We start from the raw sequence: 55696 nt of genomic DNA, 5'->3' as shown, positions 1-55696 counted from the left end.
GCCAATTCATAGCCGATATCACCAACACAAAGGCCATCTGCGCAGATTGTCACGAAGCTACCGCGTTAGGGGTCGCACACCTTTCTGGCAAGGGGACGTTATGGGATACCTTCACAGAGAACGATTGCGGAAGGACCTTCACGCCGGCAATGTCCGATGAAGAAAGAAAGGAACGTATCTCAGAGTGGAGACGTGCCATTAAAACAGCAATCTATTGGTCAAAGATTTGATTTACAAGAGGAAAAGATGGGGGGATTACCCCCTTTGTTTTCAAAGCACAACAGGTGTCTGGTGTGCTGAAAGTCCGAGTTCCTTCTCGTCCATTCCCATTGCGATACCGAACAACTGTGAAAGGTGGAGGACAGGGATGTTGAATCCGAGGTCCTTCTGACCGATATCGAACTGGAGGTGACAGAACGGACAGACATCGATGATGTACTGTGCGCCAGACTCCTTGATGTTCTCAAGGTTCGTCTGAGTGAACTTCATAGCGTTGGCGGGGAATCCTGCACGGAGACCTCCTCCTGCACCACAGCACATGACCTTCTGTTTCCTAGGCATGGATTTTGCTCCGGTTGCCTCGATGAGATCGTCAAGGATGTGGGGGTTCTCAGGATCGTCCAACTGCTTGATCTTGCTGGGCTTGAGGAAGTGGCATCCATAGAATGCTGCGACCTGATACTCGAGGGGTTTCGTGATCTTGGCTTTGATTGCCTCGACACCGACCTCGTTGTAGAGGACCTCTGCGAAGTGCCTTACCTTTGTCGTTCCCTTGTACTCGAGTCCGATCTTTGCAAGGACCTTGTTGACATCTGCGAGGAGCTCTTTGTCCTCTGCAAGCTCGTGTGCTGCATCGAAGAGTGAACCGTAGCATCCGTTGCAGACTGTGAGGATATCGAGACCCTCTTTCTCTGCGAGTGCAAGATTCCTTGCCGCTGCTGCGATCCATGTCGTCTTGTCGAATGCCCTGATGACTCCAGGTGCGGGACAGCAACTTGCGTCCTTGAGATCTACGAGCTCAAGACCGAGTGCTTCTGCGACGACCCTTGTGGATTTCTCGATACCAGGGTACCTGAGGGGTGCTATGCAACCGAGGAAGAATGCGTATTTTGCCATTGTAATCACTCCACCAATTTCTTGAAGCCGGTAGCTTCGAGGATCACGCTGAGGTCTGCCATTGCCTTCTCGTTTGCGAGAACTGTCGGGGGAACCTCATCAAGTCCGAGTTCTTTCCTCTGTGCCTTGATCTTATCGTTGATCGCGACTGTGTGTCCGTATGCGACAAGGTTCTGTCCTGTCTTCTTGTGTGCAGGGAACATCTTGCCGTTAGCAACTGCGATGTTCCTGAGTGCGATGACGACATCGACGATCGGAACTCCGCGAGGGCATCTCTCTTCACAAGTGTAACAGGTGGTGCACTGCCAGAGGTCCTCGCTTGAGATGATGTCCTCTTTGAGTCCGAGCTGTGCCATCCTCATAAGTTTCCTTATCCTGTATGCCGTAATCTTTCCCGAGGGACATCCTGCAGTGCAGGTTCCGCACTGGAAGCACATCTTTGCGCCATCTCCGCCAGCAGCAGAGAGTTCGCTTATGAATTCAGGGTTAGGTGCTACCATGTTCTTACCTAAGAGTTGTTATTCTTACGTACTATTTAATCTAGTAATGTCGGCCGCGCGGAGCATTACCTAAAACGGTCATACTCAAATCATGTGTTTTGACTGAAGGTACCTGAGAACACGTGTGATCTCCTTCACTTCCCTTCTGTAGACGGCTGTGATCGAGTGCCTCAGAAGGCGCTTGTCGGTGGCGCTCTTTATCTTGAGACCTTTCCTCTGAAGCAAGTATTCATCGACGAAGAAACTCTTGTTGGAATCCATGAGATCAGAGAGGAGATACGTCTCCGCATCGATGCTGTATTTCACTCCCATGAGCTCCAACTGCTCATAGGCTATCCTCTGTGCACCATATCTGTATCTGATATAGGATGGACCGTTGTCCACATGGATCATATCCATGTAACCTACATCCAACCATTCGTAATCATCGACCTCGCTCAGAAGTTGAGGGTCATCAAGGATTATCATATCGGACATACCCTGTTTGAGAGAACGTATGTTTGTGTAATCATCAGATACGATGATCGAGGCCTTGACCTTCGTGTTGGATACTGCCTGCATCACCAATTCCTCAGTGACGGGGGAACATGATATGGTGAACTCCCTCGTATCGGTACACCTGCATTCCATCATATCCGCGATCTCAAGCAATCTTAGGCCCATCTCGGTGAGTTCGGTACCATTGGGAGTGGATGCCATGAGACGCGTCTCCGCCACATCCTCCATCTGAGCCATGTACCTCTGAACGACTGGCGGGGATATCCCCAATTCCTTTGCCGCAGCGGTCTTGCTACCCAGCCTGTTTATCGCAGAGAGGACCTCCAACTGCCTCGACGAGATGTTGCGACCGTTGACGGTCATGTATGTCTTAACCTCGATCTCCACGCTGAAATGAGCATCTAGAACATAGATTAAGTTTCCCACGACGGATACGCTTTATCCGTTGCCATTATTTTATCTACTATGACGGATATCGGAGCATAATCAGACCCCTATTAGTGATATATATGGACGCCACGAATATGATTACAGCGATTTTGATGCTAATTGCAGGTATCGGTGTGTTCCTGATCGCTTGCATAATGCTGAGCAATAATCTCGAGTCCATATGCAGTTCTAAACTCAAGTCACTATTCGCTAAAGCGTCGGATAAGAAACTTGTTGGAGTCGGTATCGGTACCGTCACAACGGCCGCCATCCAGAGTTCGGGAGCGACATCCGTCCTCGTCATAGGTTTCGTCAATGCCGGGATCATGTCACTCACACTCGCAACGGCCATAATCTACGGTGCGAACATAGGTACGACGGTCACTGCACAGATCGTGTCGCTAGGTATGTTCGGCGGCAACACCGTAAGTCTTACCATAATCTTCTCGGCCCTCGCTGGTATCGGTGCTTTCATCTACTCGTACGCGAAGAACGACAGGACGAGGAAGATCGGAGGTATCGTCGCCGGATTCGGTATGTTGTTCGTTGGATTGGATCTGATGAGCAATTCGATGTCCGAATTCGCTCAATCCGATGTCGTCATCAATTTCCTTTCCAACATAGATAATCTGATACTTCTGATCATAATCGGTTTCCTCCTTACAGCATTGGTACAGAGTTCATCCGTCGTTACATCCATCGCCATAGTTATGCTCGTTCAAGGCCTCATCAGCCTAGAACAGGGTATATACATCACCATGGGTTCGAACATCGGTTCATGCGTTGTTGCTGTCCTTGCTGCGTTGAGTAGCGGGTTGAATGCGAAGAGGGTCGCCGCGATACATCTGTCTTTCAACATATTCGGTGTGCTGATATTCGTAGTGGTCGGTTTCATCATCTCCATGCTGACAGGAGGGGACTGTACATTCGGCACGATCTTCGCGAGTATGTTCCCCGACGCACCTCAGACACAGTTAGCGATGTTCCACACCATATTCAACGTCATAACCGTGCTCATCATGTTGCCGTTGACCTCGCAACTCATTAAATTCGTCACCAAGATCCTTCCGGACAAGAAGGTCGAGGAGGTTGTGGATGAACGCGAACCGCACATGTATTTCATCAACGAGTACATGCTGAAGACACCGGCCATCGCCGTCATGGAAGTGAAGAACGAGATGGTCAACATGTCGAGACTCGCCATAGAAAACTTCAGCTATGCGTGTGACGTGATCTGTACGATGAATAACAATGACTACAAGGAGTTCAGAGCGAAGGAGAAGGAACTGAACTACCTCAAGAAGAACATTCCTCGTTACATCGTGAAGTTGTCCAACACCGAACTGAACAGGAAGGACAGCATCTACGTCTCCACAGTCTATCGTACCGTGACGGATCTTGAACGCATAGGCGATTACTCCAAGAACATAGTCGGATACGCGGAGAAGATGAAGGTATCCTCGGATGAATTCTCGAATTATGCCAAGGAAGAGGTCAGGGAGATACAGAGGCTCATCGAATCCCTCTATGAACATGTCCGCAAGGCATACGTCGACCAAGACTATGATGCATTGGAAAAAGCGTACGATATCGAGGATATGGTCGATGATGCTACGGAAAGGATGGCGAATAACCACATATCCAGGATCAACGAAGGAATATGTTCCGCAAGTGCTGGTGCCGAGTTCTTGTCATTGACATCCGATGCTGAAAGAGTAGCAGATCACTTCATCAACATGGGCAAGACCATCAAAGAACTGAGAAGATGACGTGTCGTATCTAAGGTAGCATCTTTAGGTATGATTTAATACCGTTTGCGTATACCCCCAATCATGAGTCTATTGGGAGAGAAGTTCAAGGAGGTCATGACATCCACTATCCCGATAGTCTTGTTGGTCGCATTCTTAGCTATATTCGTACTCAAACTTCCGATGGATCAGATCCTGATGTTCGGATTGTGCGTAGTGATGGTTATCGCTGGATTCACGATCTTCCTATCAGGTGTCGATTGGGGAATACATCCTATGGGTACATCCATAGGTCAAGAGATCCCCAGAAGGAAATCCAAGATGTTCATGATCGTGATAGTGTTCATGATATCATTCCTGGTCACTGTCGCAGAACCCGATGTCACCGTATTCGGATCGCAGGTACATTCACTGTTCTCGTCGATCGATCCGACGACACTCACATATGCGATCGCCATCGGTGTTGCCGCATTCCTGATCGTTGCTGCGTTCAGGATTATCTACAAACTGTCGTTGAAGATGCTCATCACGATCGGTTATGTCGCAGTCATCCTGTTGGTCGTGACAATGGATGCGACAGGAAGCACAGAATTCATAGGCATAGCATTGGATTCCGGCGGTGTCACTACAGGGCCTGTGACCGTACCTATCCTCCTTGCACTCGGTATAGGGATATGTTCCATGGGACACAGCAAGGATAGCATGGATGGATTCGGTATGATAGGTCTCGCATCCATCGGACCCGTACTCGCTGTCCTTGTCCTAGGTCTGATGAGCGGTGGCGGATCCGAAGAGGGCATAACGTCGACCGTCGCACACAACACCATAGACTTCGAACTGATGTTCACCGAACTGAAGAATTCCGCGATCAGCGTAGCATACGCATTGATACCGCTCATGACATTCTTCGTGATATTCCAAAGAGTGTTCCTGAAATACTCGTGGACGGCTGTATCGGTGGTATTGGAAGGCACTGCTATCGCTGGAGTCGGCATCATCATATTCCTCGCTGGCGTATACACAGGATTCATGCCGATCGCGACCAGCCTCGGTATGAAACTAGGCGACATGGCCTCGGATCAATGGTTCATGATCGTTGGATTGGGATTCCTCATGGGATTCCTCGTAGCATCTGCTGAACCTGCGGTATCCATCCTCGGAGATCAAGTAGAGGAATCATCCGGGGGAGTCCTTTCGAAGAAACTCATCATCGCGATAATATCGATAGGAGTGGCTGCATTCGTCGCCATAGGTATGGCCAAATTAGTGTTCAACATAAATCTCGCATACATCGTAGTCCCTGGACTCATATTGACGCTCATCGTCATGTGGATCGGTGATAAGGACATGGTAGGTATCGCATTCGATGCCGGAGGCGTAGCTACAGGTCCGATGTCCGTTGCTATATTGTCATCGTTCTACGTAGGATTGTCATCATCTATCTACACAGGAACTCAAGCAGTCATCTACGGATTCGGTCTGATATGTCTGATCGCACTCGCACCGTGTCTGTTCCTGAGCTTACTTGGACTCTACACCAAATACAAGAAATCTAAGGAGGACGACATCTACTATGGCTGACCAAAGATCAGATGATGTGTTGGTCATAGGATTGGGAAGTCCGATAATGTCGGATGATGCTATCGGACTCGTCGTTGCCGACAGGATAGAGAGCATGGGTTTGGATGGTGTGGAGACACGTCAGGAGGCAATAGGCGGATTGGACATAATCCCTGTACTCTGGGGATATAAGCATGCCATAATCGTCGATGCAATACAGACACATCAACAGGATGTCGGTACGATCATGGTATTCGATCCCGAGGATTTCGCACCTACGATTACCAATGCATCCGCACATGATTTCAACTTGGCGACAGCGATGAAGATCGGTCGCGACATGGAACCGGAACAAATGCCGGACAAGGTCACTTTCATCGCGATAGAAGTTGAAGATATACAGACGGTACGCGAAGGCATGACGGAGAAAGTGGAAGCGGCCGTCGACGGTGCCGTCGATGCCGTCCTCCACTACATCAAAGAGTTTCAGAAATCAAGCTGAGTGGGTTTAAAATCCTTCATGGAAGCGACATCGTCACTATACATGACAACGTTAAGGCCTTCTGGTCTGATGACCTTCTCCGCTACACGCATTACATCCTCCTCAGTCACCGCATCCAATCTAGACAGACGTTCTTCCAATGACCTAGGTTTGCCTACGAGCATAGTTCCTTTGGCAAGAGTGTAAAGCCTGCGGCTTGTGGATTCCATCCCTCTTATCAGTGCGCCTTTCACAAGATTCTTGACCCTTTGGAGCTCACCATCCGTCAATCCCCCGTCCTTGAGTTCCCTGTATGTGCGGGCTGTGGTCTCTATCGCATCGAGCACATTCTCCTCGGTAGCCGACATGTATGTACCCATGCTACCTGCGTCCGTGTATTGGTCCACATAGTTGTAGATCGAGTATACCAGAGCCTTCTCCTCTCTGACATTCTGGAACAGCCTCGATGATGATCCCGAACCGAGAACGGCATTGAGCATCGTGAGTGCAGGCAGATGGTCATCATTAGCGTCGAATGCCCTGAATCCCATGCCCACATAACAGTGATCCCCCTTCCTCTTGTAGTATCTGTATGCCGAGCCTGTCAATACAGGTGCCTTCCTCGGATTCGGCCTTCCCCCGGACATGGGATCGAAATTCTCCTCCGCCCATCTGAGTACGTCATCCTTATCCACAGAACCGCATGCGAAGACGGCGAGATTCGGTACTCTGTACCTCTCATTATAATATTCGCGGAGATCCACATTCGTAAGTGAATTCACAACATCCCTCGTACCTGCCTCTCCCTGTGACAACTCATGACCATCCCATATGACCTCATCGAAGAGATCATGGATGTATGATTCGGGATCGTTCTCGCACATGCTGATCTCCTGAAGGACGATCTTCTTCTCCAACTCCGTATCATCCTTGGCGATGAGTGGATTGGATACGATATCAGCCACGAGATCCTTTGCGACGTTCGCGGTACTGTCAATGGTCACACCGTAGAACGCGGTCATCTCCTTGGCTGTGAACGCATTCATCTCTCCCCCTGCGCCCTCCATCTCCTTCGACATCTGGAAGGATGTGCGTGTCTTGGTCGCCCTGAATACCACATGTTCCAACAGATGTGACAATCCGAATATCTCTGGATGCTCATCCCTGGATCCAGTATTCACAGCGACCATATACCCTGAACTTCTGCAACCAGGCACCGAATCCGTTATGACCGGTATCCCTGCGGAGGTGTATTCCATGGAGATCGATTCATTGACCATGCCACACCCATTGTAGAACTGCTTAATATCATTACCACAATAAGGGTGTGTATGGACGAACTCACCCTTCACGAATATTCCGATAGAAGACTCAACAATGCTGTGGCGATCGTGGGATTCCCGAGCCTTGGACTCATCAGTTCCATCGCGACGAGTTTCCTTGCCAAGGAATTGGAGTTGGATCTCATCGCATCCATCACATCCCCGTCATTCCCGCCGTATGCCGTGGTACAGAATGGGGTTCCCATGCCTCCTGTGAGATTCTATATGGGCACAAGGGAGAATGTGAAAGATGATGGCGGGATAGATTGTGAGGACATAGTCGTCATTACATCCGAGTTCGTTCCAAAGACAGAGATGTTCACCGCATTGGCGGATGTCATCGTCCAATGGTGTCACGACAACAATGTACACACAGTCATCACATTGGATGGGATACCGCAGTTCACACCAGAACAATACGACATCATCGGTGTGGGATCCACAGAGAGAGCAAGGGAGCTCATGAACACCTATGGCATAGAATCCTTCGATGAAGGGATGGTCAGAGGACTCTCTGGGATGATATTGGTCAAAGCTGTGGATGAGGATCTGGATGTCATAACATTGCTCGGTTCCGCCAAACAGGAGATGCCTGACCCGAGAGGTGCCGCCAAGATAATGGAGCCTTTGGCCAAGATGCTCCCTGAATTGAAGATCGATACCGAACCATTGTACAAAGAAGCAGAGGATATCGAGAAGAGATTCACGGCTCCAGTGTCCGACACCAACGATAACATCTACGGCTGACATTCTTCGTTAAATATTGGCTCACGCTATATATCCGACATGTATCTAGTGCCAAGTCAATTCTTCATCACATCAAGCTCCGCCGTAAGCGAGGTCTCAGGCCTGAATGCATTCGACCGTGCACTCGCGAATGCAGGCATTGGTGAGCAGAACCTCGTATCCGTCTCATCCGTCATACCGATAGGTGCGAAAAGAACGGAGAGGAAGGATCTGCCGATGGGTGCTGTAACACATTGCGTACTCGCTCAGATGAGAGGTACCGAAGGCGAGATGATCTCCGCAGGCATCGCCTACGCATACAGGAAGGATGGCAAAGGAGGCTACGTTGCCGAAGGACATCTGCATGGTTCCAAAGAATCACTGAGATCCGATCTCAGATGGAAGATGGAGGAGATGGCTAGGATCAGGGAGATCGAACTCGAGGAAGTCAATTATGTCATAGAGGAACTCCAAATCCCTACGGACCACTACGGTTGCTGTCTCGCATCATTGGTATTCACGGAATATGAGTGATATGTTCGGCATAGTCACTTGTTCTGAATGCGGAAGACACAGGATCATCGACCTGTATGATGATGTCACCAAATGCCCCTATTGCAACAACAAGGCTGTCACGAAGGACCTGAACATCCTCTTCCAGGACAGGGATCAATCGATCGTGAGGGATGCACTCACATCCATGTCGGGGATCAAGGTCGAGAAAAAGAAAGTGGATCGTAACATAGATCCCATGTCATCATTGGAGTACAGAGTGGAGAATGTTAACGACATCAAGGACAAGATGGTCGTCATAGCCAAAGGATTGACGGACATACAAGGTACATTCACCCAAGAGGATATGGAGAGATTCGTCCCTGGGAAGGGAGAGAAGTATCTTAAGACCATGCTGGATGAATGCATGGTCTATGAGGTCGGATACGGCAGATACAGATTCTACTGAACCCTCACTTCAATCCATAGATGTCGTTGCGTGTCTTACCATTCATCTTAAGGACATCGTCGACGACCTTCGGCAATCTTCTGTAGATCGCACGATAGAATATGAACACTGCAAGGGCCGATGCTGCGATCAGTGCCACATATTTGATCCATATGACATCCGTCTCCATGTAGAACGGTATGATTATCAGGTGGAAGGCTGCGCTGTACAATACTGCCTGCAACGTGAATTCCATGGGTTTGCGTCTTGCGACGCCTTCTCCCACCACAACTCCGTTGGCAGCGCCAAGGAGGAGATATTGCAATGCTAACATCACGACCATTATCGTCGATGTCACATCCAACTCACCTTTCAACCAATAGTAGATCATACCGAATGCCATGGCAGCACCCAAGCCGAGTCCGAGTCCGAAACCGTAGAATATCGTATCGGAGATCCCGCTGAACCTCTTGAGGTTCAATGTCACAAGCTTGGCGAATTCGATTATCGCACCGAAGAGGATGGCGACCACGAATCCAAGACCGACGACTGTGAAGAGTTGCCAAAGATAAGTATACAGGACGAACAACAGCGTTCCTTCGAACAACCCTACAGTGAATATCTTGAAAAGGGTCGGGTCACTGAAGAACGGCTCCTCTATCTTGGGGTATGTGTAGTTCCTTAGTACCGCATACATCAAGACCAATGCAGAGCCCAGACCGATGAGGGCTGCTAACGCCAGACCTGTATCCATACCACATCAATATTTGGATTAGATTATAATCATTACTGACAGTCCATCAGATGATCTTATCATAATAATGTGCGACCATGCACGATGATTCGCACATACCGCAGGAGTTACATCTGTCCTTGTCGATATGCAACCCATCCTTGATCGATATGGCATGACGGGCGCATTTCTTCTCACATATTCCGCATGATGTGCACATCTGCGATCTTAACAGAGCCTTCACGGAACGTTCGAACAATTCCTTGGATCCATCCAATGTCTTGGATATTATGGATACCTGTCCCCCTCCGAAGAGTTTAGCGGTACCGATCCTTGTCTTGACGAGTGCTATCTCGAATTCGGATGAATAACGCACATCACCGATCGTTCTCAATGCATCCTCTACAGCGGAGAAGTCCCTAGCTCTCGGAACAGTCACGATCGCCTCCACCGAATATCCTCCTGCGGCACATGATGATGCACCTTTCAGCATCTTCAATGATGGTCCTTTCGCCTTCGTTGGCGTTGTCCTCAGATCCATATCCTCCGCAAGACGGATCATCTTGGGCGGAAGGACCTTCCACCTCCAGAATCCCATATCGACGAATTCCTTGGGCAGTCCACGCTCCTCTGCGTAATTGTACAGATAATCGGCCCAATCCTTGTGCAGTTCCGGATGTATGCGTTCCGTGTTCTTCCATTCGCTTGCAAGACATGAAGGACAGAGATAACAACCGATACGTTCGAAATCCCTCTCATAGAGTGGATTGTACTCAAGACCTTTCATCCATATGTATCCCCATATCTCGGCAGCGGACCACGTCCTCACCGGATTGAGGTTCGTCTGGTTCGGTACGAACGGATTCTTGGTAACGAATCCTATCTTCGACCTAGCGAATGATTCCAACATCCTGTTGCCTTCGACGGTTATCGTCCCGTTCGGATACTCATTGGAGATCATATCGGTTATCGGACCGAGCTTACATACCTTGCAGCACCATCTGAAATCCTTCGCAGGCGGTCCGAACATATCCACATTCTCCTTGAATGCATCATCTGCCTTAGCTGTGTGTAACTTCAACCCATTCCTCTCGGCGAATCCATGGACGTATTCCACAGTCTCTGGAAATTCCAAACCTGTGTTGATGTATAGCAGATCGATATCCTTGGCGGCCTTCATCGCAACTCCCAATGCCGCCAACGAATCCTTCCCGCCAGAGAATGATGCTGTGATCGGTTGTTTCTTACCTTTGATGAAAGAACGTATGTCGCTGACAGCATTACCTTCTATGTTCTTCAGGTGCTCCTTGTTGCATCTGACAAATGTGTCCCTATCGGAATCAGGCGATATCGGGATGTTCTTCCTGTTGTCGAGATCCCTTATCTTGACGGCCTTCTCCATCTCGCGCAGTTCCGAACTGTTGCCCAATGCGATCCCTGCTCCGACCTTCTCCCCCTTCCTGAGGATGACGGATTCTCCGACAGAGAATTCCCCAATGATCTCCCTCACATTGGTTCCGGGAATACTCTTGCCCTTGAGATGGCCCGACATCGAACCGAACGTGACGATGTTCTTCTTCGCATAATCATCAAAAAGCTCTGCCCCTGCCTGTCTTATCTCCAGAACATAATCGTTCGATGACAGATCGAATCTGAGGATCGCAAGGACGTTACCATGTGCGATGATCTCGTCCGTCCTATCCTCCCCAGGGACCTTGTTGAGGAATATCATCTTGTTCCTGAGTGGTTCGCATGTGCCGAACGTCCTCTCGAACATCCCCAGGATCAGGTCGACGCCTTCACCCATACATGGTCTGATGTCACCAGGGCTGTTGATCTCGAATTCTCTAGGCATATCTCCGCATGCGCATCTCTTTCCGAGCACCAATGTACCGCATCCATCGCACCAAAGACACCTCTCCTTCCCGTGCGATACGTTGTTCGAGACCATGATTGTCGAGAGCGATAAACATTATAATAAGATATCACTCTTGACCCAAAGAAGAATATGGACACACCAGGAGTCAGGCATATCAATCCCGGGTTCAGGAAACCCAAATTCAGCAGGATAGAGATACGTGACATATCTATAGCCATCCTGGTGTTGAGCGTATCTTTCACACTCATCTATAGGAACAACAATGGTTTCTTCAGTGACGATTATGTCACCAACATCCTCTGCTGGTTCGGTGTGTCGTTCATTTTCGTGATAACGAGTTTCATGATGCATGAGATGGGGCACAAATTCACTGCGCAGAGATTTGGTGCATGGTCCGAATTCAGGATGTATCCGTTCGGTCTGATGATATGTCTGATTTCATCATTCTTCGGATTCCTCTTCGCCATGCCTGGCGCCGTCTACATAAACGGATACATAACAGAGGAACAGAACGGTAAGATCAGTGTCGCAGGGCCTGCTGTGAACATCGTACTCTGTGCTATATCGCTCATATTGGCGATGATATTCGGCGGAATGTACTCGAAGGTCGGAGCGATACTTCTGGTGCTCGCATACCTGAACTCTTTCCTTGCTGTCTTCAACATGCTTCCGATCGGACCGCTTGACGGTGGTAAGATATTGAGATGGAATGGCATGGTCTATAGCATGATGATCGCTTTATCCATAGCGTTCCTCATCATCACTCGCATCGTCATCAATGCTTGATCAACCGATCATGTACTCGTAGATGTCATAACGTACGGTATCGTAAAGACGATATCTTATCTCCACAGGTTTCCCATCGCCGATGAATTCTACGAAATCCATCATGCCTAGATAATAGAATTCTTTGGAACCTTCGTCATCCTTGTTCTTCCTCATGAAGAGGTGGATCGTCGTCCCGTTTGCTTTGTGATCGCGTACGCGGACCATGTTCTTAGCGTTACGACCCTCAGTGGACTTTGATACTGCCAATAATACATTACGATTCTCGAAACGATCATCATATCTCTGGGATTCCACGACTCCTTCGCCCTTCTTGTAATTGATGAACACGCAAAATGTGTTGCTATCTTCGTTGTACTTGTAACCGCCTATAATCTGAGCACTCACGTTCTGTGCCCGATTGCAGAAACGACAGACATCATCGTACGTGTACATCCTGTTCAGAACGAAATCGGTACCGCGATATGTGTTCTTGTAAAGACGTTCATTGTTGTCCTTTCCAAGGGCTATCAACCAATCGATATGACGTTTGAACCATTCATTCGACAACATCGAAAGATATGAATCGGACACATGATTGTCTTCCATTATAGAGATGTTATTATTGTAGAATGTTCCGTCGAAAACGCCGATGATGTTCTTCAACGCACTATCGGTTATCTTCGGACGTAATGAATGAATGAGACCGTTGAAATCATCACAGCCGTTGTTCAAAGCCTCTAAAGCAAGGATTTCCAACGATCTCTTACCAGGAGCGATTATCTTTGAGATGTATTTCAATACATCCGCCTGTTCTTTCGACAATGTAACATCATATTCCTTCTCAACACCCTTCGAAAGGAACTCATGATATGAACCCCACTTCTCGATGAATTTCAACGCATCGACAGAACCGTATTTTCTAAAATCGATCAACTCAGGAATGGAACCGATCTTGTTTCTGAGATCCTTGTATGCCCCCCTCAACATTGATGAATCTTTGAAATTTGCTTTGTCTATTGAATCGTAAATCCTCTTCTTCGTTATCTCATCAAAACTGATCGTGGAATTCCCATAAACCATCGAATCTCCAGCAGCTATGAACTTCCTTGCTTCGCTCTTATTATATGAACGGTCATCGGAAAGAGCCAGAGGGATGTTGTAATTCTTCTCGTAATTGGCTACAAAGTCAAGTACGACCAGGAAATCTTTCCCACCGTTTTTTCTCAACCCTCTCCCCAATTGTTGAATGTATACGATGGGAGATTCTGTGGGGCGGAGCATAATCAACTGGTTGATCGAAGGTATGTCTGTGCCCTCTTTGAATAAATCAACGGAAATGAGGTAATCCAAACACAATTCCCCTTCATCCAATTCCAACCTTTCAATAAATCCTTCCACAACATCCGGTGACAGATTACCAGATACCCACTCCGTTCTCAGACCTTTACGATTGAATAGTGTCGACAGAATCTTTGCTTCATCTATCCTTTGACAGAAGATAAGACCTTTCAACCTCTTACCTCCATGTCCATAGAAACGTGCTTCACTCACTATATGGTCGACCCTAGATTCGTAATCAATCTTTTTGAACAATGACAGGTCATCAACTGTTTCTCCTTCAAGTGTCAAATCCGATAATCCAAAATAGTGGAATGGACAAATGAGATTGTATTCCAGTGCCTCTTTCAAACGTATCTCGTATGCAATGTTATGGTCAAAAAGAGAGTATATATCATAACCATCGAGGCGATCAGGCGTAGCCGTCATCCCAAGAAGGAATTTTGGATTGAAGTATGATATGATACGTTGATATGTTTCGGAACCAGCGCCATGTGCTTCATCGATGAGTATGTAGTCAAATCTATCACGTGAAAATAAATTCAATACATTTGGATTAGACATGGTTTGTCTCGTAGAAAACATACAATCTGCACCAGTATCGCCTTCTAAGACATCAAAAACATGGATACTACGAGTGCCACCCATTACTTTCTCAAAACTTTTTACAGATTTGAACAAGACGTTCTTTCTATGGACAAGGTACAGGAACCTGCCGCCGAAGACCTTGGCGTCGAATGCTGCAAGGTATGTCTTTCCGCTTCCTGTCGCAGATATCACCAATGCTCTCTTTCCGCCTTCATCCCTTATGCGCTTCAGATTCGCTAATGCATCTGACTGCATCCTATTCGGAACTATCCTCTCTGCAAGCGAACTCGCATTCGATGTTTCAAGAGCGACACTTTTACGATAATCTCTGAGTTCGTCATAGATATCTTGGTATGATCTTATCCATTCAGTAGTTACAGGTGTAGATGATTCGAAGAGTCTGTTGAATTCCGACACCATCTCCTCTGCGATCTCACCAGATGAGTTAGAATTCAGAAGAACGTTCCACTCGCAGTTCGAACACAACGCCTCATTAGTGAGATTGCTGCTCCCGATGAGGATGTCATAACCGCCATTCCTCTCGAAGATGTAACATTTGGAATGCATCCTGGATTGCTCTTCTGTTACTATCCTCAATTCTATGTTCGAAAATGCGATCAATCTGCGCAACGCCTCAGGCTGTGTGAAGTTCTGATATTGGGATACGATGATCTTCCCATGAACTCCTCTGTTCATGAGATTCTTGAATTCATTCAAAAGAGCGTTCACTCCACCGTATGTGACGAATGCTACGGAGAACATGAAACTGTCACATGAGGCCATTTTGCTCTTCAATGACGTTATGACCTTCTCTCCGCGATCATAATCATTGGTGATGAATTGCGGAGTCAATGATTCATCAGCAGATACGGATGAATCTATGAATCCCTTGTGAAGTCCTGAGTATAACAATTGTTCATCCATTCTGTCGACCTGTTTCCTATTGTGCGTTCACCAAATGCGGGTGCGAAAGAAGACTTTTTCCAGATCGTCATCTAACGCCAATATGATCATGTCGTTGGCATCAGCCTATGCTGCTTTATAATTACCGGAAAATCAGGTTCGGACGAACAAACGTCCAGAGAATATGTTAGCAAAGAATTGATGAATTAATGGGTTTGAGATATGTGGGCTGGAGGCCCACGACATCCTCACATGTAGTCCTTACAGGGATACCTAAGAGGTACCTTACCAAGGATCGATCCTTCCCACTGCTCCAACTTTCCAGGGTTGAGTATGTTCTTGGGATCGAATGCCTGTTTGATCGCTCTGATCGTTGAGAGCTCTGTCGCCCTCTCCTTCTGGAAATCAGGCGCTTTGGAGATACCTACTCCGTGTTCTCCTGTGACGGTGCCGCCGAGTTCGATACAAACATCGAATATCTCGCTCACTGCCTTCACGCCTCTGTCCCACTCATCCTTGTCAAGCGGGTCCAAGAGCATCTTCGTGTGAAGGTTACCGTCCGATGCATGTCCGTATGTCGCTATCGTCACCCTGTACTTCTCTGCAATCTTCTGGAATGCAAGTACCGCATCAGGTATCTTCGAGACAGGGACGCCCATGTCATCAGCGAGTGATACTGATGAGAATCCGGGTTTCAATGCGGACAATGATGTCATGACTGCCTTCCTTGCGGATGTCCATGCTGCGATCTGTTTCTTGTCGTGTGTCGCAGTGACCGTCGTAGCCCCGATGTCCTTAGCGATCCTCTCGACCGTTTTGAGATCCCTCTCGACCTGTTCAGGCTCTCCATCGCATTCAACGATGATCAATGCCTTACAATCAGGGAGCGGGTTACCCTGCGAGTTATTCACAGCTTCGATCGATACGGAATCCATGAGCTCGCATGATGCCGGGATCAACGGTTCCGCTATGATCGCAGAGATACATTTTCCTGCATCATGGACTGAATTGAACGAACAGAGACAGGATGCCGTAGATTTGGGTTTGGCCAAGAGCTTGATCGTGACCTTTGTGATTATACCCAATGTACCCTCGCTTCCACAGAGAAGACGGGCCAACTGATATCCTGATGAATCCTTTATGGTCTTCGTACCGGCATTCACGATCTCTCCGTTAGCCTTGACGAATGTCAATCCAAGAACGAAATCCCTTGTCGCACCGTATTTGACCGCCCTCATTCCCGATGCGTTCGCAGCGACCATGCCTCCGATCTCGCAAGCCTCCGCAGATCCGGGGTTGCAAGGGAAGAAGAATCCGTATTTACCGATGGCAGCGTTGAAATCGTTGTACACACAACCTGCCTCGACCTCTGCCCACAGATCCCCGACACTTATCTGAAGGACCTTGTTCATCCTGCTCATGTCCATGACGATACCGCCCTTGATAGGTACGGCTGAGCCACAAAGTCCTGTACCTGCGCCTCTGGGGACCACGGGTATGTTGTAGGCATCTGCGATCTTCATGACCTCGGACACCTGTTCCGTGGACCTGGGCTGTATGATCATCTCTGGTGTCGTATGGAATATTGATGCGTCGAAACCGTATGTGTACAGGTCAGCGACCCTTGTCGAATAACCTTCCTTTCCGACTATCTTCTCGATACTGTCTATAATCTTCTGGTTCACGGATATCACCTATTTGCTATACACCAATAGCTAGCTGTATTATAAAACAGTCGTTCCGACAGATACTCGAGGCTAGTGTCGAACAAAGGTGTAATATGTAACTTGCCTATCCTCACCCCATGAAGACAAAGATCGTACTTCTCGGCCCTCCTGGGGCAGGTAAGGGCACCCAAGCAGAGATCCTCTGCGATAGGTTGGGTTTCGTGAGCCTTTCCACCGGAGATATGCTCCGTGAGGCTGTAAGGAATGGTACAGAACTAGGAAAGAAAGCCAAGGAATACATGGACGCCGGAGGACTCGTGCCGAATGATGTCATCATCGGCATGATGAAGGAGAAGATCGATGGCCTCGATGGTGCATTCCTCCTTGACGGTTTCCCAAGGACCATCGAACAGGCTGATGCATTGGGAGAGATCCTCGATGTGGACATGGCCTTGAACATAGATGTTCCTGATGAGATACTCGTACAGAGGCTCACTCAGAGACGTTCATGCCCTGACTGTAAGGCTGTATACAACCTGTCCAACAAACCCCCGAAGAAGGAAGGCATCTGCGACAAATGCGGTGCACAACTCTATCAGAGGGATGATGACAAGGAGGAGACTGTGAAGAACAGGCTTGATGTCTACAGGAAGAACACATTCCCCCTCATCGACTACTACCAGAAGAAAGGAAAACTCGTCACCGTCAAGGGGGATGAAGGTAGTATCGAAGATATCTTCAAGAAGATCGAAGGTATCGTAAAGAATTGAATGGGATATACTCCCATTCAAACTCTTTTCATATTCTTACATATCATAGTGGCTTGGATGGATTCTATCCAGGCCACTCTTTCAACCAATCGATTATGTTGACGATCCTGATGCCATCGATATCATCCAACATGAATCTGTCATACGTTATCACAGTCTTAGGATAATTGTCTGAGATGGCCCTCAGAGGTCTGAGCTCCCTCTCTCTGGTTGATTCGTCCTTAATATCCATACATACCTGGAAGTATGATGGCCTATGCAAAGGATCCACCATGAAATCGACCTCATATCTACCTACAGAACACACACATACGTCGCCATATCTGTAAATGAGTTCATTATAAACGACATTCTCCAAAATGCCATCCATATCATCTTCCCTGAATGTACTAAGGTAGTTCCTTACGCCAAGATCCTGAGCATAGAACTTATCCTGTGTCTTGAGATATTCCAATGTCTTGATGTCCATACGCTTTGCACGTAGGGCGATGAATGCCTCTTCGATGTATTCCAGATATTCCTCGATCGCATTATGACTTAGTTTGATCCCGCTACCCGTTATGACATTGGATATTTTTCTTGACGATGTTCTGTCACCGATGTTACGCATAAGGAATCTGATGAGATTGCTCAGACCGACAGGATTCCTTATCTGGTGTCTCTCGACAACATCCTTGACGTATACGGTGTTGTATATTCCAGATATCATCTCCGATATGATCCTCGCGGGTTGTCTATCCATTGAGATCGTGATCGCAGGAAGTCCCCCGTAGCGAATGTAATCGCTGAACAACCTTTCATCGGAGTGTAAACTATCTTTTCTGAACTCGATGTATTCAGAGAACATCAGGGGCGCCACTGATATCTCGACAGCCCTACCAGATAATTTTGTAGAGAGTTGCGAAGACAACATCTTCGAATTGGAACCTGTGATGTATATGTCTGCGCCATGGTCATAGAATGTTCTGATGGATGATTCCCATCCATCTACATTCTGTATCTCATCGAAGAACAGATATTTCCCTTTCCCTACTTCGATATTGGATCTTACGAGATCGGTCAAAGCCCTATGATCCCTAGGGGTGTTCTCATCATCCTCTTCAAGGTTGATGTAGAAGATGTCCTTCGGATCGATATTGGAGGCCATGAGTTCCGATCTGAACATGTCCATCAAAGTGGATTTGCCTGTTCTACGTAGGCCTGTTATCGCTTTGATGAATGGGGCGTCCTTCAAAGCACGTAGTTGATCCATGTATTGCTTACGTGGATGCAAGGGCCAATTGTGTTCTTCCATGATGTTATCTATGTCATACAAATTGATATAATTATCTAAACTGTAATTTATAGAAACCAAAATTGATTGAAATATGATTTTGTAATCTATGAATTACATTATGACAGTGATGATCTGCAAGACTGTTCCCCACATGGCGATGGAAGTGTGCATACCTGACGATGGTTCGAATGAACCTCTTGAAAATACATGGGCCGTGCCATACTCATTATGAAGCACGAGCAATGTGGTCGTTATTCGAAAGTTTTATTATAGGGTCCGATATAGTCCGTTCAACAGCCTCATAGTGTAGTGGTCAATCATCCTAGACTCTGGATCTGGGGACTGCAGTTCGAATCTGCATGAGGCTACCAATTTCTCATTCAATCATCATGTTCACTGGCTAGGAACATCGATTTATACGAATGTCACCATCATACGGACAATGACAGAGACATCTGGAAAGGATTTCACGACGATGGCGGTACTCGGTCTGGCGTACACCATTATCGGGATAGGTTCGATATTCGTATTCTTGGTCTATGTTGCAGACATCGCCATTCCAGAATTACTCTCGTTCAATGAGGATAATGCGTACAGCATCCTGTTGATAGGCATAGTCAATATCGCATCTGCGATTGGACTTCTCAAAAGGGTCAAGTACATGTGGTCCGCATCTTTGATGTTCATGATCGTCATACTCGCAGGGAGCATCATCGGATTGTTCTACATCGGACCGATGAGATACATACTGTCAATATTCACAGCGTTCGCTGTTCTCTATATGTTCTCAACCAATGCAAGACTCTGGTACGGCGTCTATGAAGAGACGAGATGATCAGAATTCTCTGGCCTCACCCGTTGCGAGATCCATGAAGTAATCAGCACTCTCTTCAGGGCCCCTAGCTATGAGCACATCGCCTGCGTTGATCGTCGTGAATTTATCAGGGCCGTATATGAACTGATTACCGCGCTTTATGGCGATGACATACATGCCTGAGATGCTTCCAAGCCTTATGTCGCCGAATTTCTTACCGACGAGTATAGAATCGTCACTCACGGTCGCTCTCTCGATCGTGACCTCCGATTCCTGTATGCTCATCTGTATTACCGGGTGTTCTCCCAATCCCCTCAATACGACATCGGCGATGGATGCGGCCGCGTTAGCGATCTCCTCCGCCGCCATCTGCAACCTCAGGATTACCGAGAACTTCGCAACGACATCAGGATTGTCCTTCGCAACATTCAGCAACTGCTCCTGTATCGCTGCCCCAAGCTCGTCCATCATGCCTTCGAGGAATATGACTTCCTCTGCGATCTCACTGTTGTTGTACAGTAATGAGGAATATGCCAGATCGACCATGAATTCGGATGTGTCCTTCAATTCGAGCAACATAGTCTCGATCTTGTTCATCATTCGTCATCACCATCCTTCTCCGGGAATTCCCATGGCTCCAATCCTGCTGCGAATCTCTGCAGACGTTCGAAACCTCCATCAGAACCACGAACGATGATATCATCACCGGCACGCAATTTGGCCGTATCATCAGGGTCGTATGTCCACCCATGACGATTCTTCAATGCGATTATCCTGGTACCTGTGCATGCCTCAACAGCCAAATCGCCTATCGTGTGACCTGCCATATCGGATTTGTCGGATATGCGCGTGATACGGAATTTCTCACCAGATTCATTGATGAGATTTGTTATGAACGGTCTCTTCTCGGGAGGGACATCGATCAATTTCGCTATATCTCCTGCAGATCTTGCGATCCTATCCGCCGCAGATGCGATCTGTAGGATCCCAGAAAGCTGTTTGGCCTCTTCCTTCGTCCTTGCGGCCATTATGACCTTCACACGGACAGCATACTTCAGATCCTCCATCTCATCCTGGATCTTCCTGACCTTCTCGACCATATCCCTGCTGTTGTACATCAAGGATGCATAGGCCAGATCGACAATGACCTCTGATTTGTCCTTCATCTCTGTAAGTATCTCTTGAACGGTCATGTCTATGTCATCGAGGTCCATGTATTCACCTGAGGATTCACTCATCAACAAGCACCTCCAAAAATTTCATCGGACGGCTATGACTGCCATCGGAATCATCATCGGAACCGGTAGACGGAATTGTCTGCATATCTAATCCAACATGAAGTCTATCCGAGTCGAGATATATAAGGCTTAGACCACGAGGGATGTTCAAGACCTCTGAGACAACACCGACCCCTATTAATAGTATATGTGCACTCACAAAATCGATTACAGCGATGTCATGAGGTGATTTTTTATGATGGTTGATGAGAGAAATACCGACGGATTCTTCATTCGTAACAAGTCGGTTTTCGTCATGGGCCTGATCTCATTGATCATAGCTGCAATAGCAGACCTCGTAGCAGGACTCTTCCTCAAAAGCATGGAGGAATACATCATACTCATCCCCGGGATGATGATCATGATCTATTCCGCGATCGGTATGCGCGGGAACATATTCGGTGCCATGGGTAGCCGTCTAGGTACATCGATGCACATGGGTACGTTCAAGATGAGTTTCAAGAAGAACAGTGTGCTCAGATCGAACATCGAAGCAGCGGTCGTGCTCACACTCAGCCTATCTGCGATCATGGGTGTGATCGGATGGGCCGTCATAGAATTGTTCTTCGAACGCACCATCGAACCATTATCGTTCATCTTCATCTCCCTTGTCGGCGGTATCCTAGCAGGTGCGATAGTCATCGTCTTCAACATAATCATCGCACGTGAGGGATACAAGAGGGATTGGGATGTGGATAACATCACTGCCCCGCTCATCGCAGCCGCAGGGGATATCGCGACCGTGCCGATGATCTATCTCGCCACATGGATGGTCCTGAACACGGACAGGATATTCATCGATATCACATGCATCCTGTTGTTGGCATTGACGGTCTTCGTCACCGTGGCTCTCCTGAAGAGAAAGGTCAAGAGAAAGAAGAAGATGGACGAGGCTAAACGCATAGTGAAGCAATCCATGCCTGTCCTCACCATATGCATATTCTTCGAGATAGCCGCAGGGATGATCGTGGAGAGCGGTACGAGTGCTGTCGTGAAATATGGCGTTCTCCTCGTACTCCTGCCTGCATTCCTGAATGAGGGGAATGCTTTGTCAGGTATGCTCACCTCCAGGCTGAGTTCCATGTTGCACATAGGTACCATGGAATCAAGGAAATACCCCAATGGTCCGGCATATGAGAACTTCCTCATCATCTACATATTGGCGACGATCACATTCCTGTTCATAGGAACGGCCGCATACATCGTACAACCCAGCGGATTGGGATATGGAACACTCATGGCCATAGTGCTGATAGCTGGTCTCCTCACGACGACGGTCATCAATTTCCTATCATACTACGTCGCAGTGTCGGCCGTCAAGTTCGACCTCGATCCGGATGACCATTGCATCCCGATCACATCATCCATCATGGACATGGTGGGAACTGCGATACTCGTCACGATCATAACCATGATGATCTGAACATATCGACATCCGATGTGTGCACAGACATCCTGCGACCGACTAGCTTATTATCTTATAGGAGATAGGGCACACAATAAGCGAGGCAATCAGATGATCAGCAGAGATGAGATTCTGGCAAATCTTGACGGATATGACGCCAAGAAAGCGAAGATCGGAGTTGTCGCATCACACTCAGCACTTGATACATGTGACGGAGCTACATCAGAAGGATTCAAGACCGTTGCTATCTGTCAGAAAGGAAGAGAGGCGACCTTTGACAAATACTTCAAGAAATACTACAATGCGGACGGAAGCATTTACCGTGGCGTCGTGGATGAGACCGTCATCCTTGACAAATTCAATGGTATCCTGGATCCCAAGGTCCAAGAGAAGATGATGAAAGATAACATCCTCTTCATCCCGAACCGTTCCTTCGTATCATACTGCGGAATAGATGCAGTCGAGAATGACTTCAAAGTACCGATGGTCGGAAGCAGGAATCTCCTGAGGTCCGAGGAAAGGGGAGATGAGAAGGACTATTATTGGATCCTCGACAAAGCCAATCTCCCTGCACCCAAGAAGGTCGAGAAGCCCGAGGACATCGATAATGTCGGTCTCACGATCGTCAAAGTCCACCACAAACAGAAGAAACTCGAAAGAGGATTCTTCACAGCGAAATCATACGAACAATTCTGTCAGAAATCAGAGGAACTCATCAAGGATGGTGTGATCGAGGAGAACTTCCTCGAATCCGCAAGGATGGAGCAGTACATCATCGGACCTGTGTTCAATCTCGATTTCTTCTACTCCCCTCTTGAAGAGAAAGGATCCAAACTCGAACTCTTAGGAATCGATTGGAGATTCGAATCATCCCTCGATGGATTCTGCAGGCTCCCTGGTAAACAACAGGTGGAGCTCGAGAACGATGGTATCCTCCCCGAATACACCGTATGCGGTCACAACTCTGCAACACTCAGGGAATCCCTCCTCGACAAAGCCTTCGAACTCGCCGAGAAATACGTCGAAGCTACGAAGAAATATTACGATCCCGGAATCATCGGCCCATTCTGTCTTCAGACATGTGTCGATAAGGACCTTCACTTCCACATCTATGATGTCGCACCACGTATCGGAGGAGGGACCAACGTCCACATGGCAGTAGGTCACCCGTACGGTAACTCACTCTGGAGAAGAGAGATGAGCACTGGCAGAAGGTTGGCCATGGAAGTCAGAAAGGCCATAGAACAGGACCGTCTCGACGAGATTATCACGTGATGGTGACCTTATGAGGAATATCAACAAGATCATCACGATGGTTATGGTACTCACGTTAGCGTTGGTACCATTCATCGTCCTCGATGATGGGTCGGATGCAGCATCCGATTTCAATTGCGGGGAAATGAAAATTACGAAAAGCTTCGACGATATGTCGGGCGGCACGATAATGGTGCCTGTCGAGAATAAGACCAATGACCTTATGACCGTGACCATCACCGTTAAGGACACATCCAGCAAGAAATTGTATGCAGAGGATAAGTTCGAGATAACGGCCAACGGCGAAACGGAATGCAAACTGAGTTGGAACTTCGGAAGTTCAGGCGACAAGAGAATCTCCGTGAGCGTATCCAATGGAAGCGAGACAGAGACCTTCGAGAGGACGATAAGTGTAGAGCACTCGATCTGGAAGGATCCTGTCACATACATCGCGATCGTTGTGGCCATCATAATCATCGCGATCATGATCTTCATAAAGATGCGTTCCAACACCGATGCTAAGGCGAAGGAGATGAAGGGAAAGAAAGAAGAGAAGATCTTCACTAAGATGGCTGAGGAGAAGAAGAACTCCAAGGTCGAATCGAAACCCTCGAACCCTGTATCCTTAGAGAAGAAGACTTACGACGGTTCGAAACGTAACAGACGTAAGTGATTTGTTTCGATGGAGGTCACCTGCACCCTAAGGTGCAGGGGCCTTCATATCATATTTTCATCTGATTCGGAAGGACTTTATGGTCATTGCAATCGAGCAATGCGACCTCACGCCTGTCGATGAAGAATCCTAACTTCTTGTGCAACATTATCGAAGGCACATTGTTCGGTTGTATGGAACTGTGGATCACAGTAGCGCCTTTGGCCATACCCGCGTCGATGCATGTGCGTAAAAGCTTGTAACCGATCCCGTTGCGTCTGAGATACGGGTGCACACCCATATTCTCGACCCAAACGAGATTCTCCGCATTATTGACATGATGCAACATCTGTGCGAAGATGAATCCTATTATCTCGCCATCATCCTCGGCAACGAAACTCAATCCTGATTCCAGATACGTTCCGAATGCCTTCTTGCTACTGGCGCCGAGATCATCCTTCCATTCCTGTGGAAGCTCCTCCCATTTATTCTCCAGGATCTCAGAGAAATATTCCCTTATGCACATGATCTCCAGGTCCCTGACCTGTATGATATCCTTGAGTTTCATCGGGCGGATCTCCATGTTCACATCTCCTCAGGTGCACCGAGTCCAAGACAGTCGAGGACATTCTTGAGTACGATCTTCGAACATTTAACCAATGTCAAACGAGCGTCCTTCTCAGCTTTGGAGTTGAGGACAGGCACTGATGCATAGAATTGATTGAATGCAGATGCGAGTTCGTGCCCATATGCTGGAAGAAGGTGGATACGCCTGTTCTCTCCAGCCTGTTCGATGACACTCTCGAACTTCGATATTGTTTTGATGAGACTCAATTCGAACGGATCGGTCAAAAGCGATGGGTCGACTACCTCCTCGAAATCGCCTGCCTTCCTGAGCATGCTGCATGCCCTTGCGTATGAATATTGAAGGAACGGCCCACTGTTACCGTCGAAGGACAATGCCTCCTCCCACTTGAATACCAATTGTTTCTCGGGCTGTACACGTACAATGTTGTATCTTATCGCACCGACACCGATGATCTTAGCGATCTCCCTCATCCTGTCCTCAGGCATATCATCGCGCCTGGACCTGATCTCATCATAAGCCCTCGATACGGCCTCGTCGATCAGATCGTCCAGATACACCACGACACCTTTCCTGGTGGACATCTTCCCTTCCGGAAGCGAGACGAATGAATAGAACATAGCATCCAGTTTCCTGGTCTGTCCAAGGATCTCCAATGCGCAGCACAATTGTTTGTTACCAAGCTTCTGATCCTCTCCGAGGACATCTATCAACTTGTCCGCTCTCTTGAACTTGTCCTGGTGATATGCTATATCACGTGTTGTGTAAAGGGTGGTACCATCCGCTCTTGTGAACGTGAATCTCGTGTTCTTACCCTGGATACCGAAATCCTTCAGTTCGAGATAGCAAGCGCCATCATCCTCCACTCCAGCGTATTTGGATTGCTTCAACTCCTCGACATACTTCCTTGCAGAACCGTCCGCTATGAATTTCGATTCCCATGTGTAGGTATCGAGAACGACATCTATGTTAGCGAGCGTTTCCTTGAGACCGTTCAGCATTATCTCCGCTGTCTTCCTAACGGTGGAGATGACCTCCTCGTCCCCTGCCTCGAACTTCCTGAGCATGGAACCGATCTCCTCCTGAACAGCAGGATCCTCTTCCATCATCTTATTCGCGAGACGATAGTATGCTACCAATTTGTGGTCGATCTTGTCACGGTCATCCTGCATTCCCCTGTCCTCGATCTCCTTCTCGACCTGTTCTTTCGTAAGATTGTTGACTCCCCATGTGAGTATGACGACCTGTTTACCAACGTCATTGACATAATACTCTGTGCTCACATCATATCCGCACATACCGAGTATCCTTGCCAACGTATCCCCGATTATGGGATTCCTTGCACGACCGACATGTATCGGACCTGTAGGATTGGTGGATGTGTGTTCTACGATGACCTTCACGCCCTTGTTTGGAAGGCTACCGTACCTGCCCTTCATCTCCAGCACATCCTTGAGTGTGCCTTCTGTGAGTTTCACACCATCCATCTTGAAATTGAGATAACCGTTCAATGCACTGACATCGGATATCAGACCCGATGGTTCTATGTTCGATGCCAATTCCTCAGCTATATCCTTTGGTGCCCTCTTGAGCGCCTTGGACATGAGGAAACAAGGGACCGCCAGGTCCGCAGCATCCGTTGAGGGGATCTCTATAGAGAACTCCGAATCCACGCCCATCTTGGACAATGCCGATCTGACGGCACCGTCAACCTCCGTCCTGAACCTATCCATAACAGACATGTTATCACTGTATCCTGTACCTGAGTATGGCCGCGATACCTCCGAATGCCGTCATCAGCATCTGACCCTCTTCCGAATCAGCGGAGATTATCTTGACCTCTGTGTTGTATGCATCTGCCAACATGAAGAAATCATCGATGAGATCCTCGTTCCTTGTCACAGATGCTGTTGAACCGCATTCCTTACATTGGATCTTATCATCGGCTTCCGTTACAGTCGCGTCATATGTGTGACCCTGAGGGCACTTCACGGTTATCCTTCTCTTATCGATATTCTCCGAAAGGAGAAGTGTGTTGACCGCACCCATGTTGAGTGCATCGCGGACCATGTCCTCTCCGTAAGCGGAGAGTCCTCCATCCGTCTTCCTTATCTCTCTGAAGAATCTCTGAACGAATTCCTTCTCCTCGACGAGATCGATATCCTGAATCGTATCGGCTGCGGCATCGACAAGTTCCCTCAGTCCTGCCTCATCCGTGTATCCTGTATCGAAGAAGGGTTTGATGACCTTCTTCTGAAGTTCATGGTGAAGGTATCCCTCATTGATGAAGAAATCCTTCGTCGCACCAGGTCCGCCTATGAGGATGCCGACCAACTCCGTCCTGTTGAGGAAGACATCCGTAGCGTTATCCGCGACCTTCTTGTAGAACTCGTGGGCCGCGATCTCGATGAGTCTCTCGAACCTTACCGATGACTGTCCTCCCTGGTGGTGCTTACTGGGAACCAATGAGTCGAAGTGTTTCAAGGTGATGATCCTGCTCCCTGTCAATATTCCCAAGGTGGCCTCGCGTCTGTCGATGGTTATGAGTCCGTAGGATTTCTTATCGACCAACATGGTCTCCAAAGGTTCTGTGAAGAACGATGAGTCGCATCTGTAAAGGAAGGCTGTGATCGCCTCCGGCGGATGGATCACATATTGCACCATCCTTGTCTGATCCCCTGCCCTGGGAACCTCTCCGCAGAAGATGACGACACCTTTCTCAGGCGCGGACTTGTATGTCTTGAGCCTCGACATTATCGAATCAATAGCGCCTTGGACATTCTTCATTGTGGATTTTGATTTGATGTTCGATGATTGTGAATACTCGTCCCTAAGGTACGCCATGACATCGGATATCTGTCTTGATTCCGGGATATAGACCGAGATCAACTCGGTCCCACGTCCTCGCATACCCATGATCTCTTTCATGGCCTTCTTGAAATCATACTTGGCTTTAAGTTCGGATTCGGTTTCACTCATATTGTCATCGACCTTATGCACACACAAAATAAGATTAATTATAAACGTATTGGTGTGGAACATGGATAGAGTTGTGGTATCGATCGGAGGCTCCGTGCTGATCCCAGAGAAGGACGATGCAAAATACATCAAGGCACTTGCAGATATGTTGAGAGATGTGTCGAAAGAGGTCGAGATCATGGTTGTCTGTGGAGGCGGGAAGGTCTCCAGGTACTACTCCAAAACAGGGAAGGAACTTGGAGGAACGACATATCAATTGGATGAACTGGGGATAGGGGTCACTAAGGTGAATGCCAAACTGCTCGATATCGCATTGGGCGATGCAGGCATAGGTAAGGTCCCTCAGACGGCAGAGGAATGCGCATCGGAGAGACACATAGGCAAAGTACCCGTCATGGGCGGGACCGAACCCGGCCATACGACCGATGCCGTCGCAGCGATGATAGCGAAAGCGTGCGATGCAGACCGTATCGTCAATGCTAGCAATGTTGATGCTGTGTATACTGACGATCCAAGAACGAATCCTAATGCCAAGAGGCTCGACAAGATAACGATAGACGATCTTGAAGAGATAGTGTATGATGAGCATGATGCATGCAGATCGTCGGTATTCGACCCCCTTGGTGTGAAGATCGCCAAGGAACACAGGATAGATATCCTCATGGTCGACGGAAGGGACCTTGTAGAACTCAAGAATGCCATCCTCGGTAAGGAGATAAACGGCACATTCGTGAATTCACAATGAATTGGACATCATAGAGGATCCAGGCTCTCAGAGCCTACCCTCTCCAGTCCGAGCGTATCGATGATCGCGTTCACACGCCTCTCCTCCGCTCCTTTCATGGATTTCCTGTGCACATACACCATATCAGTGCCCGTCGATTTAGCGGCATTGGAGATCATTTCAGCGAGTTCATCGTCCGATGACCCTACGATCCTATACACAGGGACCATGTGTCCGACACTTACTTTCTTGGTCAACGCCAATTCGGTGAATCTAGGTGCATAATGACCGCCACCGACACCAATCACAGCAGGATGATCCTCATCCGATCTCATCGACAATATCACATCAGCCAAGATCTCTGCCGCATGAACATCTCCCCAATGCGTCTCCTCGCTACCGATCTCTATGAACATCGTCGGAGATTCGAGATATGGGCCATGATGTGTGACCTCGAATGATACATTGTATTCTGTCGTATCGTTCAACGCCTTGATCCTCCTCAAAGCGTTCGTCATGAGATGCGGTGCGGATCTGACCAATCTCCTATCCATACCCCCCAGATCTGCAGTACCGTAGTTACCGATCGGGTGCACGGTGAGCGTAGGTATCCCGCTTGCGGCACTGTGCCTGCTCATGAAGACCACATTGTCTACACTGATACCATGTGCTTTGGCCTTCTGGTCCACATGATCACTGAGGAGATGTTTCTCTGGTATGGTCATGATGCACATATCATCGCAACTGAGATACGAGTTCTCACCATCCGTACCACAATCCTCCCATTCACACTTCTTGAGGAGCTGCTCCTTCATGTTCGCAGACGGGAGATCCTTCTCATAACAGACCAGTAATGTTGCCATCGGATGAGATGAGTATTATTCCTCTATTTATACCTAAAACGGCCTCATATTAACATATATGTTCATAAGATTTAATATTTTAATACTATATTCAATATATGTGAGATAATGGACTATATCATAAGCGTCAAGGACAAGATCGTCGCTCATCTATTTAGGAACAGACATGTCAATCCGAATGACATCTACAACCTCCCATGGGACATAACGCAGGATGGCATCGCATCATCACTAGGGATCACACGTGCACACGCCTCCATCGAGCTGAAGAGATTGAAAGAATCAGCGATGGTCGATGAGAAACAAGCTCACATAAAAGGTGGAAAGGTCAGGAGGAAATGCTACATGCTCACGCCCTTAGGCCTAGATCATGCAAAGAATATCCTTGAAAAAGCGGAGTCGAACAACGTTGACATCTATTCGATGATAGATATGAAGAGACAGGATCCCGCCATGCTATTGGAAGGTATGACGGACGCCGACAGATATTGTCTAGGGTGCGCATGTACGATCCGCATACCTCTCCACAAGAATCTGCTACCAAATGGCGGATTCTCCACTATGCCCTTGGATGTCACCGGAAGGACAGCGATAAGTGACCTCCTAAGAAAGAATGTACTCAGTGTAGCAACACCTGATGAATTGTTATCCTGGCACAGTTTCGCTGCCGATTGCTGGCTGGATCACGTGAAGGAATTAGGAGATGACACGAACATGCTCCATGAGAGATTGTATCATCTCGTCAACGCAGGAAGGATCATCGATGCCTGTAGGTTAGTGAGTAGCCATATGCACGAACTCATCAGCACGACCACGGATGATCTGTGCGAGACGTTGCAATCATTGTATCCCATTCCGGAGAAATATATCAAGGATGTCATCTCGACAAGGATAGAAGCTGATATCGATACGAATGATCTGAAGGATGTCAAGAAATGTATCGAAATATTGGAAAGATCCGATACAAACCTTGCGAAGATGTATTCATCCGATCTAGCGTACATCAATGGAGACAGAAAGAGAGCGATGGAGATATTGGATTCGATGGACCTCAGGGATCCGATGGTCAACATACGCATAGCGAGATTGATGTTCGAGGATGGGGAGTATAAAGGTGCCAGGATCATTCTCAATTCAATCAAGGGGATATGTGACATAGGTCGCGTGGATATAGCTGTTGAGAAATTCATACTCCTTGCGAGGATCGATAAGGCAGAAGGAAAGGATTCGGATTGTTACGCCCATCTCATGAAAGCTAGGGCATCCGTTCCGGAAAAAGGTAAGAGGAGGATAGACCTCCTCATCCATTCGATGATATCTTAGAACGTCCTGTTCTTCTTGAGATCATCTATATCGGATATGTAGAGATCACGGATATCAGTGATGTTCCATTTCAACATCGCAAGTCTCTCGAATCCGAATCCCCATGCAAGGACAGGACACTTGACGCCGAATGGCTCCACGACCTCTGGTCTGAAGATACCTGCGCCACCAAGTTCCATCCACTTGCCGTTGAAGAACACCTCGAGTTCTAGAGAAGGCTCAGTGTACGGGAAGTAGGCAGGCCTTATCCTGATCTGATCGAATCCCATCTTGGCGTAGAACTCCTTCACCAATGATATCAGCATATCGAAGTTTGCGTTCTCATCGATGACGATACCTTCGATCTGTGTGAATTCCGGAAGATGCGTAGCATCGATGGATTCCTTCCTGAATATCCTGGAGAGCGAGAACACCTTTGCGGGCGCCTCGGGGTGTTTAGAGATGTATTTTATGGAATTCACAGTGGTGTGTGTCCTGAGCATGGCCTGTTCAGCCATCTCCCTCGACCATTCTCCGCCCCAGCCTGTGGATCCCGTATCCCCACCATTCTCGTGGATCTCCTTCACGGTGTCAACAAGATCGCCATACTCAGAGAGATCGAACTTCGAAGGATTGGAAAGATAGAAAGTATCCTGCAACTCCCTTGCAGGGTGATCCTGTGGAACGTACAACACGTCAAGATCCCAGAATGCAGGTTCTACGAACTCGTCATCCATCTCGGTGAATCCCATGTCTGTGTACAGCTTCCTGACCTCTGCACCCAATCTTGAAAGAGGATGTTTCTTTGCGGGATATACTGCAGGTGCGAATGTCTGCACATCGTATTTCCTGATCTCCACATCCTTCCATTTACCGCTCTGTATGAGTGTGTCCGTGACCTGTGTGACCTCTTCCTTCAGCTCTATGCCTGATGAAGCGACCTCTTTACCTAGATCGGTCAACCTGATGGTCTTCTTCACATCGACATCCTCTGAGATCAATCCATAGTGCCCTATGAGATCCTTGATCGATTTCGGATCCACGTCCGACTTGGGGATCGGTGCCTGCATAAGCCTGTCGACAAGCAATTCATCAGGCATCTTCTCGGTGAGTGCCTTCTTACCCAATTCGGTAAGAACGAGTATCTTCGAATCTCCATCCTTCTTGATGTCGGCAAGACCCTTCCTCTTCAACCATCCGACCGCGATCTTATCATCGCCGTTGGGCATAGCTTCGGCAAGACCCTCCATCGTCAAGGAACCGCCTGCTGCACCGATGGCATCGACGGCACGTCTCTCGAAGAGTCCTTGCTCCGCCTTCTGCATGTCAGCGATGGAATAGAATTCGGCCTGTTCGGATTCGATGGTTGCCAATTCCTTGATATTCAACCATGATGCGGAACCCATGACCTCAACTTCGAGATCGAATATCCCCTTGTCCATGATCTCGGCGGGTGTTGCCACTCCCCCCATATCATCCAACGCTATGAGCAACTTCTTTTCCTTGTAACTAAGACTGTCAACGATCTCCTTTATCCCCATGACCATCACCACTTGAAACCGTCGAAGGTCATGCTGTCCACGACCTCCTTCGCCTCCTCTCTCTTTGCCTGATGGTCCTCGAGGAACACGTTGATCTTCTCGGTGAGCGCCTGTTTGCATTCGCCACAGAGTATCTCTCCATTCCTACACTTGTGGATCATCTCTTCGAGTTTCTTGTCGTCATGCTCGAACATGTAATAATTGTACTTGAAAACTGCACAGACATCAGGATTGCCTCCCTTCTGCCTCTGTTCCTCTACTGAAACACACCCTCCTGTGAACGCTCTTCCGACCTTCTTCTTCACAGCTTTGGGTGTGTCCGTTGTGTAAATGGTGGCGTTCTCATCGGAAGATGACATCTTGTCCGCACCGCTGAGCCCAGGGAACATCTTACAGTACAGCATACTGGGCTTTGGATAGTTCAGACCGGGAGCGACATCCCTGGTCACTCTGAAATGCGGATCCTGATCGATACCGCAGGGTATGAGGCATGGCATCTGTTTGCCATAGATCTCTGAAGCGAGGAATGCAGGTGCGGTCTGCATCGTCGTGAAGAATATCTGACCGATGTTAGAAGAATTCTCGAATCCGAATACCGCCTTTGCAGTGGAGAATGTCACCTTCTTGGCGACCTTGAGTGCGATCGGATACAGCGTCTTGATGCACTCGGTGTCGAGGATGATCTTCGTCTTCTCCGTATCGAAGCCCAATGCGATGAAATCCAATGCATTCTCATAGGCCATATTCCTCGTATCGTGGAGCGTAAGGTCCTTGAAGAGGAACTTCTCATCATCCGTCATTTGGAAGAACATCGGCACTTTGAACGTGTCCTGGACCCATTTGTTGAAGATCCAAGGCATCATATGGCCGAGATGTGTGTTGCCTGATGGGCCCCTTCCTGTGTAGAGCATGAACTCATCGCCCTTATCATAACTGTCAAGGAGCGGGATCAGGTCCCTGTGCGAATAGAATATCCCGCGCTTGAGCATTGGGTGGAGTTCTCCGTATTTGGACAATCTCCTAAGGACCTCATCATCGATAGGTGATGTCCCGAACTTCCTCTGAAGCTCATCATAATCGATATCCCCTGTTACTTCCCATGGTGTGACGGTGAATTCTGTCATATGCTCGTTTGCCAGGAATGTGTAATCCTTATAAATACTCGCGCGAAGGAAATGAAAGATGCATGCGCGATGAGACTTTTCTGGTCAATTGTTCTCGATTGAACTCGCATCCACGACGTGAAATCTTGAAATAGAAGGAGCGGGTGATGAACACATGGATGCGAAAACACTGATCAATAAGAGTCTGTTCTTCTTAGCACTCTGTCTGTTCGTTGGAATATTCACTGCTATATTCGGTCAGAAGAACTCCCTAGTCGGTGTTTTCGTCGTCATCATCGCACTCATGATGCTTGGCAGGGACCTGTCAGTAAGGCCTCTGTCGAATCTGATGAGCCTTATGATGTTCACCTTAGCCATGGGCTTCGGTGCCTTCATCTCGCTGATGAATCCATTCCTTGGTATAGTAGTGAATTTCTCATTCGTCTTCCTGACGACCTTCATCACGATGCATGACATGAAATCCCCTATGCATTTCCCGTTCCTTTTGGGATATGCATTCATGATGTCCATGCCGGTGACATTGGAGGAACTCCCCATACGCATCCTTGCGCTCATGGTCGGTTCTATACTCACAGTAGGATTGAATGTGTTGCTGAACCGTAACAAGATGGAGAGGACCTGCCACAATGCCATAGTATCCATGTGCGATGCGATCGGTAAGGAGTGTGACAAGGTATTGTCTGGTAGCATCACCACGACCGATGAACTCGATAAGGTCTGTTCCAACGTCAACTCCACCGTATACGATCGTATGAAGGACGGTTTCTTCATCAATCCGAAGGATCGTCCCGTCATGGATCTTGTCGCATCGCTCCAGAGTCTCGGTAGATCGATATGCCTTCGTGAACGTGATCCTAGTATCATCAAAGAAGTGGCATCACTCATGGATGATCTTGCTTCCTATGAGAACGATTCCATGTCCCTTGATGAATTCTGTTCCCGTGCTGATGGATTCCTCCAAAGGAACCATGATGCGGACCTTGCGATCTTAGCATCCGTTAAAGCGATAATGCTCGAACTCACAGCCTTGGAGAACTCCGAGGATATGGTCGATGAGGATGGTGAGGTCCCTCGTGCGTTCAAGTTCAGAACGATCATGAAGGAGAATCTGCGCACGGATTCTGTGAGATTCACATTCGCCGTCCGTATGGCCACACTGTTCACCGTATGGGCCTTCATATGGCAATATTGGGAATTGGAGAATGCTAAATGGTTGTTGTTCACGACCGTCGCCATCGTCCAACCATATGTGGAGGGATCATGGACCAAATCCTCGATGCGTATAGTCGGCACATTGGTCGGCGCATGCATATTCATCGCTCTTGTATCTCTCTTCGGAGGAACGGCTGAATCGCTTGCCATCGTCACATTGATGATCAGTTACATCTACACTGTTGTGGATCCAAAGAGATACGATCTGATGATGATATTTGTGACATTGATGGCCCTTTTGGCAGCCTCGATGGCGGATCCATCGGAACCTGTGGTCCTCGAACGCGTGCTGTACATACTCGCAGGCGTCGTATTAGCTACACTTGCCAACCATGTCCTGTTACCGTACCACATACGTGACGAGAATCTGAAACTCTCCGCAAGGTATCTTGAGATATCGTCTAGGCAGCTTGATAATCTTGCCAAAGCTGCGAAGGGAGATATGGATTGTACAGAGGATAGATTCCTGAGGCTCACCGCCAACAACATATCGGCAAAAATACAGGTCAATGTCGGAAGGGATTCTGATCCACAGGTTGAGAAACTCCTTGCTGCACAGAATGCGTTCATGGCAGGATGCGTCATGCTGTCCAACTCGATGATGGATGTAGACCAAGAATGCAAGGATCGCTTCGCAGAGATCGTATCCACCCATGATGGCAGGGAGATAGATATGGAATCTATGCTGCATAACATGGATGACAAGGAATCCGATCTGCTCATGATGGGACAAGATGCTGTCCGTGCTTACAGAGAGAACCGCTCGTTGTATGTCGATGCGGTCGTCAGATTCTGATCATCACACCGTTCAGAAGGGACGGGACAACGATCATGTCCTGTCCCGAATCTCTGAAGAGGGTCGATTCCAGTCATTGTATCGTAGTAAACCGTTTATCTCCATTCTGTGATGCGGTAGCCATGTGGAAAGTACTCGGCAAGGATTGCTTGTATATCGATATCGCAAAGGCATGGACGGAGCGCATCCTTGAACTGTCAGTGAACTATGAGAAGGCCGATGAGTTCAAAGAGCTCATGGAAGGATCCGAAGTGTTCCATCTCTTCGATGCGACCTTGGAAACGCACAATTTCATGATCGAGGTGCCGAAGGACTATACGCCCGAACAGATACAGACGATGGCCGATGTCATATTGAGCATAGCTAAAGATAATATCGACACACCGTTCGTAGAGATCGAGGGAAAATATCAGAAGAGCAACGTGATCATATCCAATGAGGACGAACCTGAACTCATCGGGAGCAGCAGAAGCGATGGATATGGATCCGGAAAGATCTTCCTGCCGATATTGACATCACTCACCCAACCTGGAAGGATGAACGAATCCATGTTGGATTGATATCATTTGAAATCCAGTGAATGGAAATCATTGGTATCCCTGACAGGTGTTCCGGGGTATTTCGTTATACCATCCCTTCCATCATCGATCTCCATCAGGAGCGAGATGGGACGGAACACCTTCCATTTTGAAACGATATCATTGACTATCTTCCTCTCGAAGAATGCGTAATAGATCAATGATGTCAACCCTATTATGAATGCAGTTATGACCACAGACAATATGATGTACGCCAGAACGGACATGAATCCGCTCTTGTTCACTGCGATCAGCAGATAGACCAATGCAGCGAACATCGGAAGGATGATCCTCTTCAATGTCTCGATTATCCCGCTATAAAGATAGAAGTCACGGTACTTCGTCCTTATCCTGACGTTCAATGACATGAATATGGACCATGGCATCACTATCACTGGGATGAACAACACGATAGAGAATACATACATCGGCGCATTCATTATGGAACCGAACAAGATGAATGTGGGATTCATCGAGAAATAGATCCACATGAATATCCCGATCATCATACCCATCCTCATGGTCATCCTGATGTCTTTCCACGGAATGGATGCCCTATTGAGATTGTAATCCATCGTTATAGAACGCGTATCCAGATCACTGGGTATGTTGAAGATGAAAGTTATCACCTTATCCGTGAAGGTCATCCTGTCCTTGATGTTGATGATCTCCGCTCTCCTCAACACCCTATAGAAGATCAATCTCTGTATCGCACTGACCAAAGAAACAACACCGACAGAACCTACCAATATCGCATCGATTAGGAAGACGAGGATCAGATCTATCTTGAAATACATCAGTGCTACGGCGGTACCGATGCCGATTATTGCCAATAGATACCACCTCATGCTCTTGAAATAGAATACGAATCCCAAGATGAAGAATGGTACTGTCAGAATGAGCAATGCGTAGTACGATTCCAACTCCGTCATCGTCAATACCATCAATGCGCCTATCGCACACAATATCATCGACACCACATAGATGACAAGTTCGGCCTTATCGAATTTGGACAATAGATTCAACTCATCCTTGGAATCGTTGAACCAGAATCCGGCCTTCTTGCCCGTGACGAATTTGAAGTTCATAGGATCACTCCATCCAAGCCTCTAACTCAACGTGTGCCAGATCACCGCGATAAACGCCTAGTATCAAAGCCATCGTACCCTTTTCGGTCGTATGGATCGGTCCGATGACCGCGTCTTTTACACCCTCGGAGAATTTAGTATTGTATCCTTTCGTATTAACTACGGATACATCCACGCCGTTGTCAGATTTCACTGATACGAACACATCCCTATCCTTCTTCACATTCAAAGGATACGTGATTATGTTCTTGTATGCACCATCGACGGTTATGTCGAATTCACCTATGGTGATGCATTGATGCTCAACGAGTGTACTTCTCCTATTGAATAACATCAAAACGAGATTGAATGATTAAAGATATTATTCTTCCGTTATCAAATCATCCAAATCAGTGGAATAATGCCACATCCTAGGATAATGACCAGGCTCCATGAAAACTCTTTCAACATTTACGGCTATGCCTTTGTCCGTGGCCATGATCTTCTGAGAGGACATCATCATCTTACCGATAGCGATGAGTTCCCCTCTTGCGGTCATCAATGCTACGAGTGCATTCTTCCTTATCTCATCGTCCAACATATGAATTCCAGAGATGTTCAAATTAGCGCCATGACATATCGCATCCACGGCAGTCGCCTTGACGATGATCTTTGGTAACGGTTCGACAAGAACCTCCATCGGCATTATCAGGCTGCGAAGCCATGCTTCCCTACCATATTGCTGCCAGAATACGTACGCATCCGCAAGATCGTGCAATGTCGCAGATTCAGATTCATCCATCACACCTGACATCGAACGCCTGAGTTCGAGCATGTTCCCACCGCAACCGAGTGCTTCACCTATATCCGTACATAATGTCCTGACGTACGTACCGGCATCGCACCTGATCTTGAACAGGATCTTTCTGCCATCAATCTCAAGTATATCGATTTCAGACACGTTCCTTATCCTGAGTTGACGTTTAACAGAGGATCTCACTGGAGGTAACTGATAGATCTTCCCTACAAAATTCGAGATCACTTGACGGATCCTCTTCTCGGCCCTGTCTCCATGAAGCGTCATCAGACAGATGTATTCCTTCTTAGATGATAGAACGACATCGGTCAACCTTACTGCCTTGCCCAGACATAATGGAAGAACACCGCTAACATATGGGTCCAATGTACCTCCGTGACCGATCTTCTTCACATGTAATGCGTCCCTTGCCCACGCTGTCACCTGATGTGATGTGGGGCCACGCGGTTTATCCAAAGCTACGACACCAGCATCAAGTAGCTCTCCCATGGTCCTATCTGATGGTCTCTTGCCCCATCTGTCCTTAATGGCATTAGGATCCTTGACGAGCAAGATCATCCCTCTATGGCATCAAGTATCAGTTCAAGCACTTCATCGGGAGTCAGATCATCCGTGTTCACAATCAGATCATAGACACTCATATCATTGATGTCTATGTTATAATACATCATATAACGTTTGGCTTCGGAAGCCTGACGTTCTATCGTATCCGCCATGGCCTTCTCAAATGAATCGCCTTCGCGAACACCTATCCTAGCCATACGGACCTCGGGACTTGCATATAGATATATCTTGAAGGCAGGAATATCATTCCTTTTCAACATATATGCAGAAAGACGGGATTCGAGGATTATGTCCTCATTCTCCCTCGCGATCTCTACGATCCTCTCATCGATACTTTTGTCGATGGTGGGATCCTTCTCGGCCATAGCGCCGAGTTCTATCAAAGAAATGTTTTTTTCTGCCGCAATCTCTCTGAAGATCTTTCCGAAGACCACAGCCTTCAGACCTAAAGCCTCAGAGAGATTGTTGCAGGCAGTGGTCTTCCCAGAACCGGGAGGACCACTGATTGTTATCCTCATGCGACCTCTTCCAGATCGACACCAGATTCAAGTTCGGCGAGACGCCTCTTGAACTGATATGTCCTGACCAACCTCATGACGATCTGTCCGATAGGGATACTGATCAAAGAATAGATCAGAATCCATGCCGGGAGAACGTATGAAGCGTGGAGGTCCACACCTGCACCTGCCGATATCATTGACCAGGGAACACTTATCATGCTCATGCCGCTCAATGTCACATCGACGAAGTACCTTACCCACAAGAACATCGGGATGACGATGATCATAGTGACAGGCATAGCTTTCATCATCTTGTTGCTTGTCTCCATGGTCTTCGCCATCACCATCGGCTGCATATCCATCAGCTTCTTGAGTTTGTAGGTATTGTTATCCAGCCTGGCTTGACGCAACTCCTTGTTGAATGCAGAGCTGTACGCCTGTGATTTCTGCTGAGCGATGGTATCCATCATCAGCGTCCTGATCACTGTGGATATGACCACCATGATCATACCTGCGAGCATCAGTGTGACCACAGGCCACTTTCCATCGAAATCAAGGAACTGGAATACGTAGTTCAGCACATTACCGATCACATGCTCGCTACCGTCTATCCAGTAGAGTACCATGATCATCATCATCATGATGAGCATGGTCCACATGCCCTTCATATCGGGCATGGGCATGTTCTCGGGTGACTGCTGACCGCCAGGTGCTGCCATCTTACTCTCCTCCGAAGAATCCTCTCAGTACAGGATTCATCTCCATCATCTGTTCTTTACCCATTGCCTCGTAGAAGTGGATAAGGATACCGACTGTAAGCAGAACTCCTGTTCCGCTCGCATTACCGGTCGTACCAACCAAATCTGCGAATGCTGCCAAAGCACCGACGATAGCTCCGGACATTACCGTTACAGCAGGGATGTACCTTTCAAGCACTCTCTCAAGGACACGGGGATCGCGACGAAATCCGGGGATCTGCATACCACTCTTCTGAATCTGAGCGGCTACTGCCCTCGGACCCAAGTTCGTGGTCTCAACCCAGAACTTCGCGAACAACACCGAACCTAGGATCATGACCGACACGTAGATGACTACGCGCATCAGGTTCATCAGAGGACTGTGTATGTTGCCACTCACACTCGGATTCAGGATAGGTACTAACCAATCTGTGATTCCAGATGGTGCTGACAGATACCATGCGAGTCCACCCGCGGCCTGTGTGCTCGACTCCTCGAAGTACCCGATGTATGAGTTGCTACCGAGCAACGGGATGCCACTCAGCAGATCGTTGCTGTAGAACAGCAGTGCGAACATGCTGATGTTGGCCAACAGAGCGGACATCAAGATGACCGGGATGTTGCTTGCGTAGATCAGTTTGATCGGATATCTTCCCCTTGCACCACGAGCATTGCCGTGTGACAAAGGCAACTCGATACGAGTCGATTCAAGGTATGCGACGACCAGGAAGATCAACAACGTACCTAGCAATGCGATCACAGGGTTCGGTTGAGATAGGAACATGATCTCATATCCCTGACTGCTCAACTGAGCCGGTGTGCATGTTGCGAGTATGTAGATGACCTTTGGAATCGTTCCTGCGGGAGGGTTGCTGAGGCTGTAATCCGCACCACTTGTTATCGGATTCCAGTTGAGTGTTCCTGTGAACAGAGCCTGCGCCACACCTGCGGCGATGAATAGCGAGATACCGCTACCGATACCCCACTTCGACACCACCTCATCCATCAGGAACAATACGTATGATCCCAATGCGATCTGCAGGATGATGAGTGCTCTGGCTCCGCCCAGGCCTACGGCACCCTGGAAGGATGACGAGGGCACCAGGTAACCGAATACCTGGGGGACGGATTCGAACAGGATCATAACTATGACCAGCAGTTTCAACACTGACTGGTAACAGCCTTTGTCCTCTTTGTTCGTAAGGTCGAGTTTGATGATCTTGGCACCGACGAATAACTGCATAATGATCGAAGCCGTGACTATTGGTCCTATACCGAGTTGCATCAATGTTCCTGAAGCACCGGCCATGATCGTCCTGTACTGAGCGAACAGGTCGAGTGCCTTGGCCTGATCCAGGCCATAGACACTGACATTCGCCATCACGAAGTACACGACGAGAACGACAAGCACCCATAGCATCTTCGTCCTGAAGTGCACATGCCCTTCGGGACGCTTCACTGCAGGCAGCCTGTCGGATATCGGCTTAACCTTATACAGTAAGCTTCTCGTCTCTTCTGCCATGTCTCATTCTCCTCTTATTCTTCTGCTGCTTCTTCTTCATCGAAACCGACGATGGAACCGCCTGCCGCTTTGATCTTCTCGACTGCGGATTCGGATGCCTCTGAAACGGTTACGTTCACCTTGGAAACGATGTTGCCGTTTCCGAGGAGTTTGTCGATGCCGGCCTCTGTAAGGTTGACATCGTACACGTCACCGTTCTTTGTTGCGAAACCGAGTGAGACGAAGCGCTCAAGCTGTTCCTCTAGTTCCTTGACGTTAAGGGTGCTATTTGCAGAGACCGTGCACTGTGGCCTCTTGAATCCATAGTGTCCGAAGTACTTCGAGTGGTTAGCCTTATCGTTCTTCAGCATCTGGATCTTCTTTGTCTTGGAGTATCCGGCCATACCGTGTCCTCCAATGATACCTGCTCCCCTTCCGGATTTCTTACCGCGTCCGTGTGTCCTGGAACCTCTGAATTTCTTTGTTCTGCTCGGCATATCTCCACCTCACAGCATCCTGGCGATGAGATCGTTGATCGCGTCGCCCCTGTATCCGAGTGCTCCACCGTTCTTCCATGAGCGCTTGTTACCCTCATATCCCTTGATTGGGGGGTGAAGACGGAACACAGGCTTTATTCCGTTGTTCTTGACGTTTGCCTTGAACTCATCTGCGAGGATGGCCTTTGCCATCTCCTCAGGGGTCTTGACGAAATCATTGTCGCCGAGTGTCTCTGCGTTGATGGGTTCGTCACCCTCGAGTCTTCCGCGGACTTTGATCATGTCGACCAATGTCTCTTCGTTGATCTCTCCCCATGTGATGTAGTCCTTAGCTTTCTGAAGCATTCCTTTCATCGCATCGTTCTCAGGGATGACGACACAGTGGTTGACCCTTGTAAGTCCAAGGAGTTCCATGGTGTGCTCGATGTCGTAGTTGACATCGGGCTGACCACGTACACGTATGACTGCGTATGCCATTTTCATTCCTCCATGGAGTCCACGTCAGTTTCCTGGATCGTTAATCCGATAGGTCCTGACACGATGTTTTGCTTGTTCGCCTGCTCATCAGTTACCCTCATCGTGGAGGTCATCCTGAGTGCCTCGAATGTTGCAAGTGCATAGTTGACCTTCGTCTTGGTGTTACCCCTGGCGAATCCCCATGCATCCTTGACGCCTGCGAGTGTGAGCAGACTCTTTGCGACATCACCGACTGCGAGTGTGATACCACGTGGTGCAGGTTTGAATGTGACTTCAACGGATCCGCATGTTCCGTGGACCTCGAAAGGCAGTGAGTGGGGCTGCTGACAACCGCATTCCCAGGAACCGCATCCTCTCTTGATCTCGATGATGTTGAGCTTTGCGTTGTCGATAGCTTTCCTGATTGCGGGACCGACCTCTTTTCCTTTCGCCCTTCCGATTCCGATGAATCCATCGCCGTTTCCGACGATACATGTCACAGCGAACCTGACCCTTCTTCCAGAGTCGGTCATCCTCTGTACCATGTTGAGATCGATGACCTCATCCTGAAGTTCAGGAAGGAGGATATCAACGATCTGAGGCTCACGAAGCGGGAGCTTTGTGGCAAGAGCGTCGCTCATTGTGGTGATCTCTCCGTTGAGGACCATCTGTCCGAGTCTTGTTTTTGGGACCCAGTCTGCCATTTTATTCAGCCTCCATCTTCTCTTTTACTGCAGCGACAAGTGCTGCGATGCTCTCATCGATGTGCGCACCGTTCAACCTGTCCTCTTCGGGAAGTACACCCTCTCCGAATGGGATCTCGACTCCAGCGTCAGACATACCTGCTACGGTAGCGAAGAGCACTCCGCCACGCTTAGGGTTCTGCATACCGATATCGAGGATCGCGTACTCGATTCCTTCTTTTATTGCTTTCTTTCCGGCAAGGTATCCTGTAAGGTATGCTGCAGGTATGTTCGAACAGGATTTGTCCCATCCGTACTTACTGAGCTCTTTGGATGTCGCTGAAACAACTACCTTGTCGCCACCCATTCCGAATTCCTCGAACTGGATGTTCACGTTCTTGTTGGATCTCCTGACGACTGCCCTGAGCTCTCCTCCTCTGAGGAGTTTGCGGCGGGTGTAGTAGTCTGTACGACCCTCTCTTCTTCTGCGGAACGCAACGTTATATCTTGGTCCTGTTGCCATCAGTTCTCCTCCTCCTCCTTCAAGTGTCCTGCATTGATCATATGCATCCTAAGGTTCCTGCGGTTCTTGTAGACACCACCCTTTGCCCTCCTGTAGTACAATCTGTATGCAGAGGGTGTGATCTTACCGTCCGCACGAAGCTGTTTGAGCTCCTCACGGATAGGCCTGATTGTGGAGATCCACCTTCTCTTGTCAGGTACACGGGCATTGTCCGTTCCCTTCCTGCTTCCAGGTCCCTTCCTCTTTCCTTTGGCCTTCTGGCCTTTGGCGTATCTGATCCTTCCATAGGATGTGCCTGATTTCGGTTTGGCCTTGATGACGCCTGATGCGATCGCTGTACGGACATCTGCACGAGTGATGCACTCTGCAACGTCCTCGATCTTATCGGGGTCGATCCATACCCTGTTCTCACCGCATTTGAGGATCTCTGCTGCCATTCTTTTCTGGTTCTTAAGATCCATATTCACACCATCCTGTTGAGAACCCTGATACCGAGTTCATCTGCTTTTGCCTGAATGTCAAGCCTCTTCTTCGTTCCGACCGTTCCGCCGATACGAACTGCCTGTACATTGGGGTCAACGTTGGTGAGTCCATCTACATTGTAGACCATGACCTCTTCGAATCCTGACGGGTGAAGTCCCCTGACCGCTGCGGGTCCACGGTATCCGATGTCGACCATGTGAGTGCGCCTCTTGAGGTGTCTTCTCATCTTCGAGTGAATACCCCTTGGTCTTCTCCATGCCTCTCCGAGCTTGGAGTATCTGAACCACTCCTGTCTGCGGAATGTTGGCCTGCGTCCGTTGATGATTGCCCTCTTTGCGAGTCCTGAAGCTGTCTCGTCCGAGATCTTTGCTTTGATCGAGGGGACGTATGCCTTAGGCTCTTCGATAACCTCGACCTTGTCCTCTGCTTTCTTGGCATCCTTCTTGGATTCCTTCTTCGCTTCCTTCTTGGGCTCCTCTGCATCTCCCTCAACGAGTGCTTTCCACTTCATTGCGGTCTTGGGGCCTACTCCGGAGAGCGCTTTGATGATCTCTTTGAGCTTGCCCTCATCCTTCAATGCGGCTGAGAATTCCTCGACTGTCTTGATTCCGATGGATTCAAGCTCGGGAATATTCTCATCCTTGAGTCCTGGGAAGTCCTTGAAACTCTTAACGCTCATTCTCTCACCTTGTGGGATTTCTTGATGACATAGATTCCGTCCTGGAAGACCCTCTTATCGAATCCTCCTCTGGATGCTGCCCTCTCGATGTTGGCGGCGGTCTGTCCGACTGCCTCTATGTCGATTCCTTCTACTGTGACGTCCGCTCCGTTGACCTTCACCTTGCATCCGCCGACTATGTTGGCGAAACGGGGTGCGTGGCCTCCCATGTAGTTGTCGATTTCGACTCTGTCTCCCTTAACAGCTACCTTCATCGGGAAGTGCGAGAACACGACCTTGAGTTCATAGAGGTAGCCCTCTGTGACTCCCCTGACCATGTTCCTGACGTGTGCGTGGAGTGTACCGACCATGGCTTTCTCCCTGATGGTCGGGAACTCGCATGACACTGCGACGTTGCTTCCGTCAATGGCAACATTTACGCTGGGATGCGCGAAGTTTCTGCTCAATTCACCTTTCGGTCCTTTGACCTTCAGGATATTACCGTCCTGTGAGACGGTAACCCCATCTGGGATGGCGATGGTGCTTACGATTTTCCCTGCTATTGTCATCTATATTCCTCAATATACAAATGCTAACAATTTTCCTCCAACACCAAGTTCTTTGGCGCTGGACTGAGTGATCACACCAGCTGTGGTGGTCAAGATCAAGACTCCGAAGTCCTGGGCCGGAAGGTATCTTGCCTCGAATTTCTCGAGGTCGATCGCCTTGACCGAGTACCTGGGCTTGATGACACCACAGTTGTTGATCGCTCCTTTCATCATGACACGGAATTTACCGGCTTTGCCGTCTTCGATGTACTCGAACTGGTTGATGTAACCGTTGTCCTGCATAACTTTCAGTACACGACCGATAAGCTTTGAGGACGGTTCGATGATGCATTCGCTCTGACCGTTCTCCGCGGCATTCTTCATTACTGACATTGCGTCGTTCAATGGATCATTCTGCATCTTCTCACCTCACGAATATTTCTTGAATCCCAGTTCCGGGGCCATCTCTCTGAAGCACTGGCGGCAGAGGTGCATTCCGTACCTCCTTATGATTCCTCTTCTGCGTCCGCAGCGTGTGCAGCCGACAGATCTGCCGAATTGTTTCTTTGGCTTCATTCAACCACCTTAACACTGAAGTTATCTTTCATGTACTGGATCGCTTCATCGCGCTGGACACGGTGTCCCTTGGGGATCCTCCTCTTGAGGAGCATCCTCTGTGTGATCCTGTTTCCTGCCCTTCTGAGAACGACATTGACATCCATTCCGAAGATTCCGATCTCAGGGTCATATTTCATACCGTCGAAATCCGTGTAATCTGTGATACCGAATGACATGTTGCCTTCTTTGTCGAAGGAGTATTCGGGAACACGCATCTCACGGATGATGAGTGCCCTCTTGATGAAATCCGTTGCGACCTCTCCCCTGAGGGTGACCTTGCATCCGAGAGGCATACCCTCACGGATTCCAAGATCCCTGTTGACTGTCTTTGAGATCGTCTGGATAGGTTTCTGTCCTGTTACCATCTCAAGGACCTTGCATGCTTTGGAGAGTCTCTCTCCGGCTTCGCCGACACCGATGTTAACGACGACCTTCTCAACGCGGACATCCCTGAGTGAGTTCATTCAGATGCCTCCGGGAGCTTTATTGCAGAGGATCCTGCGCCGATCACGAACACGTTGCGTTTGACTGTCTCTGTACCGTCTGTGAATCTGACGATGTTTGCAGAAGCGTCTTCCGTGATGATGTATTCGGAGACCGTCACCGTCTTTCCTGCGTGCTGTCCACTGGTGATGAGTACTGCTGCATCCTTGTCGAGTGCGAATACCTCGAGGATCTCCTGTGAAGGTACTGCAATCTTAAGGACATCACCTGATTTGTATGCGTTCTTCTCGAGGAGGATGTTCCTTCCATCGTTGAGGTTGACCTGGATCTTTCCACCTGTGATCTTCGTTTTGCCCTCTACCCTGCAGAGTTTCCATCCTGCCTCATCCTTCGAGATAGGTACTGCTACAAGCTTTCCCTTGTCTGTGAGGACGATGCGGAAGTAGAGATCCATCTTGGGGATCGCAACTGCATCCATGAGTCCGACAGGGGCCTTTACGTCCCTTACGGGCTTTCCGTCGACGAGGAGGTCACGGTTGGCGACGATCCTCTTTGCTTCCCTTGCGGTGTCACAGATCTTGATCATATCCCTGAGCAGGAATGCTGCAGGGATACTGTTCTCGACTGAGTGTGAACCGGGGCGCTGTTTTGTTGTCCAGATGCTGACCTTCCTCTTGATGGGCCAGGACCTGGGTGCATTCAATCTCTTCAAGTGGTCGCTCATTCTTTAGCCCCCTTTCCTCTCTTGAGTGCATCCTTTCTCCATGCATCATCAAGGTTTAACTTGGTGATGACGACATTGGATGCGTGTATGGGACGTGCGACCGCTGTGTTGTCGGCCTGATTGATGGTCACACCCTCAATCGTGATACGTCCCTCGTCCGTCATGACTCCGATGACCTTTCCCTCGACACCGCGGATGTCCTCTCCACCACGGAGAACCATCACGGTATCGCCGAGACAGACACGTGCTGAACGCTTTCCGTACTCCTTCTGGAGATCTGCGCTCAAGTGTGATGAGAGCATCTTTCTCTTGATGTGGGCTGGTGCGTTCGCACGCATCTTCCTCTGGTTCCTTGCTTTGCTGCTGACCATATCTCACACCTCACACGATGACACTTGCTGTTGCTGCGATACGGGGCCACCTCTCGGCTGCCTCTCTTGCAACAGGTCCTTTGATGTCAGTTCCTTTGGTCTCACCGGTATCTGTGGTGATGACCGCTGCATTGTCCTCGAAGAAGATCATTGTTCCATCGGGGCGTCTCATCGGGCGTCTCTGACGAACAATGACTGCGAAGACGATCTGCCTCCTCATCTGGGGTGTTCCCTTCTTCACGGATGCGATGACCATGTCTCCGACTCCTGCGGAGGGGACACGCCTTGCGACACCGTGGTATCCGGGGACGGTGATGATCTCGATGACCTTTGCACCCGTGTTGTCGATGACGTTGATCTCGGAGCCGTTCTGAAGGCCTCTTGTCTGGTTACCAGCTATTCCCTTCATTTCACTCCCTCTTCTCGACGACGACGAATGAAACCGTCTTACTGAGCGGGCGGCATTCCATGATCTTCACTTCATCGCCGACCTTAAGCTCGAAGCAGGATGGTGCGTGCACCATGTACCTGCCTGTCCTCTTCTCGTACCTTTCGTATTTCTCCTGATATTTCAGGTAGTGCTTCTCAACCACCGCGGTCTTGTCCATCCTGACAGAAACGACCTTACCATCGATGATCTGTCCTCTCACGGGCAATGTGCCGTGGTAGGGACAGTTGGGGTCGTTGCATTCCGCCTTCGGGGGGTTGACATTGATTCCGATATTTCTTGCTGTCATATTATTCACCTAACCTTCTTTATTCTGTCTTCTGGTCGGTGTTGTATATCTTTTCCTTTAACGACGAATTCTTTGCCTTCATACGTGAACCTGAATTCATTGCCTGGTTTGGGTACCATTCTCTCAGTTCCGGCCGAGTCGATGGTGAATGTGTTCTTCGTCTCATCAACCACTACGCCGGACAAGCCAGAGTAACATGGTGCTGACAGCACTTCCACATCCAATCCAATGAATTCCGTCCTCATGAAATCACGAGCATTCATCTTACCTTACTTCCGTCTTGAAGCCCATCTCCTCCAGTACGGCTTGCACCTTTCTCTTGTGATCGCCCTGGAGTTCTATGCGTCCGTCCTTGGATGTTCCGCCTGCGGCGCACTTGTTCTTCAACTTCTTGGCCAGATCGTTGATGTCGATGGAACCGTCATCGATACCATCGATCACCGTAACGACCTTTCCGTACCTACGGCTATCCACCGAAATCCTGACGGATTGTGACTCGCGTGCGATCTCCTCGCACATACAGAGTTCTTTCGGCAGGCCACATACGGGGCAGATCTCCGTCATTAGAGCTCTTCCTCCTCCTTCTGGACTGTAAGGATGCGAGCGATGTCTGTCCTGATGGAGCGGATCGCTCCGGGGTTAGCCGGTGCACCACCCATCGAGGAGACTCCTCTCTCGTGCATGAGCTCTTCCCTAAGCTCTTTGAGCTTCTGGTTGCGCTCATCAGCACCCATATTCCTGATCTCAGAAACTTTAAGTACCATCTCACTCCACTCCTGCATTCGCTGCATCTGCCTCGACGGGTTCGGCGACGACCTCTTCCGTCTTCGAAGGTGCTACATAGTCCTCTTCGAAGATCTGGGGGAGGACCGCTGCTGCCTCTGTCCTACCGAGTACTGTTGTGTCAGCGGGCAATTTCGCGTTGGGTTCCATGATCTGAACGGTCACACCGATGACTCCCATCTTCAATTTGGCCACTGCATATCCCTGATCCATGAAGTTGGCCTTCGGCTCACCGCAGAACTTGATGTTTCCATCCTTGAACTTCTCTGTCCTGTGTCTCTGACCTGTGAGCTTTCCTGCGATGATGATGTAACATCCCTTTGCGCCTGAATCCATGATCCTACGAACGGATGAGTGACCCGCTCTTCTGAAGTGCCATCCCCTCTCAAGGGAGAATGCCAACTTCTCTGCCATGATCTGTGCGTTGAGGTTGGGATCTTTGACTTCCTGGACCTCGATCTGGGGGTTCTCAAAGCCGAACTGCTCCTCGATTGCTGTTGTCAGGTTCTTGATAGTCTGACCTTTCCTTCCGATGACGAGACCGGGGCGCTCCGTTGTGAGGATGACACGTGTTCCCAGTGGTGTCCTCTGAACGTCAAGTCCTCCGAATCCTGCACGGCTTACCTCTTTCATGAGGTACTCTTTGAGGAGAACCCTGCGGATGTTCTCGGCAACGAATCTTCTTTCTGATGCCATTTCACTCTACCTCCTCAATGATTATCTCGAGGTTGACTGTCTCCTGGTTCCACTGAGTCGCCCTTCCGTGTGCCCTGGGCATGTGTCCGGGTGTGACCCTTCCCCTTGAGGCCGTGATGGTGCTTATGACCATGTTGTCCTTGGAGAGTCCCTTGTACTCAGCGTTAGCGATCGCGCTATTGAGTACTCCAAGTGTTGCCTGAGCGACCTTCTTGGGGTACCTTCCTGGACCTACTCCAGGCTTGTGCGATACACGTTTGTTGTATCTCTTGAGAGGAACGGGGGTCTCGATTGCGATGATGCCCTCGAGGACAGCGACTGCCCTGTCGACCTTCATTCCACGGATCATTCCACATACCTCGCGTGAGAGCTTGGGTGAGATAGGCATCTCCTTTCCCAATGCTTTCGCGGAGTTCTCGGGGTTTGAATCTGCTGTATATCCTTTCAACTCAAACACCTCACTTCAACGGCATGAACTTAGAGGACCTTGTTGCACCGACTCCAGGTCCGGAGTGCACAGGCATCTTCCTTGTGATGACGAACTCACCGAGGAAGTGTCCGATCATCTCGGGCTTTATCTCAACGTCCTTGAATTCCTTTCCGTCATAGATGCTGACGGTCTTTCCTACGAACTGGGGTATGATAGGCAGATCCTTGCGGTGTGTCCTTACTGTTGCTCCAGCCTCAGCATTCTTGAGGTTGTCGAAGAGCACCTGCTGCTCATAATTCAGTCCGCGCATGTATGTTCTCCTTGATCTCGAAGGCATGAGTCCGAGGACCTCATCGAATGACATCCCGAGAAGTTCTTCCAGGGTGTAACCGCGGTAAAGGAACTCCTTCTTCCTCCTTGCCTGGATCAAGCTCGCCTTCTTCCTGGACTTTCTCCTGGAAGCTTTTGCTGAACCCATTATCTTAGATTTTCCCATATGAATCACTTCTTGCCTTTCTTCTTAGGTGAGAGACGACCTACCTTCTGTCCAGGCCATGCATTGCGGCTCTTGGTACTCGGTCCACCAATGTGAGGGTGACTTCCTCCACCATGGGGGTGATCAACTGCGTTCATTGCAACTCCGCTCACGTGGAAGTGTGCCTTCGACCTTGAGCCGAGTGCGTGACATTTCTTTCCTGATTTTGCAAAAGGCTTGTCTGCCCTACCGTTACCGGCGATGATACCGACTGCTGCACGGCAGTTGGGGTTGAACTCCTTGAGGACACCTGATGGCATCTCAACGATCACAACCGATCCCCTGCTGACGACGGTACCTGATGCTCCGGCAACCTTGACGTATTTGCCTCCATCTCCGGGCTGTGCCTCGATGTTGTGGATCTCGGTACCTTCAGGTATCGCTGCGAGTGCCATGATGTTTCCGGGCTTCGCAGGTGATTTTCCGATGACGACCTTCTGGCCGACTGACATTCCTTCTGCTGCGATCTGGTAGTTCTTCTTGCCGTCGTAGTCTACGACTGCAAGGGGTGATGTCCTTCCGGGTGCGTGAATGATATCCTTGACGATACCCTCTGCGTTGCTCACTGCAGGGAGCCTGATGTCGTCAACGTGCCTGTGGCTGGGTGAACGGTACTGGTTACCGCCTGCTCCACGCCTTTGCGTTCTCAATCTCTTTGCCATGTTCACTCACCTTCAGAATACTCCGACCCTCATTCCGACATCCTCTGCCGAGTAGCCTTCTGAGAGTTTGATGATCGCATGCTTTCCATCTTTCTGGATTCTTGTCCATACCTTATCGACTTTGACCTCGAAGCGCTCCTCGAAGACGACCTTGATCAATGCCTTGTCCGCATCTCTGTGAACGAGGAACTCGATCTTGTTTCCGTCCTTGAAGTCCTGTGTGGGGGTTCCGCCGATGGCGTTCATTGCCTTCTCTGTTACGAAAGGCTTGATAAGAACATCGTTCTGCTTCACTGTGTCCACTCTCCGATCTTGGCGATTGCCGATTTGGTGTAAACTGTAAGCCTTCCAGCGTCTCCTCCGGGTGCGAGCACTGCGGCGTTGATGCTGTTGACTGTCTCAACCTGTACTCCAGGAAGGTTCGCTGCACCTTTGATGATGGGTGCCTCTTTCTCTGTGACGACGAGAAGTATCGACACGGGTGTGCGGTACTTTCTGTTCCTCATCTTTCCCCTTCCTGCACGGATCTTCGTTCCGTCCTTTGCACGGTCAACATCGTATGCGATTCCGATCTTCTCGAAGAGATCGTATACCTCGGATGTTGACTTGATATCCTGCACGTCATCTTCCACAACGATAGGGAATGAAACTGCATCATCGAACTGGTGTCCGCGTGCTTTCACACATGCTGCACAGCCTGTTGCTGCAAGTGCTGACTTGCGTGCGAGGACACGCTCTTTCTGGTTGACCTTAAGTGACCAGTTCTTCTCGGGAACCGGTGGGTGAGCCCTGCGTCCTGAGACGTTGTTAGGTGACTCTGTAGCTTTGCTTCCATCGTGGATACGCTGTACACGTGCTGTACCGCGACCCTTTCCCCATGTGCTGACGGAGTGCCTCATACCAGATCTTGCTCCAGGTCCGTAGGGCTGCCTGCCGTTGGCCGCTGCTGCAAGGACTGCTTTCTTGATCAAGTCAGGCCTGTAGGGGGTCTCGAAGGCTGCGGGAACATCGATCTTTCCTGCTACGTCTCCCTTAACTGAATAAACATTTGTTTGTGCCATCTAACTCATGCCCCCTGTTTTGATGATGTAGAGACATATGTTATGTCCGTAACATCGTTGACAGTCTTGGGTGCCCTCGTTGCATCTCTGAGCCTAACGAGTCTCTTGGTAGGTCCAGGAACGGAACCATGTACGAGTACGTATGTGTTGACGACATCGCCGTAGTTCAGGAATCCACCCTTGGGTGTGATCTCCGATCCCTCTGCTCCGATCTTCATGAGCTGCTTGTTGAACTCTGTCCTCTGGTGGTATCCCATCTGACCTGATCCGGGAACTGTGCTCCTGACGTATCCAGGTCTCTTAGGACCAAGGTTGGCGATTCCCCTGCGGTGTTTGCTGTTCTTGTGTGAGAGAAGTTTGACTCCCCAGCGCTTCGTAACACCCTGGAATCCTTTTCCTTTGGTCACTGCGACGACATCGATGAGTGTACCCTCGGTCGCGAAGTCATTGATCGTGACATCTTTTCCGAGGAGGCTTTTTGCGAACTCTTTCCTCTCGTCGATGGTGCCTCCGCCGATCCTGAGCTCCATGACATCAGGGACCTTCTTGGGAACTCCCTTGACCATCTTGGGCTGTGTGTAGGCGATGACACGGACGTCATCGACATCGACACCGTCGTATTTTGCGAACGATGCTTCGTCGTGTGACTTCGGGACGTTCAGGCGTTTGTCAAGCAGAGGATCGAGCTCCTGTGCCCATACTTCGCCTGCGGTCTTGAGTCCGTAGATCGTGTTCTCGTAGAACCTAACTGCTGCTACCTTCATCGGGGGAACTTCAAGGACCGTGACAGGTACCTGCACTTCCATTCCCGATGTTGTTGCCTTTGCACGCTTGTCGACTATGAAAGCGTGCGTCATACCGGCTTTGTATCCGGCGAATCCCTGAATCTTAGGTGCACCTGATATCTCAGGCCAAGAATCAAGGCGGGGTGTCTGCGACTGGGCTCTCTTTCTAGGCCCGTACGCACGTGATCCCTTCTTTGGACGTCTCCTTTGTGGCATATTTCACATCCTGCGAGAGTATCTTCGCTAATCTCGCATCTTAGTCGATTTCAACGTCTAATCCTCGACCGTGACACCGCGTCCACATCCCGATAAAAATCGACATGAGACCTGGATATGGGTTGCGATTGCATTGCCCGATGTGTCTGGTCGAACATATTGCGCGTTAATCTAATGGGTCGTAGACCCACGTCATATATAAAGGTGTCGCAAAAATAGTATTAATATAACGCGCGTAAATAAATAAAGAGAAGGGAGCTCAGAGCGTCCCTTCTTTTGCTTTCTTCTGTGCCCTCTTCATACGGGCCTTCGCATCGAATCCTGTAGCCTTCTCAGCGAACTCATTGAGCTTCCTTTTACTGTCGAGGATCTCCTCGTCCGTCATAGGGCCCTTCCTCGATTCGGTGGCGATGTCCATCTTGTCCTTTGCGAGGATCTTTGCCTCTATGCGTGTCATCACACCATATTCTGACACATATGTCTCGCCTTCGGCTTTGACATTTCCGAACACATCCCTCATCAGATTCGGCAGAGCATCTCCTTCGACGTTCTTGAACCATCCTCTCTTGATATCGTAATCCAACCCATCACTTCCTGATCATCAGATCGCTGCTGAATCCTCTGTCGAGATCAGCTGCTGTACCCAGCATTGATTCGGAGAGCATATACTTTTGCCAACTGTCGCGACATTCACAGGTCACGTTCAAATCATTGACATCCTGTGTGAATGAGAACCGCTCTATGGCCTCCAAAGCCCTCTGGTCGCATTCACCACAATTGTGTACCCCTCTCTGACTTCCTCCGCCAGAAGGGGACGACATGAGTCTAGAATTGATTGTGCCAGATAGTTCTTTGAACACCTCTATGAGTGACCATATCCAAGGGGGCCTGTAGTCCCCTCTCTTCCAGATCCTCTCCACGACTGTTCCCTTCTGCACATTGACTGGATTGATCGATATCTCATCGGAGAACGGGTCCGCGAATCTTGCCGAATCTATAGCCGAATCTATGGCAACACGCTCCTGCATGTACAACGGTTTGAGTAAAAGGTAGGAACGGACCATCAGGCCTGCATCCTTCGCTAATTCTCCAGCTCTCTTCGCATCATTCGGCGTGAAACCTTTCCTGATGCTCACTTCCATCACTTCAGGGTCGGATGATTCCAATCCCAATGCTATGGTCGTGGATTTCGGTAAGGTGGAAAGAACATCCTTTTCGATGAACTCGGGGCGACTCTCGAATAGTATGCGGTCGCAGGAAGAGAATTCATCGAAGATGCGTTCCCTCACTGTCATTGGTATCTCATTCTCATCCAGGAAACTGCCGGATGTATATAATTTGACGAATGATTCGCCTTTGTAACGGGAGAGCATCTGATCCACTTGTTTCATCAGATCATCCTCCGTGACGTCGTGCAGAGAGGCCGTGCGATATCCGCACATCGTACAGCCGCCACAGTTCTTCGCCCAAACACAACCATTCGTACGCATTATGGCGACCATGGCGTCGGACAACTTCCCATTGACGACATCCTTCTCCTTCCAGAGTGTCTCCAATTCATCTGGCCTTCTCTCTTTCATCTTTCTTCGTATTCTCCTTCCTGTTAATAATAACGCGCACACGACCATAACTTATATATCGCTCGGTCCGATGGGGATTTTGGTATGCCTATGGCAAGGAACATAATTGTAATCGGATCGGGTGCGGCAGGAATGACCGCCGCATCGGCTGCAAGAAGGCAGGATCCATCATCAAATATCACCGTATTCACTGAAGATGAGTACATCTCATACTCGCCCTGCGTGATCCCCTGGGCTATCGAAGGCAGGGCATCATGGGAAAGCATCGTGATGCACGATCCCGCCTACTACGAGAAGGAGAGGAACATAAAGGTCCTAATCAGGACAACGGTCACTGCGATCGATGGCGAAACGAAGAAAGTGACTGCGGATGGGAAGGAATATCCCTATGATTCGCTGGTCATTGCGACAGGAGGTACCGTCTTCATACCGCCCGTACCTGGGAAGGATCTCGAGAACGTGTTCGTCGTCAGGACCATCAATGATGGTAAAGCTATACAGAATGCGTTGAAGGATGTCAAGACCGTCGTCATCGGCGGCGCAGGAGTCATCGGACTCGAAATGGCCCTATCCCTCAAGAATGCAGGCAAAGATGTCATCGTCATCGAGATGATGGATCAGGTCATCCCACGTATCGCTGATAAGGATATGGCAGAACCTATCCAGAGATA

General features: G+C 48.9%; 67 protein-coding genes and 1 tRNA gene (2 of these 68 running past the window's edge). 19 read left to right on the top strand and 49 right to left on the bottom strand.

Going from position 1 to position 55696, the window contains the following annotated elements:
- Positions 1-230 carry the final stretch of a glycerol kinase GlpK gene (gene glpK / locus ACI2NF_RS04720; RefSeq protein WP_400148019.1) on the top strand. Its footprint begins 1234 nt before the window's first position, so 230 of the gene's 1464 nt are visible here — the last part of the coding sequence; its start codon lies beyond the left edge, outside the window; it ends in the stop codon at positions 228-230.
- Positions 231-270: 40 nt separating this feature from the next.
- Here the strand turns inward: glpK and hdrB are convergent, their stop codons facing one another.
- The 3 genes from hdrB to ACI2NF_RS04705 all read right to left on the bottom strand — a co-directional run bounded on the left by hdrB (position 271) and on the right by ACI2NF_RS04705 (position 2501).
- Positions 271-1116: a CoB--CoM heterodisulfide reductase subunit B gene (hdrB, locus tag ACI2NF_RS04715; RefSeq protein ID WP_400148017.1), complete on the bottom strand. Its 846-nt coding sequence runs from the start codon at positions 1114-1116 to the stop codon at positions 271-273.
- A 5-nt stretch (positions 1117-1121) separates the two neighbouring features.
- Positions 1122-1616 carry a CoB--CoM heterodisulfide reductase subunit C gene (gene hdrC, locus ACI2NF_RS04710; protein WP_177971189.1) on the bottom strand — a complete coding sequence of 165 codons (495 nt, stop codon included), beginning with the start codon at positions 1614-1616 and terminating at the stop codon, positions 1122-1124.
- Positions 1617-1700: 84 nt separating this feature from the next.
- On the bottom strand, positions 1701-2501 hold the full coding sequence (locus tag ACI2NF_RS04705; RefSeq protein ID WP_400148013.1) for a LysR family transcriptional regulator: 801 nt from the start codon (positions 2499-2501) through the stop codon (positions 1701-1703).
- A 137-nt stretch (positions 2502-2638) separates the two neighbouring features.
- Here ACI2NF_RS04705 and ACI2NF_RS04700 point away from each other — a divergent pair, with 137 nt between their 5' ends.
- The 3 genes from ACI2NF_RS04700 to ACI2NF_RS04690 all read left to right on the top strand — a co-directional run bounded on the left by ACI2NF_RS04700 (position 2639) and on the right by ACI2NF_RS04690 (position 6353).
- The gene (locus ACI2NF_RS04700) at positions 2639-4312 is read left to right on the top strand and encodes a Na/Pi cotransporter family protein (RefSeq protein ID WP_400211150.1); all 1674 of its coding nucleotides are present in this window, start codon (positions 2639-2641) and stop codon (positions 4310-4312) included.
- Positions 4313-4375: 63 nt separating this feature from the next.
- Positions 4376-5872: a DUF1538 domain-containing protein gene (locus tag ACI2NF_RS04695; protein WP_400148008.1), complete on the top strand. Its 1497-nt coding sequence runs from the start codon at positions 4376-4378 to the stop codon at positions 5870-5872.
- Positions 5865-6353 (top strand): hydrogenase maturation protease, encoded by a 489-nt coding sequence (locus tag ACI2NF_RS04690; protein WP_400152047.1) that lies wholly within the window; start codon positions 5865-5867, stop codon positions 6351-6353. Before ACI2NF_RS04695 ends, ACI2NF_RS04690 begins: the two co-directional genes overlap by 8 nt.
- Here the strand turns inward: ACI2NF_RS04690 and ACI2NF_RS04685 are convergent.
- Positions 6338-7612, bottom strand: coding sequence for a M16 family metallopeptidase (locus ACI2NF_RS04685; protein ID WP_400211149.1), 1275 nt, complete (start codon positions 7610-7612; stop codon positions 6338-6340). The genes ACI2NF_RS04690 and ACI2NF_RS04685 overlap by 16 nt on opposite strands.
- Before the next feature lie 51 nt (positions 7613-7663).
- Here ACI2NF_RS04685 and ACI2NF_RS04680 point away from each other — a divergent pair, with 51 nt between their 5' ends.
- From ACI2NF_RS04680 to ACI2NF_RS04670, 3 genes are read left to right on the top strand one after another with little or no spacing between them, the layout of a single operon-like run.
- The gene (locus tag ACI2NF_RS04680) at positions 7664-8401 is read left to right on the top strand and encodes a proteasome assembly chaperone family protein (protein ID WP_400148979.1); all 738 of its coding nucleotides are present in this window, start codon (positions 7664-7666) and stop codon (positions 8399-8401) included.
- 39 nt (positions 8402-8440) lie between these two features.
- Positions 8441-8914, top strand: a complete 474-nt coding sequence (locus ACI2NF_RS04675; RefSeq protein ID WP_177971177.1) for a pyruvoyl-dependent arginine decarboxylase — start codon at positions 8441-8443, stop codon at positions 8912-8914.
- Positions 8907-9341, top strand: coding sequence for a hypothetical protein (locus tag ACI2NF_RS04670; RefSeq protein WP_400148000.1), 435 nt, complete (start codon positions 8907-8909; stop codon positions 9339-9341). Before ACI2NF_RS04675 ends, ACI2NF_RS04670 begins: the two co-directional genes overlap by 8 nt.
- A gap of 4 nt (positions 9342-9345) precedes the next feature.
- Here the strand turns inward: ACI2NF_RS04670 and ACI2NF_RS04665 are convergent, their stop codons facing one another.
- Both ACI2NF_RS04665 and ACI2NF_RS04660 read right to left on the bottom strand, forming a co-directional pair.
- Entirely contained in the window at positions 9346-10074 is a 729-nt protein-coding gene (locus ACI2NF_RS04665) for a hypothetical protein (RefSeq protein ID WP_400150915.1), read from the bottom strand.
- Between the two features lie 46 nt (positions 10075-10120).
- Positions 10121-12004, bottom strand: a complete 1884-nt coding sequence (locus ACI2NF_RS04660) for a phosphoadenosine phosphosulfate reductase domain-containing protein (protein ID WP_400211148.1) — start codon at positions 12002-12004, stop codon at positions 10121-10123.
- A gap of 57 nt (positions 12005-12061) precedes the next feature.
- On the opposite strand from ACI2NF_RS04660, the gene ACI2NF_RS04655 reads away from it, so the two are divergent.
- Positions 12062-12718, top strand: coding sequence for a site-2 protease family protein (locus ACI2NF_RS04655; protein ID WP_400197065.1), 657 nt, complete (start codon positions 12062-12064; stop codon positions 12716-12718).
- On the opposite strand, the gene ACI2NF_RS04650 is transcribed toward ACI2NF_RS04655, so the two are convergent.
- Together ACI2NF_RS04650 and ACI2NF_RS04645 are read right to left on the bottom strand one after the other, a co-directional pair.
- Positions 12719-15550, bottom strand: a complete 2832-nt coding sequence (locus ACI2NF_RS04650; protein WP_400211147.1) for a DUF3427 domain-containing protein — start codon at positions 15548-15550, stop codon at positions 12719-12721.
- A gap of 227 nt (positions 15551-15777) precedes the next feature.
- A complete protein-coding gene (locus ACI2NF_RS04645) occupies positions 15778-17214 on the bottom strand; it encodes an FAD-binding oxidoreductase (protein WP_400205379.1) in 1437 nt (478 codons plus the stop codon).
- A 119-nt stretch (positions 17215-17333) separates the two neighbouring features.
- Here ACI2NF_RS04645 and ACI2NF_RS04640 point away from each other — a divergent pair, with 119 nt between their 5' ends.
- Positions 17334-17966: an adenylate kinase gene (locus ACI2NF_RS04640; RefSeq protein ID WP_400147989.1), complete on the top strand. Its 633-nt coding sequence runs from the start codon at positions 17334-17336 to the stop codon at positions 17964-17966.
- Positions 17967-18030: 64 nt separating this feature from the next.
- Here ACI2NF_RS04640 and ACI2NF_RS04635 read toward each other — a convergent pair whose 3' ends face one another.
- Positions 18031-19260 (bottom strand): ATP-binding protein, encoded by a 1230-nt coding sequence (locus ACI2NF_RS04635; protein WP_400147987.1) that lies wholly within the window; start codon positions 19258-19260, stop codon positions 18031-18033.
- Between the two features lie 277 nt (positions 19261-19537).
- Between ACI2NF_RS04635 and ACI2NF_RS04630 the strand changes: the two genes are divergently transcribed.
- Both ACI2NF_RS04630 and ACI2NF_RS04625 read left to right on the top strand, forming a co-directional pair.
- Positions 19538-19613: transfer RNA gene (locus ACI2NF_RS04630), tRNA-Gln, on the top strand.
- Positions 19614-19684: 71 nt separating this feature from the next.
- Positions 19685-20077: a hypothetical protein gene (locus tag ACI2NF_RS04625; RefSeq protein WP_400147985.1), complete on the top strand. Its 393-nt coding sequence runs from the start codon at positions 19685-19687 to the stop codon at positions 20075-20077.
- On the opposite strand, the gene ACI2NF_RS04620 is transcribed toward ACI2NF_RS04625, so the two are convergent.
- Together ACI2NF_RS04620 and ACI2NF_RS04615 are read right to left on the bottom strand one after the other, a co-directional pair.
- Entirely contained in the window at positions 20078-20656 is a 579-nt protein-coding gene (locus ACI2NF_RS04620; protein ID WP_400211146.1) for a potassium channel family protein, read from the bottom strand.
- Positions 20653-21294, bottom strand: coding sequence for a potassium channel family protein (locus tag ACI2NF_RS04615; RefSeq protein ID WP_177971493.1), 642 nt, complete (start codon positions 21292-21294; stop codon positions 20653-20655). Before ACI2NF_RS04615 ends, ACI2NF_RS04620 begins: the two co-directional genes overlap by 4 nt.
- Before the next feature lie 235 nt (positions 21295-21529).
- Here ACI2NF_RS04615 and ACI2NF_RS04610 point away from each other — a divergent pair, with 235 nt between their 5' ends.
- The 3 genes from ACI2NF_RS04610 (at position 21530) to ACI2NF_RS04600 (ending at position 24665) form a co-directional block, all read left to right on the top strand.
- The gene (locus ACI2NF_RS04610; RefSeq protein ID WP_400211145.1) at positions 21530-22756 is read left to right on the top strand and encodes a magnesium transporter; all 1227 of its coding nucleotides are present in this window, start codon (positions 21530-21532) and stop codon (positions 22754-22756) included.
- Between the two features lie 93 nt (positions 22757-22849).
- Complete coding sequence (locus ACI2NF_RS04605; RefSeq protein ID WP_400195701.1) at positions 22850-24013, top strand: formate--phosphoribosylaminoimidazolecarboxamide ligase family protein; 1164 nt, start codon at positions 22850-22852, stop codon at positions 24011-24013.
- Between the two features lie 10 nt (positions 24014-24023).
- The gene (locus ACI2NF_RS04600) at positions 24024-24665 is read left to right on the top strand and encodes a hypothetical protein (RefSeq protein ID WP_400147977.1); all 642 of its coding nucleotides are present in this window, start codon (positions 24024-24026) and stop codon (positions 24663-24665) included.
- A 49-nt stretch (positions 24666-24714) separates the two neighbouring features.
- On the opposite strand, the gene ACI2NF_RS04595 is transcribed toward ACI2NF_RS04600, so the two are convergent.
- The 3 genes from ACI2NF_RS04595 to prf1 are packed head-to-tail and all read right to left on the bottom strand — an operon-like array spanning position 24715 to position 28209.
- Positions 24715-25227, bottom strand: coding sequence for a GNAT family N-acetyltransferase (locus tag ACI2NF_RS04595; protein WP_400147975.1), 513 nt, complete (start codon positions 25225-25227; stop codon positions 24715-24717).
- Between the two features lie 2 nt (positions 25228-25229).
- Entirely contained in the window at positions 25230-26972 is a 1743-nt protein-coding gene (argS, locus tag ACI2NF_RS04590; RefSeq protein ID WP_400147973.1) for an arginine--tRNA ligase, read from the bottom strand.
- A gap of 4 nt (positions 26973-26976) precedes the next feature.
- Positions 26977-28209, bottom strand: a complete 1233-nt coding sequence (gene prf1 / locus ACI2NF_RS04585; RefSeq protein ID WP_177970847.1) for a peptide chain release factor aRF-1 — start codon at positions 28207-28209, stop codon at positions 26977-26979.
- A gap of 61 nt (positions 28210-28270) precedes the next feature.
- On the opposite strand from prf1, the gene pyrH reads away from it, so the two are divergent.
- Positions 28271-28954 carry a UMP kinase gene (gene pyrH, locus ACI2NF_RS04580; RefSeq protein ID WP_400147971.1) on the top strand — a complete coding sequence of 228 codons (684 nt, stop codon included), beginning with the start codon at positions 28271-28273 and terminating at the stop codon, positions 28952-28954.
- Between the two features lie 8 nt (positions 28955-28962).
- Here pyrH and ACI2NF_RS04575 read toward each other — a convergent pair whose 3' ends face one another.
- Complete coding sequence (locus tag ACI2NF_RS04575) at positions 28963-29796, bottom strand: D-aminoacyl-tRNA deacylase (RefSeq protein ID WP_400147969.1); 834 nt, start codon at positions 29794-29796, stop codon at positions 28963-28965.
- Positions 29797-29904: 108 nt separating this feature from the next.
- On the opposite strand from ACI2NF_RS04575, the gene ACI2NF_RS04570 reads away from it, so the two are divergent.
- A complete protein-coding gene (locus ACI2NF_RS04570) occupies positions 29905-31119 on the top strand; it encodes a hypothetical protein (RefSeq protein ID WP_400210367.1) in 1215 nt (404 codons plus the stop codon).
- Here the strand turns inward: ACI2NF_RS04570 and pheS are convergent.
- Entirely contained in the window at positions 31116-32639 is a 1524-nt protein-coding gene (gene pheS, locus ACI2NF_RS04565; RefSeq protein ID WP_400146712.1) for a phenylalanine--tRNA ligase subunit alpha, read from the bottom strand. The genes ACI2NF_RS04570 and pheS overlap by 4 nt on opposite strands.
- 5 nt (positions 32640-32644) lie before the next feature.
- Entirely contained in the window at positions 32645-33763 is a 1119-nt protein-coding gene (locus ACI2NF_RS04560) for a tryptophan--tRNA ligase (protein ID WP_400146714.1), read from the bottom strand.
- Between the two features lie 154 nt (positions 33764-33917).
- Between ACI2NF_RS04560 and ACI2NF_RS04555 the strand changes: the two genes are divergently transcribed.
- On the top strand, positions 33918-35771 hold the full coding sequence (locus ACI2NF_RS04555) for an FUSC family protein (RefSeq protein WP_400151774.1): 1854 nt from the start codon (positions 33918-33920) through the stop codon (positions 35769-35771).
- A 122-nt stretch (positions 35772-35893) separates the two neighbouring features.
- Complete coding sequence (locus ACI2NF_RS04550) at positions 35894-36331, top strand: hypothetical protein (protein WP_400146717.1); 438 nt, start codon at positions 35894-35896, stop codon at positions 36329-36331.
- A 2-nt stretch (positions 36332-36333) separates the two neighbouring features.
- Here ACI2NF_RS04550 and ACI2NF_RS04545 read toward each other — a convergent pair whose 3' ends face one another.
- The 32 genes from ACI2NF_RS04545 to ACI2NF_RS04390 form a co-directional block, all read right to left on the bottom strand.
- On the bottom strand, positions 36334-37437 hold the full coding sequence (locus ACI2NF_RS04545; protein ID WP_400146719.1) for a hypothetical protein: 1104 nt from the start codon (positions 37435-37437) through the stop codon (positions 36334-36336).
- A gap of 4 nt (positions 37438-37441) precedes the next feature.
- Positions 37442-37771, bottom strand: a complete 330-nt coding sequence (locus ACI2NF_RS04540; RefSeq protein ID WP_400146722.1) for a hypothetical protein — start codon at positions 37769-37771, stop codon at positions 37442-37444.
- A 27-nt stretch (positions 37772-37798) separates the two neighbouring features.
- Entirely contained in the window at positions 37799-38791 is a 993-nt protein-coding gene (locus ACI2NF_RS04535) for an RNA-guided pseudouridylation complex pseudouridine synthase subunit Cbf5 (protein ID WP_400151767.1), read from the bottom strand.
- Entirely contained in the window at positions 38788-39315 is a 528-nt protein-coding gene (gene cmk, locus ACI2NF_RS04530; protein ID WP_400211144.1) for a (d)CMP kinase, read from the bottom strand. The genes ACI2NF_RS04535 and cmk overlap by 4 nt, the downstream gene beginning before the upstream one ends.
- Positions 39312-40016, bottom strand: a complete 705-nt coding sequence (locus ACI2NF_RS04525; protein ID WP_177971834.1) for a DUF106 domain-containing protein — start codon at positions 40014-40016, stop codon at positions 39312-39314. The genes cmk and ACI2NF_RS04525 overlap by 4 nt, the downstream gene beginning before the upstream one ends.
- Position 40017: 1 nt before the next feature.
- Positions 40018-41556, bottom strand: coding sequence for a preprotein translocase subunit SecY (gene secY, locus ACI2NF_RS04520; protein ID WP_400146731.1), 1539 nt, complete (start codon positions 41554-41556; stop codon positions 40018-40020).
- Positions 41557-41570: 14 nt separating this feature from the next.
- On the bottom strand, positions 41571-42032 hold the full coding sequence (locus ACI2NF_RS04515) for an uL15m family ribosomal protein (RefSeq protein ID WP_177971836.1): 462 nt from the start codon (positions 42030-42032) through the stop codon (positions 41571-41573).
- Between the two features lie 9 nt (positions 42033-42041).
- Entirely contained in the window at positions 42042-42509 is a 468-nt protein-coding gene (locus ACI2NF_RS04510; RefSeq protein WP_177971837.1) for a 50S ribosomal protein L30, read from the bottom strand.
- A 2-nt stretch (positions 42510-42511) separates the two neighbouring features.
- Entirely contained in the window at positions 42512-43192 is a 681-nt protein-coding gene (locus tag ACI2NF_RS04505; protein ID WP_177971838.1) for a 30S ribosomal protein S5, read from the bottom strand.
- Between the two features lies 1 nt (position 43193).
- Positions 43194-43694, bottom strand: a complete 501-nt coding sequence (locus tag ACI2NF_RS04500) for a 50S ribosomal protein L18 (protein ID WP_400211143.1) — start codon at positions 43692-43694, stop codon at positions 43194-43196.
- Entirely contained in the window at positions 43694-44155 is a 462-nt protein-coding gene (locus ACI2NF_RS04495) for a 50S ribosomal protein L19e (protein ID WP_400211142.1), read from the bottom strand. The genes ACI2NF_RS04500 and ACI2NF_RS04495 overlap by 1 nt, the downstream gene beginning before the upstream one ends.
- Positions 44156-44157: 2 nt before the next feature.
- The gene (locus tag ACI2NF_RS04490; protein ID WP_177971841.1) at positions 44158-44856 is read right to left on the bottom strand and encodes a 50S ribosomal protein L32e; all 699 of its coding nucleotides are present in this window, start codon (positions 44854-44856) and stop codon (positions 44158-44160) included.
- Complete coding sequence (locus tag ACI2NF_RS04485; RefSeq protein ID WP_177971842.1) at positions 44853-45404, bottom strand: 50S ribosomal protein L6; 552 nt, start codon at positions 45402-45404, stop codon at positions 44853-44855. The genes ACI2NF_RS04490 and ACI2NF_RS04485 overlap by 4 nt, the downstream gene beginning before the upstream one ends.
- A 9-nt stretch (positions 45405-45413) precedes the next feature.
- A complete protein-coding gene (locus ACI2NF_RS04480) occupies positions 45414-45803 on the bottom strand; it encodes a 30S ribosomal protein S8 (protein ID WP_177971843.1) in 390 nt (129 codons plus the stop codon).
- Between the two features lie 9 nt (positions 45804-45812).
- On the bottom strand, positions 45813-45959 hold the full coding sequence (locus ACI2NF_RS04475) for a 30S ribosomal protein S14 (RefSeq protein WP_177971844.1): 147 nt from the start codon (positions 45957-45959) through the stop codon (positions 45813-45815).
- Positions 45956-46465, bottom strand: a complete 510-nt coding sequence (locus ACI2NF_RS04470) for a 50S ribosomal protein L5 (protein ID WP_177971845.1) — start codon at positions 46463-46465, stop codon at positions 45956-45958. The genes ACI2NF_RS04475 and ACI2NF_RS04470 overlap by 4 nt, the downstream gene beginning before the upstream one ends.
- On the bottom strand, positions 46462-47169 hold the full coding sequence (locus ACI2NF_RS04465) for a 30S ribosomal protein S4e (protein ID WP_177971846.1): 708 nt from the start codon (positions 47167-47169) through the stop codon (positions 46462-46464). Before ACI2NF_RS04465 ends, ACI2NF_RS04470 begins: the two co-directional genes overlap by 4 nt.
- Entirely contained in the window at positions 47166-47540 is a 375-nt protein-coding gene (rplX, locus tag ACI2NF_RS04460) for a 50S ribosomal protein L24 (protein WP_400146739.1), read from the bottom strand. The genes ACI2NF_RS04465 and rplX overlap by 4 nt, the downstream gene beginning before the upstream one ends.
- 10 nt (positions 47541-47550) lie before the next feature.
- Positions 47551-47949 carry a 50S ribosomal protein L14 gene (locus ACI2NF_RS04455; protein WP_177970909.1) on the bottom strand — a complete coding sequence of 133 codons (399 nt, stop codon included), beginning with the start codon at positions 47947-47949 and terminating at the stop codon, positions 47551-47553.
- Position 47950: 1 nt separating this feature from the next.
- On the bottom strand, positions 47951-48277 hold the full coding sequence (locus ACI2NF_RS04450; protein WP_177970911.1) for a 30S ribosomal protein S17: 327 nt from the start codon (positions 48275-48277) through the stop codon (positions 47951-47953).
- Positions 48278-48282: 5 nt separating this feature from the next.
- Entirely contained in the window at positions 48283-48540 is a 258-nt protein-coding gene (locus ACI2NF_RS04445) for a ribonuclease P component 1 family protein (RefSeq protein ID WP_177970913.1), read from the bottom strand.
- A 1-nt stretch (position 48541) separates the two neighbouring features.
- Positions 48542-48841: a stress response translation initiation inhibitor YciH gene (gene yciH / locus ACI2NF_RS04440; RefSeq protein ID WP_177970915.1), complete on the bottom strand. Its 300-nt coding sequence runs from the start codon at positions 48839-48841 to the stop codon at positions 48542-48544.
- A complete protein-coding gene (gene rpmC, locus ACI2NF_RS04435; RefSeq protein ID WP_400211141.1) occupies positions 48841-49041 on the bottom strand; it encodes a 50S ribosomal protein L29 in 201 nt (66 codons plus the stop codon). The genes yciH and rpmC overlap by 1 nt, the downstream gene beginning before the upstream one ends.
- 1 nt (position 49042) lies before the next feature.
- The gene (locus ACI2NF_RS04430; RefSeq protein ID WP_400153179.1) at positions 49043-49756 is read right to left on the bottom strand and encodes a 30S ribosomal protein S3; all 714 of its coding nucleotides are present in this window, start codon (positions 49754-49756) and stop codon (positions 49043-49045) included.
- A gap of 1 nt (position 49757) precedes the next feature.
- Positions 49758-50213, bottom strand: coding sequence for a 50S ribosomal protein L22 (locus ACI2NF_RS04425; protein ID WP_177970921.1), 456 nt, complete (start codon positions 50211-50213; stop codon positions 49758-49760).
- A 1-nt stretch (position 50214) separates the two neighbouring features.
- Positions 50215-50682 (bottom strand): 30S ribosomal protein S19, encoded by a 468-nt coding sequence (locus tag ACI2NF_RS04420; RefSeq protein ID WP_177970923.1) that lies wholly within the window; start codon positions 50680-50682, stop codon positions 50215-50217.
- A 5-nt stretch (positions 50683-50687) separates the two neighbouring features.
- Positions 50688-51383 (bottom strand): 50S ribosomal protein L2, encoded by a 696-nt coding sequence (locus ACI2NF_RS04415; RefSeq protein ID WP_177970925.1) that lies wholly within the window; start codon positions 51381-51383, stop codon positions 50688-50690.
- Between the two features lie 12 nt (positions 51384-51395).
- A complete protein-coding gene (rplW, locus tag ACI2NF_RS04410; RefSeq protein ID WP_400153178.1) occupies positions 51396-51677 on the bottom strand; it encodes a 50S ribosomal protein L23 in 282 nt (93 codons plus the stop codon).
- Positions 51674-52444 carry a 50S ribosomal protein L4 gene (gene rpl4p, locus ACI2NF_RS04405; RefSeq protein WP_400153177.1) on the bottom strand — a complete coding sequence of 257 codons (771 nt, stop codon included), beginning with the start codon at positions 52442-52444 and terminating at the stop codon, positions 51674-51676. The genes rplW and rpl4p overlap by 4 nt, the downstream gene beginning before the upstream one ends.
- Before the next feature lie 5 nt (positions 52445-52449).
- Positions 52450-53445, bottom strand: coding sequence for a 50S ribosomal protein L3 (locus ACI2NF_RS04400; protein WP_400152032.1), 996 nt, complete (start codon positions 53443-53445; stop codon positions 52450-52452).
- Between the two features lie 259 nt (positions 53446-53704).
- Entirely contained in the window at positions 53705-54028 is a 324-nt protein-coding gene (locus ACI2NF_RS04395) for a DUF5611 family protein (protein ID WP_400146750.1), read from the bottom strand.
- Between the two features lie 4 nt (positions 54029-54032).
- A complete protein-coding gene (locus ACI2NF_RS04390; protein WP_400149004.1) occupies positions 54033-55025 on the bottom strand; it encodes an archaeosine biosynthesis radical SAM protein RaSEA in 993 nt (330 codons plus the stop codon).
- A 90-nt stretch (positions 55026-55115) separates the two neighbouring features.
- Between ACI2NF_RS04390 and ACI2NF_RS04385 the strand changes: the two genes are divergently transcribed.
- Positions 55116-55696 carry the 5' portion of an FAD-dependent oxidoreductase gene (locus ACI2NF_RS04385; protein WP_400151625.1) on the top strand. It continues 772 nt past the right edge of the window, so only the first 581 of its 1353 coding nucleotides appear in the window; the start codon lies at positions 55116-55118; its stop codon lies beyond the right edge, outside the window.

Origin of the sequence: Candidatus Methanarcanum hacksteinii, from assembly GCF_964305265.1 — an archaeon.
GTDB classification, from domain to species: domain Archaea; phylum Thermoplasmatota; class Thermoplasmata; order Methanomassiliicoccales; family Methanomethylophilaceae; genus Methanarcanum; species Methanarcanum hacksteinii.
The sequence above is the reverse complement of the archived record's forward strand: the minus strand, read 5'-3'. Positions and strand labels throughout refer to the sequence as shown.

Coding starts and splice junctions, on each gene's coding strand:
- hdrB (WP_400148017.1), bottom strand. CDS start 1,116: ATGGCAAAATACGCATTCTTCCTCGGTTGCATAGCACCCCTCAGGTAC.
- hdrC (WP_177971189.1), bottom strand. CDS start 1,616: ATGGTAGCACCTAACCCTGAATTCATAAGCGAACTCTCTGCTGCTGGC.
- ACI2NF_RS04700 (WP_400211150.1), top strand. CDS start 2,639: ATGATTACAGCGATTTTGATGCTAATTGCAGGTATCGGTGTGTTCCTG.
- ACI2NF_RS04695 (WP_400148008.1), top strand. CDS start 4,376: ATGAGTCTATTGGGAGAGAAGTTCAAGGAGGTCATGACATCCACTATC.
- ACI2NF_RS04690 (WP_400152047.1), top strand. CDS start 5,865: ATGGCTGACCAAAGATCAGATGATGTGTTGGTCATAGGATTGGGAAGT.
- ACI2NF_RS04685 (WP_400211149.1), bottom strand. CDS start 7,612: ATGGTCAATGAATCGATCTCCATGGAATACACCTCCGCAGGGATACCG.
- ACI2NF_RS04680 (WP_400148979.1), top strand. CDS start 7,664: ATGGACGAACTCACCCTTCACGAATATTCCGATAGAAGACTCAACAAT.
- ACI2NF_RS04675 (WP_177971177.1), top strand. CDS start 8,441: ATGTATCTAGTGCCAAGTCAATTCTTCATCACATCAAGCTCCGCCGTA.
- ACI2NF_RS04670 (WP_400148000.1), top strand. CDS start 8,907: ATGAGTGATATGTTCGGCATAGTCACTTGTTCTGAATGCGGAAGACAC.
- ACI2NF_RS04665 (WP_400150915.1), bottom strand. CDS start 10,074: ATGGATACAGGTCTGGCGTTAGCAGCCCTCATCGGTCTGGGCTCTGCA.
- ACI2NF_RS04660 (WP_400211148.1), bottom strand. CDS start 12,004: ATGGTCTCGAACAACGTATCGCACGGGAAGGAGAGGTGTCTTTGGTGC.
- ACI2NF_RS04655 (WP_400197065.1), top strand. CDS start 12,062: ATGGACACACCAGGAGTCAGGCATATCAATCCCGGGTTCAGGAAACCC.
- ACI2NF_RS04650 (WP_400211147.1), bottom strand. CDS start 15,550: ATGGATGAACAATTGTTATACTCAGGACTTCACAAGGGATTCATAGAT.
- ACI2NF_RS04640 (WP_400147989.1), top strand. CDS start 17,334: ATGAAGACAAAGATCGTACTTCTCGGCCCTCCTGGGGCAGGTAAGGGC.
- ACI2NF_RS04635 (WP_400147987.1), bottom strand. CDS start 19,260: ATGGAAGAACACAATTGGCCCTTGCATCCACGTAAGCAATACATGGAT.
- ACI2NF_RS04625 (WP_400147985.1), top strand. CDS start 19,685: ATGACAGAGACATCTGGAAAGGATTTCACGACGATGGCGGTACTCGGT.
- ACI2NF_RS04620 (WP_400211146.1), bottom strand. CDS start 20,656: ATGATGAACAAGATCGAGACTATGTTGCTCGAATTGAAGGACACATCC.
- ACI2NF_RS04615 (WP_177971493.1), bottom strand. CDS start 21,294: ATGAGTGAATCCTCAGGTGAATACATGGACCTCGATGACATAGACATG.
- ACI2NF_RS04610 (WP_400211145.1), top strand. CDS start 21,530: ATGATGGTTGATGAGAGAAATACCGACGGATTCTTCATTCGTAACAAG.
- ACI2NF_RS04605 (WP_400195701.1), top strand. CDS start 22,850: ATGATCAGCAGAGATGAGATTCTGGCAAATCTTGACGGATATGACGCC.
- ACI2NF_RS04600 (WP_400147977.1), top strand. CDS start 24,024: ATGAGGAATATCAACAAGATCATCACGATGGTTATGGTACTCACGTTA.
- ACI2NF_RS04595 (WP_400147975.1), bottom strand. CDS start 25,227: ATGGAGATCCGCCCGATGAAACTCAAGGATATCATACAGGTCAGGGAC.
- argS (WP_400147973.1), bottom strand. CDS start 26,972: ATGTCTGTTATGGATAGGTTCAGGACGGAGGTTGACGGTGCCGTCAGA.
- prf1 (WP_177970847.1), bottom strand. CDS start 28,209: ATGAGTGAAACCGAATCCGAACTTAAAGCCAAGTATGATTTCAAGAAG.
- pyrH (WP_400147971.1), top strand. CDS start 28,271: ATGGATAGAGTTGTGGTATCGATCGGAGGCTCCGTGCTGATCCCAGAG.
- ACI2NF_RS04575 (WP_400147969.1), bottom strand. CDS start 29,796: ATGGCAACATTACTGGTCTGTTATGAGAAGGATCTCCCGTCTGCGAAC.
- ACI2NF_RS04570 (WP_400210367.1), top strand. CDS start 29,905: ATGGACTATATCATAAGCGTCAAGGACAAGATCGTCGCTCATCTATTT.
- pheS (WP_400146712.1), bottom strand. CDS start 32,639: ATGGGGATAAAGGAGATCGTTGACAGTCTTAGTTACAAGGAAAAGAAG.
- ACI2NF_RS04560 (WP_400146714.1), bottom strand. CDS start 33,763: ATGACAGAATTCACCGTCACACCATGGGAAGTAACAGGGGATATCGAT.
- ACI2NF_RS04555 (WP_400151774.1), top strand. CDS start 33,918: ATGGATGCGAAAACACTGATCAATAAGAGTCTGTTCTTCTTAGCACTC.
- ACI2NF_RS04550 (WP_400146717.1), top strand. CDS start 35,894: ATGTGGAAAGTACTCGGCAAGGATTGCTTGTATATCGATATCGCAAAG.
- ACI2NF_RS04545 (WP_400146719.1), bottom strand. CDS start 37,437: ATGAACTTCAAATTCGTCACGGGCAAGAAGGCCGGATTCTGGTTCAAC.
- ACI2NF_RS04540 (WP_400146722.1), bottom strand. CDS start 37,771: ATGTTATTCAATAGGAGAAGTACACTCGTTGAGCATCAATGCATCACC.
- ACI2NF_RS04535 (WP_400151767.1), bottom strand. CDS start 38,791: ATGATCTTGCTCGTCAAGGATCCTAATGCCATTAAGGACAGATGGGGC.
- cmk (WP_400211144.1), bottom strand. CDS start 39,315: ATGAGGATAACAATCAGTGGTCCTCCCGGTTCTGGGAAGACCACTGCC.
- ACI2NF_RS04525 (WP_177971834.1), bottom strand. CDS start 40,016: ATGGCAGCACCTGGCGGTCAGCAGTCACCCGAGAACATGCCCATGCCC.
- secY (WP_400146731.1), bottom strand. CDS start 41,556: ATGGCAGAAGAGACGAGAAGCTTACTGTATAAGGTTAAGCCGATATCC.
- ACI2NF_RS04515 (WP_177971836.1), bottom strand. CDS start 42,032: ATGCCGAGCAGAACAAAGAAATTCAGAGGTTCCAGGACACACGGACGC.
- ACI2NF_RS04510 (WP_177971837.1), bottom strand. CDS start 42,509: ATGGCATACGCAGTCATACGTGTACGTGGTCAGCCCGATGTCAACTAC.
- ACI2NF_RS04505 (WP_177971838.1), bottom strand. CDS start 43,192: ATGGCAGACTGGGTCCCAAAAACAAGACTCGGACAGATGGTCCTCAAC.
- ACI2NF_RS04500 (WP_400211143.1), bottom strand. CDS start 43,694: ATGGCAACAGGACCAAGATATAACGTTGCGTTCCGCAGAAGAAGAGAG.
- ACI2NF_RS04495 (WP_400211142.1), bottom strand. CDS start 44,155: ATGGATCTTAAGAACCAGAAAAGAATGGCAGCAGAGATCCTCAAATGC.
- ACI2NF_RS04490 (WP_177971841.1), bottom strand. CDS start 44,856: ATGAGCGTTAAGAGTTTCAAGGACTTCCCAGGACTCAAGGATGAGAAT.
- ACI2NF_RS04485 (WP_177971842.1), bottom strand. CDS start 45,404: ATGACAATAGCAGGGAAAATCGTAAGCACCATCGCCATCCCAGATGGG.
- ACI2NF_RS04480 (WP_177971843.1), bottom strand. CDS start 45,803: ATGCAGAATGATCCATTGAACGACGCAATGTCAGTAATGAAGAATGCC.
- ACI2NF_RS04475 (WP_177971844.1), bottom strand. CDS start 45,959: ATGAAGCCAAAGAAACAATTCGGCAGATCTGTCGGCTGCACACGCTGC.
- ACI2NF_RS04470 (WP_177971845.1), bottom strand. CDS start 46,465: ATGAACTCACTCAGGGATGTCCGCGTTGAGAAGGTCGTCGTTAACATC.
- ACI2NF_RS04465 (WP_177971846.1), bottom strand. CDS start 47,169: ATGAGCGACCACTTGAAGAGATTGAATGCACCCAGGTCCTGGCCCATC.
- rplX (WP_400146739.1), bottom strand. CDS start 47,540: ATGGTCAGCAGCAAAGCAAGGAACCAGAGGAAGATGCGTGCGAACGCA.
- ACI2NF_RS04455 (WP_177970909.1), bottom strand. CDS start 47,949: ATGAAGGGAATAGCTGGTAACCAGACAAGAGGCCTTCAGAACGGCTCC.
- ACI2NF_RS04450 (WP_177970911.1), bottom strand. CDS start 48,277: ATGACAGCAAGAAATATCGGAATCAATGTCAACCCCCCGAAGGCGGAA.
- ACI2NF_RS04445 (WP_177970913.1), bottom strand. CDS start 48,540: ATGAATGCTCGTGATTTCATGAGGACGGAATTCATTGGATTGGATGTG.
- yciH (WP_177970915.1), bottom strand. CDS start 48,841: ATGACGGAGATCTGCCCCGTATGTGGCCTGCCGAAAGAACTCTGTATG.
- rpmC (WP_400211141.1), bottom strand. CDS start 49,041: ATGGTACTTAAAGTTTCTGAGATCAGGAATATGGGTGCTGATGAGCGC.
- ACI2NF_RS04430 (WP_400153179.1), bottom strand. CDS start 49,756: ATGGCATCAGAAAGAAGATTCGTTGCCGAGAACATCCGCAGGGTTCTC.
- ACI2NF_RS04420 (WP_177970923.1), bottom strand. CDS start 50,682: ATGGGAAAATCTAAGATAATGGGTTCAGCAAAAGCTTCCAGGAGAAAG.
- ACI2NF_RS04415 (WP_177970925.1), bottom strand. CDS start 51,383: ATGGCAAAGAGATTGAGAACGCAAAGGCGTGGAGCAGGCGGTAACCAG.
- rpl4p (WP_400153177.1), bottom strand. CDS start 52,444: ATGGCACAAACAAATGTTTATTCAGTTAAGGGAGACGTAGCAGGAAAG.
- ACI2NF_RS04400 (WP_400152032.1), bottom strand. CDS start 53,445: ATGCCACAAAGGAGACGTCCAAAGAAGGGATCACGTGCGTACGGGCCT.
- ACI2NF_RS04390 (WP_400149004.1), bottom strand. CDS start 55,025: ATGAAAGAGAGAAGGCCAGATGAATTGGAGACACTCTGGAAGGAGAAG.